General features: G+C 61.7%; 59 protein-coding genes and 1 pseudogene (1 of these 60 cut by a window edge). 16 read left to right on the top strand and 44 right to left on the bottom strand.

Annotation, left to right across the window (positions count from 1 at the left end; all coding sequences use genetic code 11):
* Nucleotides 1–145 (bottom strand): annotated as a pseudogene (locus tag INS93_RS19555) (organic hydroperoxide resistance protein); the annotation flags it as partial.
* On the opposite strand from INS93_RS19555, the gene INS93_RS19560 reads away from it, so the two are divergent.
* Nucleotides 144–347, top strand: coding sequence for a hypothetical protein (locus INS93_RS19560; protein ID WP_192985030.1), 204 nt, complete (start codon nt 144–146; stop codon nt 345–347). The pseudogene INS93_RS19555 and the gene INS93_RS19560 overlap by 2 nt on opposite strands.
* 150 nt (nt 348–497) lie before the next feature.
* On the opposite strand, the gene INS93_RS19565 is transcribed toward INS93_RS19560, so the two are convergent.
* From INS93_RS19565 to INS93_RS19580, 4 genes are read right to left on the bottom strand one after another with little or no spacing between them, the layout of a single operon-like run.
* The gene (locus tag INS93_RS19565) at nt 498–950 is read right to left on the bottom strand and encodes a MarR family winged helix-turn-helix transcriptional regulator (RefSeq protein ID WP_160018292.1); all 453 of its coding nucleotides are present in this window, start codon (nt 948–950) and stop codon (nt 498–500) included.
* A gap of 60 nt (nt 951–1,010) precedes the next feature.
* Nucleotides 1,011–1,328 carry an I78 family peptidase inhibitor gene (locus INS93_RS19570; RefSeq protein WP_192985032.1) on the bottom strand — a complete coding sequence of 106 codons (318 nt, stop codon included), beginning with the start codon at nt 1,326–1,328 and terminating at the stop codon, nt 1,011–1,013.
* 17 nt (nt 1,329–1,345) lie between these two features.
* The gene (locus INS93_RS19575) at nt 1,346–1,996 is read right to left on the bottom strand and encodes a YceH family protein (protein ID WP_192985034.1); all 651 of its coding nucleotides are present in this window, start codon (nt 1,994–1,996) and stop codon (nt 1,346–1,348) included.
* 48 nt (nt 1,997–2,044) lie between these two features.
* Entirely contained in the window at nt 2,045–2,611 is a 567-nt protein-coding gene (locus INS93_RS19580) for a TetR/AcrR family transcriptional regulator (RefSeq protein ID WP_192985036.1), read from the bottom strand.
* A gap of 89 nt (nt 2,612–2,700) precedes the next feature.
* Here INS93_RS19580 and INS93_RS19585 point away from each other — a divergent pair, with 89 nt between their 5' ends.
* The 3 genes from INS93_RS19585 (at nt 2,701) to INS93_RS19595 (ending at nt 4,353) form a co-directional block, all read left to right on the top strand.
* Entirely contained in the window at nt 2,701–3,432 is a 732-nt protein-coding gene (locus INS93_RS19585) for an SDR family oxidoreductase (RefSeq protein ID WP_160018288.1), read from the top strand.
* Nucleotides 3,433–3,475: 43 nt separating this feature from the next.
* Nucleotides 3,476–4,069 (top strand): 2-hydroxychromene-2-carboxylate isomerase, encoded by a 594-nt coding sequence (locus INS93_RS19590; RefSeq protein WP_192985038.1) that lies wholly within the window; start codon nt 3,476–3,478, stop codon nt 4,067–4,069.
* A gap of 68 nt (nt 4,070–4,137) precedes the next feature.
* Nucleotides 4,138–4,353 (top strand): DUF3820 family protein, encoded by a 216-nt coding sequence (locus INS93_RS19595; RefSeq protein ID WP_003243834.1) that lies wholly within the window; start codon nt 4,138–4,140, stop codon nt 4,351–4,353.
* 153 nt (nt 4,354–4,506) lie between these two features.
* Here the strand turns inward: INS93_RS19595 and INS93_RS19600 are convergent, their stop codons facing one another.
* The 7 genes from INS93_RS19600 to fnr all read right to left on the bottom strand — a co-directional run bounded on the left by INS93_RS19600 (nt 4,507) and on the right by fnr (nt 10,793).
* Nucleotides 4,507–4,755, bottom strand: a complete 249-nt coding sequence (locus INS93_RS19600) for a hypothetical protein (RefSeq protein ID WP_160018286.1) — start codon at nt 4,753–4,755, stop codon at nt 4,507–4,509.
* Nucleotides 4,756–5,003: 248 nt separating this feature from the next.
* Nucleotides 5,004–5,888, bottom strand: a complete 885-nt coding sequence (locus tag INS93_RS19605; RefSeq protein WP_192985040.1) for an SDR family NAD(P)-dependent oxidoreductase — start codon at nt 5,886–5,888, stop codon at nt 5,004–5,006.
* Nucleotides 5,885–7,438, bottom strand: a complete 1,554-nt coding sequence (locus INS93_RS19610) for a flavin-containing monooxygenase (RefSeq protein WP_192985042.1) — start codon at nt 7,436–7,438, stop codon at nt 5,885–5,887. Before INS93_RS19610 ends, INS93_RS19605 begins: the two co-directional genes overlap by 4 nt.
* A gap of 56 nt (nt 7,439–7,494) precedes the next feature.
* Nucleotides 7,495–8,331: a metal-dependent hydrolase gene (locus tag INS93_RS19615; RefSeq protein WP_192985044.1), complete on the bottom strand. Its 837-nt coding sequence runs from the start codon at nt 8,329–8,331 to the stop codon at nt 7,495–7,497.
* Between the two features lie 237 nt (nt 8,332–8,568).
* Nucleotides 8,569–9,384 (bottom strand): ion transporter, encoded by an 816-nt coding sequence (locus INS93_RS19620; RefSeq protein ID WP_192985046.1) that lies wholly within the window; start codon nt 9,382–9,384, stop codon nt 8,569–8,571.
* A gap of 84 nt (nt 9,385–9,468) precedes the next feature.
* Nucleotides 9,469–10,017 (bottom strand): adenine phosphoribosyltransferase, encoded by a 549-nt coding sequence (locus tag INS93_RS19625; protein WP_192985048.1) that lies wholly within the window; start codon nt 10,015–10,017, stop codon nt 9,469–9,471.
* Between the two features lie 41 nt (nt 10,018–10,058).
* On the bottom strand, nt 10,059–10,793 hold the full coding sequence (gene fnr, locus INS93_RS19630; protein ID WP_061239107.1) for a fumarate/nitrate reduction transcriptional regulator Fnr: 735 nt from the start codon (nt 10,791–10,793) through the stop codon (nt 10,059–10,061).
* Nucleotides 10,794–10,945: 152 nt separating this feature from the next.
* Here fnr and INS93_RS19635 point away from each other — a divergent pair, with 152 nt between their 5' ends.
* Nucleotides 10,946–11,389, top strand: a complete 444-nt coding sequence (locus tag INS93_RS19635; protein WP_192985050.1) for a hypothetical protein — start codon at nt 10,946–10,948, stop codon at nt 11,387–11,389.
* 46 nt (nt 11,390–11,435) lie between these two features.
* Here the strand turns inward: INS93_RS19635 and hemN are convergent, their stop codons facing one another.
* From hemN to ccoN (INS93_RS19705), 14 genes are all read right to left on the bottom strand, one after another.
* Complete coding sequence (gene hemN, locus INS93_RS19640; RefSeq protein ID WP_192985052.1) at nt 11,436–12,818, bottom strand: oxygen-independent coproporphyrinogen III oxidase; 1,383 nt, start codon at nt 12,816–12,818, stop codon at nt 11,436–11,438.
* Between the two features lie 215 nt (nt 12,819–13,033).
* Nucleotides 13,034–13,717, bottom strand: a complete 684-nt coding sequence (locus INS93_RS19645; RefSeq protein WP_192985054.1) for a sulfite exporter TauE/SafE family protein — start codon at nt 13,715–13,717, stop codon at nt 13,034–13,036.
* Entirely contained in the window at nt 13,710–13,916 is a 207-nt protein-coding gene (gene ccoS, locus INS93_RS19650; protein WP_160018275.1) for a cbb3-type cytochrome oxidase assembly protein CcoS, read from the bottom strand. The genes INS93_RS19645 and ccoS overlap by 8 nt, the downstream gene beginning before the upstream one ends.
* A 74-nt stretch (nt 13,917–13,990) precedes the next feature.
* Nucleotides 13,991–16,399, bottom strand: coding sequence for a heavy metal translocating P-type ATPase (locus INS93_RS19655; RefSeq protein ID WP_192985056.1), 2,409 nt, complete (start codon nt 16,397–16,399; stop codon nt 13,991–13,993).
* Between the two features lie 8 nt (nt 16,400–16,407).
* Entirely contained in the window at nt 16,408–16,926 is a 519-nt protein-coding gene (locus tag INS93_RS19660; RefSeq protein WP_096826647.1) for a FixH family protein, read from the bottom strand.
* Between the two features lie 13 nt (nt 16,927–16,939).
* The gene (ccoG, locus tag INS93_RS19665; RefSeq protein ID WP_192985058.1) at nt 16,940–18,352 is read right to left on the bottom strand and encodes a cytochrome c oxidase accessory protein CcoG; all 1,413 of its coding nucleotides are present in this window, start codon (nt 18,350–18,352) and stop codon (nt 16,940–16,942) included.
* Nucleotides 18,353–18,512: 160 nt separating this feature from the next.
* Complete coding sequence (gene ccoP / locus INS93_RS19670) at nt 18,513–19,508, bottom strand: cytochrome-c oxidase, cbb3-type subunit III (protein WP_160018267.1); 996 nt, start codon at nt 19,506–19,508, stop codon at nt 18,513–18,515.
* Entirely contained in the window at nt 19,505–19,693 is a 189-nt protein-coding gene (locus INS93_RS19675) for a cbb3-type cytochrome c oxidase subunit 3 (protein WP_160018265.1), read from the bottom strand. Before INS93_RS19675 ends, ccoP (INS93_RS19670) begins: the two co-directional genes overlap by 4 nt.
* A gap of 6 nt (nt 19,694–19,699) precedes the next feature.
* Nucleotides 19,700–20,308 (bottom strand): cytochrome-c oxidase, cbb3-type subunit II, encoded by a 609-nt coding sequence (ccoO, locus tag INS93_RS19680; RefSeq protein ID WP_160018263.1) that lies wholly within the window; start codon nt 20,306–20,308, stop codon nt 19,700–19,702.
* Entirely contained in the window at nt 20,308–21,750 is a 1,443-nt protein-coding gene (gene ccoN, locus INS93_RS19685; RefSeq protein WP_017677203.1) for a cytochrome-c oxidase, cbb3-type subunit I, read from the bottom strand. Before ccoN (INS93_RS19685) ends, ccoO (INS93_RS19680) begins: the two co-directional genes overlap by 1 nt.
* Nucleotides 21,751–22,096: 346 nt before the next feature.
* Nucleotides 22,097–23,023: a cytochrome-c oxidase, cbb3-type subunit III gene (ccoP, locus tag INS93_RS19690; protein ID WP_192985060.1), complete on the bottom strand. Its 927-nt coding sequence runs from the start codon at nt 23,021–23,023 to the stop codon at nt 22,097–22,099.
* Nucleotides 23,020–23,199: a cbb3-type cytochrome oxidase subunit 3 gene (locus INS93_RS19695; protein WP_160018257.1), complete on the bottom strand. Its 180-nt coding sequence runs from the start codon at nt 23,197–23,199 to the stop codon at nt 23,020–23,022. Before INS93_RS19695 ends, ccoP (INS93_RS19690) begins: the two co-directional genes overlap by 4 nt.
* Before the next feature lie 5 nt (nt 23,200–23,204).
* Nucleotides 23,205–23,813 (bottom strand): cytochrome-c oxidase, cbb3-type subunit II, encoded by a 609-nt coding sequence (gene ccoO / locus INS93_RS19700; RefSeq protein WP_192985062.1) that lies wholly within the window; start codon nt 23,811–23,813, stop codon nt 23,205–23,207.
* The gene (ccoN, locus tag INS93_RS19705; protein WP_192985064.1) at nt 23,813–25,252 is read right to left on the bottom strand and encodes a cytochrome-c oxidase, cbb3-type subunit I; all 1,440 of its coding nucleotides are present in this window, start codon (nt 25,250–25,252) and stop codon (nt 23,813–23,815) included. The genes ccoO (INS93_RS19700) and ccoN (INS93_RS19705) overlap by 1 nt, the downstream gene beginning before the upstream one ends.
* 101 nt (nt 25,253–25,353) lie before the next feature.
* Here ccoN (INS93_RS19705) and INS93_RS19710 point away from each other — a divergent pair, with 101 nt between their 5' ends.
* From INS93_RS19710 to INS93_RS19725, 4 genes are all read left to right on the top strand, one after another.
* Nucleotides 25,354–26,028 carry an alpha/beta family hydrolase gene (locus tag INS93_RS19710; RefSeq protein ID WP_192985066.1) on the top strand — a complete coding sequence of 225 codons (675 nt, stop codon included), beginning with the start codon at nt 25,354–25,356 and terminating at the stop codon, nt 26,026–26,028.
* Between the two features lie 414 nt (nt 26,029–26,442).
* A complete protein-coding gene (locus tag INS93_RS19715) occupies nt 26,443–27,852 on the top strand; it encodes a circularly permuted type 2 ATP-grasp protein (RefSeq protein ID WP_160018249.1) in 1,410 nt (469 codons plus the stop codon).
* A 2-nt stretch (nt 27,853–27,854) separates the two neighbouring features.
* Nucleotides 27,855–28,805 (top strand): alpha-E domain-containing protein, encoded by a 951-nt coding sequence (locus INS93_RS19720; RefSeq protein WP_036999933.1) that lies wholly within the window; start codon nt 27,855–27,857, stop codon nt 28,803–28,805.
* On the top strand, nt 28,802–29,599 hold the full coding sequence (locus tag INS93_RS19725) for a transglutaminase family protein (RefSeq protein ID WP_160018247.1): 798 nt from the start codon (nt 28,802–28,804) through the stop codon (nt 29,597–29,599). The genes INS93_RS19720 and INS93_RS19725 overlap by 4 nt, the downstream gene beginning before the upstream one ends.
* Before the next feature lie 29 nt (nt 29,600–29,628).
* Here INS93_RS19725 and INS93_RS19730 read toward each other — a convergent pair whose 3' ends face one another.
* Together INS93_RS19730 and INS93_RS19735 are read right to left on the bottom strand one after the other, a co-directional pair.
* On the bottom strand, nt 29,629–30,429 hold the full coding sequence (locus INS93_RS19730) for a cytochrome c (protein ID WP_192985069.1): 801 nt from the start codon (nt 30,427–30,429) through the stop codon (nt 29,629–29,631).
* The gene (locus tag INS93_RS19735; RefSeq protein WP_160018243.1) at nt 30,426–30,785 is read right to left on the bottom strand and encodes a rhodanese-like domain-containing protein; all 360 of its coding nucleotides are present in this window, start codon (nt 30,783–30,785) and stop codon (nt 30,426–30,428) included. The genes INS93_RS19730 and INS93_RS19735 overlap by 4 nt, the downstream gene beginning before the upstream one ends.
* Nucleotides 30,786–30,878: 93 nt before the next feature.
* Here INS93_RS19735 and INS93_RS19740 point away from each other — a divergent pair, with 93 nt between their 5' ends.
* The 3 genes from INS93_RS19740 (at nt 30,879) to INS93_RS19750 (ending at nt 35,945) form a co-directional block, all read left to right on the top strand.
* Nucleotides 30,879–31,766, top strand: a complete 888-nt coding sequence (locus INS93_RS19740; protein WP_192985071.1) for an AEC family transporter — start codon at nt 30,879–30,881, stop codon at nt 31,764–31,766.
* A 666-nt stretch (nt 31,767–32,432) separates the two neighbouring features.
* The gene (locus INS93_RS19745) at nt 32,433–33,638 is read left to right on the top strand and encodes an acetyl-CoA C-acetyltransferase (protein ID WP_192985073.1); all 1,206 of its coding nucleotides are present in this window, start codon (nt 32,433–32,435) and stop codon (nt 33,636–33,638) included.
* Between the two features lie 162 nt (nt 33,639–33,800).
* Nucleotides 33,801–35,945, top strand: coding sequence for a 3-hydroxyacyl-CoA dehydrogenase NAD-binding domain-containing protein (locus INS93_RS19750; RefSeq protein ID WP_192985075.1), 2,145 nt, complete (start codon nt 33,801–33,803; stop codon nt 35,943–35,945).
* Nucleotides 35,946–36,043: 98 nt separating this feature from the next.
* Here INS93_RS19750 and INS93_RS19755 read toward each other — a convergent pair whose 3' ends face one another.
* From INS93_RS19755 to INS93_RS19765, 4 genes are all read right to left on the bottom strand, one after another.
* A complete protein-coding gene (locus INS93_RS19755; protein ID WP_160018238.1) occupies nt 36,044–36,310 on the bottom strand; it encodes a PepSY domain-containing protein in 267 nt (88 codons plus the stop codon).
* A gap of 55 nt (nt 36,311–36,365) precedes the next feature.
* Complete coding sequence (ptrC, locus tag INS93_RS19760) at nt 36,366–36,566, bottom strand: type III secretion system co-regulatory protein PtrC (RefSeq protein WP_003461392.1); 201 nt, start codon at nt 36,564–36,566, stop codon at nt 36,366–36,368.
* A 20-nt stretch (nt 36,567–36,586) separates the two neighbouring features.
* Nucleotides 36,587–36,700, bottom strand: coding sequence for a PA2485 family small membrane protein (locus tag INS93_RS24910; RefSeq protein ID WP_306109746.1), 114 nt, complete (start codon nt 36,698–36,700; stop codon nt 36,587–36,589).
* Between the two features lie 236 nt (nt 36,701–36,936).
* The gene (locus INS93_RS19765; protein WP_192985077.1) at nt 36,937–37,596 is read right to left on the bottom strand and encodes a hypothetical protein; all 660 of its coding nucleotides are present in this window, start codon (nt 37,594–37,596) and stop codon (nt 36,937–36,939) included.
* A 589-nt stretch (nt 37,597–38,185) separates the two neighbouring features.
* Here INS93_RS19765 and INS93_RS19770 point away from each other — a divergent pair.
* Entirely contained in the window at nt 38,186–38,911 is a 726-nt protein-coding gene (locus INS93_RS19770; RefSeq protein ID WP_192985080.1) for an amidotransferase, read from the top strand.
* Between the two features lie 41 nt (nt 38,912–38,952).
* On the opposite strand, the gene INS93_RS19775 is transcribed toward INS93_RS19770, so the two are convergent.
* From INS93_RS19775 to acnB, 9 genes are all read right to left on the bottom strand, one after another.
* Entirely contained in the window at nt 38,953–39,195 is a 243-nt protein-coding gene (locus INS93_RS19775; RefSeq protein WP_160018234.1) for a hypothetical protein, read from the bottom strand.
* 10 nt (nt 39,196–39,205) lie between these two features.
* Entirely contained in the window at nt 39,206–39,400 is a 195-nt protein-coding gene (locus tag INS93_RS19780) for a hypothetical protein (protein ID WP_192985082.1), read from the bottom strand.
* 146 nt (nt 39,401–39,546) lie between these two features.
* Complete coding sequence (locus tag INS93_RS19785) at nt 39,547–40,269, bottom strand: 1-acylglycerol-3-phosphate O-acyltransferase (protein ID WP_074919067.1); 723 nt, start codon at nt 40,267–40,269, stop codon at nt 39,547–39,549.
* Nucleotides 40,270–40,432: 163 nt separating this feature from the next.
* The gene (gene alaC, locus INS93_RS19790; RefSeq protein ID WP_072424171.1) at nt 40,433–41,662 is read right to left on the bottom strand and encodes an alanine transaminase; all 1,230 of its coding nucleotides are present in this window, start codon (nt 41,660–41,662) and stop codon (nt 40,433–40,435) included.
* Between the two features lie 133 nt (nt 41,663–41,795).
* A complete protein-coding gene (locus tag INS93_RS19795) occupies nt 41,796–43,145 on the bottom strand; it encodes an aminotransferase class V-fold PLP-dependent enzyme (protein WP_192985084.1) in 1,350 nt (449 codons plus the stop codon).
* A 150-nt stretch (nt 43,146–43,295) separates the two neighbouring features.
* Nucleotides 43,296–43,874 (bottom strand): ANTAR domain-containing response regulator, encoded by a 579-nt coding sequence (locus INS93_RS19800; protein ID WP_160018228.1) that lies wholly within the window; start codon nt 43,872–43,874, stop codon nt 43,296–43,298.
* Nucleotides 43,875–43,892: 18 nt separating this feature from the next.
* A complete protein-coding gene (locus INS93_RS19805) occupies nt 43,893–45,104 on the bottom strand; it encodes a CmpA/NrtA family ABC transporter substrate-binding protein (RefSeq protein WP_192985086.1) in 1,212 nt (403 codons plus the stop codon).
* Nucleotides 45,105–45,330: 226 nt separating this feature from the next.
* Nucleotides 45,331–45,540: a YgdI/YgdR family lipoprotein gene (locus INS93_RS19810; protein WP_160018226.1), complete on the bottom strand. Its 210-nt coding sequence runs from the start codon at nt 45,538–45,540 to the stop codon at nt 45,331–45,333.
* 148 nt (nt 45,541–45,688) lie between these two features.
* The gene (gene acnB / locus INS93_RS19815; protein WP_192985210.1) at nt 45,689–48,298 is read right to left on the bottom strand and encodes a bifunctional aconitate hydratase 2/2-methylisocitrate dehydratase; all 2,610 of its coding nucleotides are present in this window, start codon (nt 48,296–48,298) and stop codon (nt 45,689–45,691) included.
* 557 nt (nt 48,299–48,855) lie between these two features.
* On the opposite strand from acnB, the gene INS93_RS19820 reads away from it, so the two are divergent.
* The gene (locus INS93_RS19820; RefSeq protein WP_160018225.1) at nt 48,856–49,332 is read left to right on the top strand and encodes a DUF1289 domain-containing protein; all 477 of its coding nucleotides are present in this window, start codon (nt 48,856–48,858) and stop codon (nt 49,330–49,332) included.
* Between the two features lie 87 nt (nt 49,333–49,419).
* On the opposite strand, the gene INS93_RS19825 is transcribed toward INS93_RS19820, so the two are convergent.
* A complete protein-coding gene (locus tag INS93_RS19825; protein WP_192985088.1) occupies nt 49,420–50,283 on the bottom strand; it encodes a universal stress protein in 864 nt (287 codons plus the stop codon).
* A gap of 157 nt (nt 50,284–50,440) precedes the next feature.
* On the opposite strand from INS93_RS19825, the gene INS93_RS19830 reads away from it, so the two are divergent.
* Nucleotides 50,441–51,118, top strand: coding sequence for a tRNA-(ms[2]io[6]A)-hydroxylase (locus tag INS93_RS19830; RefSeq protein WP_192985090.1), 678 nt, complete (start codon nt 50,441–50,443; stop codon nt 51,116–51,118).
* A 112-nt stretch (nt 51,119–51,230) separates the two neighbouring features.
* Here INS93_RS19830 and lpxH read toward each other — a convergent pair whose 3' ends face one another.
* Nucleotides 51,231–51,959 (bottom strand): UDP-2,3-diacylglucosamine diphosphatase, encoded by a 729-nt coding sequence (gene lpxH, locus INS93_RS19835; protein ID WP_192985092.1) that lies wholly within the window; start codon nt 51,957–51,959, stop codon nt 51,231–51,233.
* Nucleotides 51,960–52,108: 149 nt separating this feature from the next.
* Nucleotides 52,109–52,600: a peptidylprolyl isomerase gene (locus INS93_RS19840; protein WP_192985094.1), complete on the bottom strand. Its 492-nt coding sequence runs from the start codon at nt 52,598–52,600 to the stop codon at nt 52,109–52,111.
* Nucleotides 52,601–52,760: 160 nt separating this feature from the next.
* Between INS93_RS19840 and INS93_RS19845 the strand changes: the two genes are divergently transcribed.
* Nucleotides 52,761–53,644 carry the 5' portion of a glutamine--tRNA ligase/YqeY domain fusion protein gene (locus tag INS93_RS19845; protein WP_192985096.1) on the top strand. 781 nt of this gene lie beyond the right edge of the window, so 884 of the gene's 1,665 nt are visible here — the first part of the coding sequence; the start codon lies at nt 52,761–52,763; the stop codon falls past the right edge of the window.

Genomic DNA, 53,644 nt, shown 5'->3' on the forward strand with positions numbered 1-53,644 from the left:
GGTTGGTGCCATTGCCGCCGGCGCCGCCGAGTTCTTTCGGGGTGGTCAGGGCGATGTCGAGGATGCCGTCGGAGGAGACAGCGCGGCCTTCACGGCCACCAAAGGCTTCAGCGGTTGCACGGTACAGAACGTTTTCGATAGTCATGGCATTGATCCTTGTCGGTGGGGTGGTGATGGATTGGCTTGCTAATCTTTTGTGCGCTAACCGTTTCCATGAAGCGAACTATATTGCGCAAAACATTAGTGCGCAATATAAATTAATGGAAGATTTGGTTATAGACGTTAATTTTTTAGGAATAAGTTGGCGCGGTAGGGGTTGCGGCCATGCTTTGCAGCAGATGCTGTAGGTGATTTGCCAGATTCAGAGCGAATCGAGGCTCAGAATGAGCCAGTGAGCGAGGTGTGAATAGACGATGGAGGCCGTTGAGCACGGCGTGAACAGGGTTTCGCCTAGCAGGGGGATAGCGAGAGCAGGCGATGGCTGGCATCGCCTGGGTTCAGAGGGCGTCTTGCAGGTGGCTGCGCAGTTCGATCAGGTCGCCACGCAGCTTGCCCAGTTGTTCCATGTTCAACGCAGAAGCCTTGAGGATACAGGCAGGCAATGCTTTGGCTTGTTCGTGCAGGGCGCGACCTTTGTCGGTCAGGTACAGCTGCACCACGCGCTCATCCTGACTGCTGCGCTGGCGTTGCAGCAGGCCTTCGCTTTCCAGGCGCTTGAGTAGAGGCGTCAGCGAGCCGGGGTCGGTCAGCATGCGCGCGCTGATCTCACTGACGGTGATGCCCTCGTTTTCCCACAGCACCAGCATGGCCAGATACTGCGGATAGGTGAGACCGAGCGCCTGCAGCAGGGGCTTGTAGGTCTTGGTCATCATCAGCGAGGTGGAATAGAGGGCGAAGCACAGCTGGTTGTCCAGCATCAGCTCGGCGCAGGGTTCCACTTGGGAGGTCATGGCATTGGCCTGTGCAAAGGGGGTGGCAGTGATGCGGGGCAACCCGCACCACCGGTGACATCAGCCGCAGGATACGCGGGTGATCACTCGCTGATCGTCAACGTTGAGGTTAAGGCGTTGACCATTGTATTCCAAGGTCACCACGCTGTTTGGCGTGAGAATGCGAGCGGTGCTCGCTCCAGCTTGCTGGCGTGCCTGTTCGAGCAGTTCGGGTGTTGCGGTCTGGCCTTTGAAATGCTCGACAGCGGACGAAGTGCAGCTGTCCGGTGCAGGGCCGTTCGGCGCGGCTGCGGGTGCCGGCTTCTCAGCGGTGCTGCTGCAACCGGCTGCGAGCAGGGTGGCGCCTAGGATGAGGCAGATACGAGTTTTGAAATTCAATGCAGGAGCTCCTTGGGTTATTGCGCGCCTTCCAGGCGCGCCAGACGTTCTTCGAGGGCGGCGATGCGCGCATCGAGTTCGACCAGTCTATCTTCACTAGGTGCCGCAGCCTCCACGCGAGCAGCAGGGCGGCTGGCCAGCAGGCTTTCCAGATCTGCAGATTCGCCCAGCAGATGCATGTAGCGATCCTCGCGCTGACCACTCTGGCGCGGCAGCAGTAGCGCCAGACCTCGACCGATAAGACGCTCCAGCTGATGCTGGACCTCCGCGACATCGTCGAAATCGTGCATGCGATTGCTGCGCGTGAGCAGCTCATTGAGCGTCTGCGGGCCGCGCAACAGCAGCAGGCCGAGCAGTACAGTCTGTGGTTTGACCAACTCCAGCTGCTTGTCGCAACGCTGTTCCCAGCGGTCGGCACGGCTGCCCATCACCAGGTGCACCAGCTTGCGACCTTCCAGGCTGCGCAAGTAGCGCCCGACTTCACCGGTTTCCAGGTTCATCAAGGGTTCGCGACTGGTTTTCTGGTTGCAGGCTAGTTGCACGGCATTGAGCGTCAGCGGATAGGTTTCCGGCGTGGTCAGCTGCTTTTCGATCAGGCAGCCGAGGATGCGCACCTCGACGGCGTGCAGCGGGGTTTCACCAACCAGCGGGGAAGGGGTGTGCGACATGGATCAATCCTGGCAGAAAGAACCCGCATAGGTTAACGGCATCCGCGCTCAGCTGACAGGCTTCAATGTGTGTTCGAGCATGTCCAGGCTGGCGCCGAGCACCTGCTGGCGCGATTCCTGGCTGGCCATCATGCGCGCCAGCAGCAGGCTGCCCAGGCATTGCGCGAGAATCGTCCAGGCCAGTTGCGGGTCACCGATGATCTCGGCCCAGGTGCTCTGCAACTGCAGGATCTGCTGCTCGGTACGCAGCCGGACGCGTTCATCGGCACGGGCGATCTCCGCACCCAGGGTCGGTAGTACACAGCCTTTGTCCGGCTGCTCGACATGCGCCAGGCTGAGATAGGCTGTCAGGCAGCGTTGCAGCTTGTCACGCCCGGCGTCACCCGGTTCGCCGCCAAGCCGGCTCAGGCTGTTGCGCAGCTCGCGTTCGATCAGCTCGACGAACAAGTCATCCTTGCTCGGGAAATGGCTGTAGAAGGCTGCGCCGGTTAGACCAATGGTCTTCATCAGCGCGTCCACGCCGGTCACGGCAAAACCTTGCTGCTTGGCAATAGCGCCGCTGCTGGCGAGCAGGCGCTCGCGGGTTTCGGCCTTGTGTTCGGCGCAATAGCGCATGGATGACTCCGTTCTATGCTTGGTTGACCTGCCCGAGAGCATAGCATAACGTTCGTTCAGCTAACGATCGTTAGTTAATGGAGGAAGCCATGCACGAGAACAAGAAGGTCGCGTTGATCATTGGTGCGGGTGATGCCACCGGCGGCGCCATCGCCCGGCGTTTTGCCCGTGAGGGGTATGTCGCCTGCGTCACCCGGCGCAGCCTGGATAAGCTGCAACCGCTGCTGGAGGAAATTCGCGGCGAAGGCGGTGAGGCGCACGGTTTTGCTTCCGATGCACGGCGCGAGGAGCAGGTGGCTGAACTGGTCGAGAGCATCGAGCGTGACATCGGGCCGATCGAGGTGATGGTGTTCAATATCGGCGCCAACGTGCCTTGCAGCATCCTCGATGAAACTGCACGCAAGTACTTCAAGATCTGGGAAATGGCCTGCTTCTCAGGCTTTCTCACCAGTCAGGCGGTGGCCAGGCGAATGGTCGCCCGTGGCCGTGGCACCATCCTGTTTACCGGCGCGACCGCGGGTCTGCGTGGCGCCGCCGGATTTGCCGCTTTCGCCGGGGCCAAGCACGGTATCCGGGCGCTGGCGCAGAGCATGGCGCGTGAGCTGGGGCCGTTGAATGTCCATGTCGCCCATGTGGTAGTTGATGGTGCCATCGATACCGCCTTTATTCGCGACAGCTTTCCCGAGCTCTACGCCAAGAAGGATCAGGATGGCATTCTCGATCCCGAGCACATTGCCGACAGCTATTGGTTTTTGCATGCACAGCCGCGCGACGCCTGGACCTTCGAGCTGGATCTGCGGCCGTGGATGGAGCGCTGGTAATCTGTGCTGAGCCCACAATCACAATAACGAGCGAGTGAAACTGATGAGCAAGACGGTGGAGTTCTTCTTCGACCTGGGCAGCCCGGCATCCTACCTGGCCTATACCCAGCTGCCTGATCTGTGTCGCGTCGCAGGCGCTGAACTGGTGTATCGACCCATGCTGCTCGGCGGCGTGTTCCAGGCCACTGGCAACGCCTCACCGGCGATGATTCCGGCCAAGGGCCGTTACATGATTCGCGACCTGGCGCGCTTTGCCGAGCGTTACGGCGTGCCGATGCGCTTCAATCCGCATTTTCCGATCAATACCCTGACGCTGATGCGCCTGCTGGTGTCGGTGCAGATGCATCAGTCGGAACGTTTCGACGATGCCTTGCAGGCGCTGTTCCGGGCGATCTGGGTCGACGGGGTGAACATGGGGGATCCGGCCAAGATGGCAGGTGTGCTGGTTGCCGCTGGTTTCGACGCGGCCGTCCTGCAGGTGCAGATCGCTGAACCGGCAGTGAAGGACGCGCTCAAGGCGACTACCGAGGAGGCGGTCAAGCGCGGCGTATTTGGCGCGCCGACCTGCTTTGTCGGCGGCGAGATGTTCTTCGGTCAGGATCGCCTGGATTTCGTTCGCGAAGCACTTCGCGGCTAGGTGCTTTTCGCCCAGGGCCTGATGCCTGGCACAATGGCCGGATCATTTTCCGGCCATTCGAGTAACCGATGAACCCCGAAGCGCTGAAACTCCTGGTGACCCGCCGTATGCCTTACGGCAAGTACAAGGATCGACTGATCGCCGATCTGCCGGGCCACTACCTCAACTGGTTCGCCCGCACGGGTTTTCCCAAGGGCGAGCTGGGTCAGCTGCTCGCGCTGATGCAGGAGATCGACCACAACGGCCTCAAGCCGTTGCTCGATCCGTTGCGCGACCGGTCGTAGCCCGGATGCAATCCGGGGACAATTTTCGATCTCTCCCGGATTCCATCCGGGTCACGACTCGCAGGGCGCGTCACGCGCACCGCCCCTGCACGTTGCCAAAGTAGCCAGTGCAGGCCATCGGTGCGCACGGCGCACCCTACGTCTGAGTTGGCCTCAATGCCAACTGCGGCCATGATCCAGCTTCTGGTCCACCAGCCATTTGCCATGGGCGATGGACGCGTGCTGGGCCTTGTTCAGGTCATCCATGAAGGCGTAATCCACCGGCAAGGTCTGGCGTTTGCTGGTGTTGCCGTTGGGATCGGTAATCTGGCAACCGCCGGCCCAGGGTGTCGGCAGACCGGGGTGTTCCATGACACAGGCGTGGATGGTGTGGTCACGGTGGGTGCAGGTAAGCGCGCTCATGAGGCCACCTCGTGGATCAAGGCGCCGCTCTCGGTGTCGACGCTACACCGAGGTTCCAGCTGGGAGCCGGTGGCGGCGCCGCGTGGATGAGTGATGCGTCTGCCTCCCAACCTTAGCGCAAATGCTGGCGAACCGAATGTTGGCCGACAAACGTGCCACTTTTCTCGCGTTGTCGCCCGCGCCCACCCTGATTCTCGAGGCTCTGGGCATTGTGCGTACCAAGGGCATGCAACCAGCATCGGTGCGCCCTAGGATATCTCGCGCACCCCGTCCGTGCGCCGTGCTTTGGGCGCGAAGCGGGCAGCCAGGCGCATCGACAGTGTGACCAGGCGTTGGTACAGCGCCGGCATGCTGCGTTGCATCCAGTCCAGGGCATGGGCATCGGCGCCGATAAGGATGCGCCGCTTGTTGGCCAGCACTCCATTTACGATGACCTTCGCCGCCTGTTCCGGCGTGGTGCGCAGCAGCTGGTCGTTGAATTGCTGGCGCGCCTGCTCGGCTTCCTGGCCGGTGACCTTGGCCAGGCTGTCGTTCATCCGCGCGGTCTTGGCGATGTTGGTGCGGATGCCGCCGGGGTGCACGCAACTGGCGGAAACGCCGCAGGCGGCCATGTCCAGTTCCTGGCGAAGCGACTCGGTAAAGCCGCGCACGGCGAACTTGCTGGCGTTGTAAGCGCTCATGCCGGGCTGGGAGAACAGGCCGAAGACGCTGGACACGTTGACCACATGGCCCTGGCCCGCCGCCTTGAGGTACGGCAGGAAGGCTTTGGTACCGTTGACCACGCCCCAGAAGTTGATGCTCATGATCCATTCGTAATCGGCGTAGGCGTTGCCTTCCACGGTGCCGCCCTGGGCCACCCCGGCATTGTTGAAGATGGCGTTGACCCGGCCGAACTCGTTGACGATCTGCTCGGCCCAGGCTTCGACGGCGAAGCGATCAGCAACGTCGACCCGCTGCTGGCTGACGCTGACGCCGAGCTTGCGTGCCTGCTCGACGGTTTCCTGGAGACCCTCGACATTGACGTCGGACAGCGCCAGGTGGCAGCCCTGGCGCGCCAGCTGACAGGCGAGGGCGCGGCCGATACCTGAGCCGGCGCCGGTGATGGCGGCTACTTTGTTCTCGAAGGATTTCATGCGCTGACCTCCTGCGCGTCGAGGCTGATGGCATTGCTCTGCGCCGGGTGAGCGGCGTGCTGGCGACTGAAGTGATAGGCATGCGGATCGAAGTGGCGGGTCAGCATGCGATAGCGCCAGGTGAAACCGGGCCACACCGTGCAGTTGCGCCCGCTGACCGGATGCAGGTACCAGCTCATGCAGCCGCCGGCGTTCCATACGGTGTTGCCGAGAGTGCCCTGGATCTTCTTATTGAAGGCGTCCTGCGCCTCGCGCTTGGGCTCCAGGCTCTGCAGCCGACCCTCTTCGAGTTGCTTGAGGGCGCCGAGCACATAGGTGATCTGCGACTCGATCATGTAAACCATGGAGTTATGACCCAGGCCGGTGTTCGGGCCCATGAGGAAGAACAGATTGGGAAAGCCGGCAGTCATGGTGCCCTTGTAGGCTTCCGGGCCCTCGGGCCAGGTGTCGAGCAGGTCTACACCGCCACGGCCGAACACCGTGCCGCGTGGTAGCGGGTCGCTCGGGGTGAAGCCGGTGCCGAAGATGATGGCATCGACTTCGCGCTCCTGGCCGTCGACGCTGCGCACGCCGCTGGGCAGGATTTCGGCGATACCGTCGGTGATCACCTCGACGTTGGCCTGAGTCAGCGCCGGGTAGTAATCGTTGGAGATCAGCACGCGCTTGCAGCCCATGGTGTAGTCCGGGGTGACCTTGGCGCGCAGCAGCGGGTCCTTGATCTGCTTCTTGATATACAGCTTGGCGATACCCTGGGCCATGCGCAGCAGGCGCGGGGCGAAGGCGAAGGCTATCACCCGGCTTTCGAGAATGCCGTACAGCGCGCCGCGCCAGAGCTTCTGCGCCAGCGGGAAGCGCCTGAAGCGCATGCGCTCGCCATCGCGGATGGCACGATCGGGCTTGGGCATGATCCACGGCGCGGTGCGCTGGTAAAGATCGAGCCGCGCGACCTGCTGCTGGATCTGCGGCACGAACTGGATGGCCGATGCGCCAGTGCCGATTACCGCCACGCGCTTGCCGGTCAGGTCATAGTCGTGGTTCCACTGTTGCGAGTGGAAGACCTCGCCAGTGAAATGCTCCAGACCCTTTAGCTTGGGAATCGAGGGCGTCGACAGGGCGCCCATGCCGGAGACCACGAATTGCGCGCTGTACTGGTTGCCGGCGCGGTCCTGCAGATGCCATAGCTCGGCGTGCTCATCCCAGCGCATCTGCCCCACTTCTGTGTCCAGCAGGGTCTTGTCCTGCAGGCGGTACTTCTCCCAGCAACCTTCCAGGTACGCCTTGATTTCCGGCTGCCTGGCGAACATTCGCGTCCAGTTCGGGTTGGGCTCGAAGGAGAAGGAATATAGATGCGATTGCACGTCGCAGCCGCAGCCCGGGTAGTTGTTGACGCGCCAGGTGCCGCCGACACCTGCTTCCTTTTCGAACAGCAGGAAGTCCTGCTCGCCCTGTTGCTTGAGGCGAATGGCCATACCGAGGCCGGAGAAGCCGCTGCCGAGGATGGCGATCTTGCATCGGCGGACAGCGCTAGGGGGTGACACGGGCGCATTCATGACCGAACTCCTGCTTGTCGTTCTTGTTGGTGTCTACATCTGTACGTCAAGAGGCTTCAGTTGCTGAACCCGAGGCGCTCGCGCCAGCGATTTTCCAGCTTGTCGGTGTCGTGATCCCTGGGGTGGAAGCCTGGGCGGTAGTAGTCCAGATACGGACCGAGCAGCCTGGTGAAGAAGCCATTGCGCGGGCCGAACAGCTTCTTCAGGCCGAAGCCCCAACTGCGCCAGTTGAACAGTTGCCCGTCCTTGCGCAGCAGGTGAATCTGGAACCAGCCGATCACGCCGAGGAACATCAGGGTGGTCAGCATCATCACCAGCGTACGGGTGAAGTAGCCGCCGTAGACCTTCTGGTAGACGTCGTAGCACACGGCCTTGTGCTCGTTTTCCTCGATGGCGTGCCACATCCACAGTTGATAGAGCTTCGGGTCGTTCATCTGGGTGGTGAGGTCCTCACGGTTGAGTAACTGCTCGGCCATGGTCGCGGTGAAGTGCTCAAGGGCGCAGGTCGCTGCCAGGCGTTGCTTCTTGGTGCTGAAGCGGGTCGTCCATTCGAGCAATACCTTGATGCGCAGCTCGAGGCGCTCCAGGTCGATATCGTGCTCGTTGGCGTAGTCGTTATAGGCCGCATGCTCCTTGGAGTGCATGGCCTCCTGACCGATGAAGGCGCTGATGTCTTTTTTCAGCTGCGGCTCGCTGACCTGGTCGCGTACGGCGCGCACGCTGTCGACGAAGAACTTCTCACCGTAGGGGAACAGCGACGACAGGTTGTTCATGAAATGGCTCATGAACGGGTCGTCGTAGAACCAGTATTTCGGTGTATCGCTGAAACTGAAGTCCATGCGACGCACCGGAAAGCTGGATTTGGGCTGGGGGAGTGGAGTACTGGCGCTCATCGTTCGAGTCCTCTTCTGGGGCGTTGGTGCTCCCGATTGTTGTGCGGCTTGGGCTGGCAGCACTCGGTGCCGAAGGTGGTTAATCTCGACAGACCAACTGTGTCATTGAACGATGTAACTATCGGGCGTGCGGGCGCTGAGCGCCGCCAACTTAAGGCGGGTCTGATGGGTAGATATCAGGGGGGAAGGTGCGCAACCCGCAGCGCCAGAAGCGGCGGATTGCGCTGACGGCGGGGCTTACGGCGTGTTACGGCGCAGCTCGGCCACTTCGCTGCGCAGTGCGCGCAGCTCGTCGAGAATCGCCTGTGCGCGAGCCGCTGCGGCCTGCTCCTCGGCATCTGGCTCGTGGGTGCTCTGCATCGCGTTGACGATAACGGCGATGAACAGGTTGAGCATCATGAATGTCGCGACGAGGATATAGGGCACGAAGAACAACCATGCCAGCGGATGTTCCTCCATCACAGGACGCACGATGCCCATCGACCAGCTTTCCAGGGTCATCACCTGGAACAGGGTGTAGAGGCTGGCGCCGATGTTACCGAACCATTCGGGGAAGCTTTCACCGAACAGCTGGGTGGCCATTACCGCGGCGACGTAGAACACCAACCCCATCAGCATGACGATGCTGCCCATGCCAGGCAGCGAAGCGAGCAGTGCCTGCACTACCTTGCGCATGCTCGGATTGATCGACACCAGTCGCAGCACCCGCAGCACGCGCAAGGCACGCAGAACGGCGAAGGGGCCGCTGGCCGGTACCAGAGCGATGCCGACCACCAGGCAATCGAATACGGCCCAGGGATCGCGCAGCAGGCCGATGCCGCGCGCGACGAAGCGCAGCGCCAGCTCGATGACGAAGCAGGCGAGGATGAAGGTATCGAGGATCAGCAGTGGCGCGCCCCAGTCGGCCATGATCGACGGTGAGGTCTGCAGGCCGAGAATGACGGCATTGACGATGATCAGCAGGGTGATCAGGCGTTGTACGGGCGTGCCGTCGATGACAGCGCCCAGGCGCTGGCGCCAATCGCTGGATGGATTCAGTTCGAGTTCGTGCATGGGAGTCTGGTCAAGGTAATCGGTGATGCCGGGCATTGCCCGGCTTAATCAACAACCCACTTGCGGGTTGGCAGGTGCTTCGGCTCAATGATCGTCGAGCGCGAAGGCCGTCAGCGTGAAGGTGGGGATGCCGGCGTCCTGCAGTTTCTGCGAGCCGCCCAGCTCAGGCAGGTCGATGATCGCGGCGGCCTCGAAGACCGCTGCGCGCATGCGTCGCACCAGGTTGGCAGCAGCGATCAGGGTGCCGCCGGTGGCGATCAGGTCATCGAAGATCAGCACCGAATCGCCTTCACAGAGACTGTCGCTGTGCACTTCGAGGAAGGCTTCGCCATATTCGGTCTGGTAGCCCTCACTGAGCACGTCGGCCGGCAGTTTGCCCTGCTTGCGAAACAGCACCAGGGGTTTGTTGAGTTCGTAGGCGATGATCGAGCCGATCAGGAAGCCACGCGCATCCATGGCACCGATATGGCTGAACTCGGCTTCCACGTAACGCTGGATGAAACTGTCGGCGACCATGCGCAGGGCGCGCGGCGACTGGAACAGTGGGGTGATGTCGCGAAAGATGACGCCCGGCTTGGGGAAGTCCGGTACCGGGCGGATCAGGGTCTTGATGCTGAATTCGTCAAAGATCATCGTGGGTCCTAATGCGTTGAGCCCGCGAATACCTTGCGAACTCAAACGTCGAGATTACCGCCAGCCAGAGCACACAGCTCGATCGGGTCGAGAATGTGTACTTCCTTGCCTTCGGCTTCGAGCAGCTTGTTCTGTTGGAAGCGGGTAAATACGCGAGACACCGTCTCTACCGCAAGACCCAAATAGTTACCAATTTCGTTGCGCGACATGGCCAGGCGGAACTGGTTGGCCGAGAAGCCGCGTGCGCGGAAGCGGGCGGAGAGGTTGACCAGGAAGGTGGCGATACGTTCGTCGGCGGTTTTCTTCGACAGCAACAGCATCATCTGCTGATCGTCGCGGATTTCACGGCTCATGATACGCATCAGCTGGCGGCGCAGCTGTGGTAGCTGCAGGGCCAGGTCGTCGAGGCGTTCGAAGGGAATTTCGCAAACCGAAGTGGTTTCCAGCGCCTGTGCGGAAACTGGATAGCGCTCGCCGTCGACGCCAGACAGGCCGACCAGCTCGCTGGGCAGATGGAAGCCGGTGATCTGCTCCTCACCGCCATCGCTCAGGCTGAAGGTTTTCAGCGCACCGGAGCGTACGGCGAACACGGAGCCGAAGGTATCACCCTGGCGGAACAGGAATTCGCCCTTCTTCAGCGGGCGTCCGCGTTTGACGATGTCGTCGAGCGCGTCCATGTCTTCCATGTTCAGCGAAATGGGCAGGCACAAGGCAGCCAGGCTGCAATCCTTGCAATGGGCTTGATGCTGCTTGTGCAGCTTGATGCTCTCGGACATCGTTGGGCTTCCCGGATATACACGCAATGTTCGTAAGGGTACCGCAGGGCTTGGGTGGCGGCCAGTCATATAAGGCTGACCGAGCGCTCAAGTTTAGCCGCAGGGTGCCGATTCAGACTGTAGAACCATAGTCCAACGCAGGGAGCAGCGCGATGCGCATACCATCAAGTGGGCCGCTGAGTAATCTTGCCCAGGGCGTTCAGCGACAATTTATCGCAGTCGAGCGGACCCCCGAGGAGGTGCGCGAGGGGCTCCGTGTGAGTCTGTCCGAGTTAGGCAAGAGCATGTCGGCCAAGTCCGACAAGAACGAGGACATCGATAACAGCGATCTGCCCAAGGCGATCAAGGACCTGCTCAAGATGATCCGCGAGTTGCGTGCGCAGATCGTCGAGAAGCAGGCGCAGATCGAGGCGATCATGAGCGATCAGAGCCTCGATGCGGAAACCAGGCGCCAGCAGCTTGAAGGGCTGCAGACCGAGCTGGCGTCGCTCAACAGCGCATTGACTGCGGCCAATGCCAATCTGATCAAGCTGATGCGTGATAACGACTTGTCGAGTGAGCAGATGCAAACCGCTGCCACGTTGGCGATGGGTTGATCCGGCGCCAGTGACGGAGTCCGTCACTGGCGCCGGCTGCTCATGTTCAGATCACCCGGGAGAAACGCTGGCGTACCTGATCGTTGAGATAGCGGTCGAACAGCATGCACAGCGAGCGCACCAGCAGGCGCCCGGCCGGGCGCACCTGAATCCCTTCTGCGCCCAACTCGATCAAACCGTCGCGGTCGAGTTGCTGAAGTTCAGGCCAAAGTGCCGCGAAGTAGTCGCGGAACACCACGGCATGGGCCTGTTCGATGTCAGCGAAACGCAGCTCGAAGTGGCAGATCAACTGCTGGATGACGGCTCGGCGCAGACGGTCGTCGGCATTGCAGTGCAAGCCGCGGCGCGTCGCCAGCTGGCCGTTGCCCAGGGTCTGCTGATAGTTGGCGATATCGCTGTCGTTCTGGCTGTACAGATCGCCGATCTGGCTGATGGCAGAAACGCCCAGGCCGATCAGATCGCAGTGGCCGTGGGTGGTATAGCCCTGGAAGTTACGCTGCAACGTGCCTTCTTCCTGGGCGATGGCCAATTCGTCGTCGGGCAGGGCGAAGTGGTCCATGCCGATGTAACGATACCCGGCGCGGGTCAGTTGTTCGATGCTGCTCTGCAGCATGGCCAGCTTGCCTGCTGGGCTCGGCAGGTCGTCGGAGCTGATGCGGCGTTGCGGCATGAAGCGTTCCGGCAGGTGCGCGTAGTTGAACAGCGACAGGCGATCCGGTTGCAGAGCGATGACCTCGGCCACGGTGCGGGCGAAGCGCTCTGGCGTCTGCTTGGGAAGGCCGTAGATCAGGTCGATGTTCACCGAGCGGAACTGCAGGGTACGCGCTGCCTCGACGATGGCGCGGGTTTCTTCCAGGGTCTGCAGGCGGTTGACCGCGCGCTGCACCTCAGGGTCGAGATCCTGCACGCCGATGCTGACGCGATTGAAGCCCAGTTCACGCAGCAGGCCCATGGTCGACCAGTCGGCCTCGCGTGGGTCGATCTCGATGCTGTAATCGCCGGAGTCGTCATCCAGCAGGTTGAAGTGCTGGCGCAAGTGCTGCATCAGCCGCCGCAGCTCGTCGTGGCTGAGGAAGGTCGGCGTGCCACCACCGAAATGCAGCTGTTCGATTGGCTGGTTGCGATCGATGTGGCGGCTGATGATCTCGATTTCCCGCTCGAGTTTTTCCAGATAGGGCAGGGCACGGCCGCGGTCCTTGGTGATGACCTTGTTGCAGGCGCAGTAGTAGCAGATGTGCGCGCAGAACGGCACGTGCACGTAGAGCGACAGCGGGCGCTGTGCCTTGCGGCTGTCGCGCAGCGCATGCAGCAGATCGAATGGGCCGATATCGTCGTGAAACTGTACGGCGGTCGGGTAAGAGGTATAGCGCGGGCCGGCGAGATCGTAGCGGCGGATCAGGTCGGCATCCCACTGGATGGCGTCGAGCATGGGAAATAATCCTGGACAGGCTGTGCGGCCAGTCTAGGGATGCGCCTGGGCGGCGGCCTTGACCTGAATCAAAGGCGCGTTGAGCACCGCAGGTGTTGTTGCTGCGTAGCCCGGATGCAAACCGGGGATGTTGGATACCTTGCTCCCGGATTACATCCGGGCTACGTCTGCTCGTACTTTGGCGTGCCGCTTGAGGCTTGCTGCTTGTAGCTGCTCTAGTGCCCCATCAGCCAGTGTTGGTGGGGGCCGGGTAGGGTCCATACGCCGAACAGAATGACCAGCAGGCCGCCAGCCATGCGCACGCCTCGCTTGCGCAGCAGGGTGGTGATGCGCTCGGCGGCCAGCCCGGTGGCCAGCAGTACCGGCCAGGTGCCCAGGCCGAACGCCAGCATCAGCAGGGCGCTGTTGACTGCATTGCCCTGGCTGGAAGCCCACAGCAGGGTGCTGTAGACCAGCCCGCACGGTAGCCAGCCCCACAATCCACCCAGAACCAGGGCGCGCGGCAGGCTGCTGACCGGCATGAAGCGCCGTGTCAGCGGCTGGATATGCCGCCACAGGCCGCGGCCCAGTGCTTCGATGCGTGTCAGCCCGCTCCACCAGCCGGCCAGATAAAGCCCCATGGCAATCAGCAGCAAGGCAGCCATTGTGCGCATCGCCACTTCGGCTTTGCTGCCGGCAATGGCCCAGCCGGCCAGGCCCAGGAGCAAGCCCGCCAGGCTGTAGCTGAGAATGCGCCCGAGGTTGTAAGCCAGTAGCAGTTGCAGACGCCGGCCGCGTTGCTCGGGCGGAATCGCCAGAGTCAGCGCGCCCATCAGGCCGCCGCACATGCCGAGGCAATGGCCGCCGCCGAGCAGGCCGAGAATCAGTGCAGACACCAGCAGTGGTGCCAGCTCAAGCATCAGGTTTGTCCTGCTTGTTGTGTTCTTCGGCCTGCTCGACGCCAGCCTTGTGCAGCGGATCTTCATCGTCGAACAGAATGCTGTGCGCCGGGCCGTCGAGATCGTCGTACTGACCGCTGTCCACCGCCCAGAAGAACAGCCAGATGGCGAAGCCGACCAGGCCGATGGCAACGGGGATCAGGATATAGAGGGCGGACATGCGGTCTCCATGGTGGCATCTGAGTAGGAGTGAGCTCTGCCCGAGAACCGCTTCTTCGCGAGCAGAGCTCGCTCCTACGTGTTCGGGGTGCTGCTGAGGCGCAGGGCGTTGAGTACCACCAGCAGCGAGCTCAGGGACATGCCCACGGCTGCCCAGATCGGCGTGATCCAGCCCAGAGCGGCGAAGGGCAGTACCAGACCATTGTACAGCGTCGCCCAGGCAAGGTTCTCAATGATGATGCGGCGCGTGCGCTTGGCCAGTTTCAGGCCATCGACCAGGCTGCTCAGACGGTTCGACAGCAACACGGCGTCGGCGCTGGTTTTCGCCAGGTCGGACGCCGAACCCATGGCCACGCTGATATCGGCAGCGGCCAATACCGGTACGTCGTTGACGCCATCGCCGAGCATCAGCACGCGACGCCCTTGGCCGTGCAATTGCTTGAGCACGGCTAGCTTGGCATCCGGGGTCAGGCCGCCGCGGGCGTCGTCGATGCCCAGTTGGCGCGCGACTTCGCCCACCATGGGTGAGCTGTCGCCAGACAGCAGATGGATATGCCAGCCGCGGGCGCGGGCGGCGGCGATCAGTTGCGGGGCATCGTCACGCAGGCGGTCGTCGAGGACGAACCAGGCCAGCGGCCCCTGTTCATCGCCCAGCAGCAGCCACTGGCCATGCTCGCTGGCAATCGGCGGCACGGCCTTGCCGCTCAGGGCGCATACGAAACTGGCCTCGCCAATGCGCAGCAGACGGTCATCGACCAGGCCCTGCAGGCCCTGTCCCGGATGACTATCGACGGATTGCGCAGCGCGAGGTGCCTGGCTGAACGCGCGAGCGATGGGGTGTTCCGAGCGGTTCTCCAGCGCGGCAGCCAGGGCCAGGCAACTACCTTCGTCAAGATTGCGCAGCGGGTGGATGGCCTTGAGCGTCAGGCGGCCTTCGGTCAGCGTGCCGGTCTTGTCCAGCACCAGCGTGTCGATCTGGTTGAGCCCTTCGAGCACATGGCCACGCGTCAGCAGCATGCCCAGTTTGTGCAGGGTACCGGTAGCGGTGGTCAGGGCGGTCGGTGTGGCCAGGGCCAGGGCGCAGGGGCAGGTGGCCACGAGCAGGGCGAGCACGACCCAGAAAGCACGGCCGGAGTCGATCTCCCACCAGGCGAAGCCGACCACGGCGGCAGCTACCAGGATAAACAGCAGGAACCATTGTGAAACGCGGTCGGCGATTTCTGCCAGGCGCGGTTTTTCGCTCTGCGCTCGGTCCAGCAGGCGCACGATGGCGGACAGGCGAGTGGCATCACCGAGTGCTTGTACTTCGACGGTCAGCGGCCCTTCGACATTCAGTGTGCCGGCGGTGACGCTGTCGCCGATGCCGCGTGGCAGTGGCAGGTACTCGCCGGTAAGCAGCGATTCATCGACACTGGATTGGCCGGCAAGGATGCGGCCGTCGGCGGGAATTAGCGAGCCAGGTTGCACCAACACCTGCTCACCTTCGCGCAGCTCGCTGAGCAGGATGCGCTGGCTCTGGCCGTCTGCGTCCAGGCGCAGGCAGGAGGCCGGCAGCAGCTTGACCAGCTGCGCGGTAGCAGCTGCCGTGCGTTCTCGCGCACGGCGCTCCAGGTAGCGGCCGGCGAGCAGGAATAGCGCGAACATGCCGACTGCGTCGAAATACAGCTCGCCCTGGCCGGTGATGGTCGACCAGATGCCGGCGACGTATGCACCGCCGATGGCCAGCGAGACCGAAACGTCCATGGTCAGGTGGCGGGTACGCAGGTCGCGCAGGGCGCCGCGGAAGAACTGGCCGCAGCAATAGAAGACGATGGGCGTGGTGAGGAACAGGCTGGTCCAGCGCAGGATCTTGTCCAGCTCTGGTGATAGGTCGATGTTGAATTCCGGCCAGGTGGCCATGGTCGCCATCATCACCTGCATCCACAGCAGTCCGGCCACGCCCAGCTCGCGCATGCGCCGGCGGTTTTCCGCGGCCATGCGCTCGGCGGCCTCGTCGGCGCGCCAGGGGTGGGCGGCGTAACCGATGCGGCGCAGTTCGGCAAGCAGCTTGCTCAGGGCGATCTGGCTGTCCTGCCAGCGTACCTGCAGGCGGTGGTTGGACAGGTTCAGGTGCGCCTCGGCCACGCCTGGCACGCCGCGCAGGTGCTTCTCGATCAGCCAGCCGCAGGCGGCGCAGCTGATGCCTTCGATCAGCAACTGGGTTTCGCTCAGTTCGCCCTCGTGCTGGACGAAGGGCTGCTGCACATCGTTGCGGTCATACAGCGCCAGTTCGTCCGGCAGGGCGGCGGGCAGTGCCTGTGGGTTGGCCGCGTTCTCGCTGCGATGGCTGTAGTAATGCTCCAGGCCACCGGCGACGATGGCTTCGGCCACGGCCTGACAGCCGGGGCAGCACATTTCACGGGTCTGGCCGAGCACGTCGGCACGGAACTGGCTGCCGGCGGGAACCGGCAGGCCGCAGTGATAGCAGGGAATAGGGGCGGGCATTGGCTGGGTCAGTAGGAGGGATTGTCACCGATCATGATGGTCTGGCCACCGGTGATGTTCTCTTCCTCGAACAGACGCCAGTTCTGGCTGCCTTCCTGGCCGAGCAGCTCGACGAAGCGACGACCGCTGACTTCATCGACCATTTGCCCACGGTACTGGCCGTCAGCCGCCGGTTGCAGGATCACGCGACGGTCGCGTTCCGGCTGGGTCGGCGAGATCAGGTTGAGCACGATCTGCTGCGGTCTGCTGTTGCCCTCCAGCGACAGGGTGGCGACGCCGGTGGTGTTGTCCAGCACCAGCTCGCCATGCAATTGCAGGCGCTCGGCCAATTTTTCGCGCTCCAGCGACTGGTTGATGCCCTTGCCGACATCGTAGTAGTCGTCGGAGATCAGCCCTGGTGGGTTCTTGGTGGCGATGGTGAGCAGGGTCAGGCCCTGCACCACCGAGTAGCCCAGCAGGAACAGGATGAACCAGGGCCAGAACTGCTTGTACCAGGGTTTGACTGGCGATGGGGTTTGCTCGGTCATGCGTTTTCCGTTGTCAGCGGACGCTTGGGCCAATGAAGCGGCTGTCGGCGTCGTTCTTGATACTGGGGTCATCCGCGGATTGTACGTGGAAGACGATATTGTTGGCGCTCGACGGCAGCTTCTCCGGTGCGATGGACAGCTCGACCGGGAAGGAATACACCTCGCCAGCCAGGGCCCGCACTTCGCGCTTGCCTTCGTAGACCAGGCCGTCGAGGCCGTCGGCGCTGATCACGTAGGTCATGTCGCGCTGCGCCTTGTTCATGATCTTCAGGGTATAGACGTTCTCGATATGGCCGCGCTCGTTCTCACGGAACAGCACACGATCCTTGAGTACATCCAGCTCCACCAGCGGGCGATTGGCCACGGCCCAGGCGAACAGGCCGATCATGGCGACCAGCGCGACAGCGTAGCCGATCAGGCGCGGGCGCAGCAGGTGGGTCTTGCGCCCGGACAGGTTGTGTTCAGTGGTGTAGCTGATCAGCCCCTTGGGATAGTTCATCTTGTCCATGATGTCGTCGCAGGCGTCGATGCAGGCGGCGCAGCCGATGCACTCGATCTGCAGGCCATCGCGAATATCGATGCCGGTGGGGCAGACCTGCACGCACATCTTGCAGTCGATGCAGTCGCCGAGGCCCTGCGCCTTGTAATCGGCGTCCTTCTTGCGCGGGCCGCGTGATTCGCCACGGCGCGGGTCGTAGGAGACGATCAGGGTGTCCTGGTCGAACATCACACTCTGGAAGCGCGCATAGGGGCACATGTAGATGCACACCTGCTCGCGTAGGTAGCCGGCGTTGCCGTAGGTGGCGAGGGTGAAGAAGCCGATCCAGAAATAGGCCCAGCCGCTGGCTTCACCGGTGAAGATCTCGATGACCAGTTCGCGAATTGGCGTGAAGTAACCGACGAAGGTGATGGCGGTCAGCAGTGACACGCCCACCCAGATGCCGTGCTTGGCCAGCTTGCGGCCCAGTTTCTTGCCGCTCAGGGGTTGCTTGTCCAGCTTCATGCGCTGGTTGCGATCACCTTCGGTGACCTTCTCCGCCCACATGAATACCCAGGTGAACACGCTCTGCGGACAGGTGTAGCCGCACCAGACGCGACCGGCGAACACGGTGATGAAGAACAGGCCGAAGGCGCAGATGATCAGCAGCCAGGACAGCAGCATGAAATCCTGCGGCCAGTAGCTGGCGCCGAAAATGTGGAATTTGCGTTCGGGGAGGTTCCACCAGACCGCTTGGCGGCCGTTCCAGCTCAGCCAGACGGTGCCGAAAAACAGCAGGAAGAGCAGGGCGCCGCCAGCGAGTCGCAGATTACGAAACAGGCCAGTGAACGCGCGGGTATAGATCTTCTCGCGGCTGGCGTAGAGATCGACGCTGGCATTCTTGGCAGAAGGAGGGGTGACGTCCTGGACGGGAATCTGTTCGCTCATCAATGCATACCAAAGCGGTTGGTTGGCAGCCCAGGCCGATACGTGCCGGTCAGGGTCAATTCACGGTAGCTATATGGTACGCCTGAAAGGCAACGCCCGGGTGCGACCAGCGGTCGCGACCCGGGCGTTCATTGACCCTTGTCAAAGGAGTCGTTTTTATTTACTGCTCTTGTGCCTTGTGCGACAGGCTGTACACGTAGGCAGCCAGCAGATGCACCTTGTCATTGCCGAGGAATTCTTCCTGGGCCGGCATGTTGCCGTGACGGCCGTAGCGGATGCTCTGCTGCAGTTGTGCGTAGCTGCTGCCATAGATGAACGCTGCCGGGTTGGTCAGGTTCGGTGCGCCCATGGCTGCTGTACCCTTGCCGTCTGCGCCATGGCAGGCGAAGCAGGTACCGGCGAAGACCTTCTGGCCTGCTTCGATATCGGCTTCCACGCCTTCTGGCAGCTCGCGGCCAGCCAGTTCGGTGAGGACGTAGGCGGCGACATTGCGTACGCCATCTTCGCCGATCATCGGGCCTTGAGCAGGCATCGCACCCTGACGACCCTTGAGCAGGGTGGTCTTGATGGTTTCCGGCTCGCCGCCCCAGCGCCATTCGTTGTCTGTCAGGTTGGGGAAGCCGTAGCTGCCCTTGGCGTCGGAACCGTGGCACACGGAGCAGTTGGAGGCGAACAGGCGGCCACCCATTTTCAGGGCTTGCGCGTCCTTGGCTACTTCCTCGATCGGCATTGCAGCGTACTTGGCGAACAGCGGACCGTATTGCTCATCGGCGCGCGCCATTTCCTTTTCCCACTGGTGCACACCGGTCCAGCCGGCGTGACGCATGGAGCCGTCAGCGATCTGCACGCCAGAAGCGAAAGGCGTTTCTTTTTCGCTGTCTACGTAGTCGTAGCCGGGCAGCAGGCCCTTGAAGTTACCCAGGCCTGGGTACAGGGCCAGGTAGCCGAGGGCGAAGATGATGGTGGCGACGAACAGCATGAACCACCACTTCGGCAGCGGGTTGTCATACTCCTCGATGCCGTCGAAGCTGTGGCCGACGGTTTCTTCGGTGGTTTCCTGGCGCTGGCCCTTGCGGGTGCCGAAGATCAGCCAGGTCAGGGCGAAGATGGTGCCCAGAGACAGAATGGTTACGTACCAACTCCAGAACGTGGTCATTGGTTATTGCTCCTGGAAGAGTCTTGATCGCGCTTGGACTCGGGCTTGAGATCGTCGGCGAAGGGCAGGTTGGCTGCTTCGTCGAAGCTCGATTTGCGCTTGCTGCTGTAAGCCCAGAGCACCACGCCGATGAAGGCGATGAAGACCACCGCCGTGCCGATGCCGCGAATCATCCCGATGTCCATAGCGTCTTACCGTTTGTTCTTGATGGAAGTGCCGAGAACCTGCAGGTACGCGATCAGCGCGTCCATTTCGGTGTTGCCTTTCACGGCATCGCGAGCACCGGCGATATCTTCGTCGGTGTAGGGGATGCCGAAGCCACGCATGACTTCCATCTTCTTGGCGGTGTCGTGACCGTCGAGTTTGTTCTCCACCAGCCAGGGGTAGGCGGGCATCTTCGACTCAGGCACGACGTTGCGCGGGTTGTACAGGTGGGCGCGATGCCACTCGTCCGAGTAGCGGCCGCCGACGCGAGCCAGGTCCGGGCCGGTACGCTTGGAGCCCCACAGGAAGGGGTGATCCCAGACGCTTTCACCGGCGACGGAGTAGTGGCCGTAGCGTTCGGTCTCGGCGCGGAACGGACGGATCATCTGCGAGTGGCAGCCAACGCAGCCTTCACGGATGTAGATATCGCGACCTTCCAGTTGCATCGCGGTGTAGGGCTTGAGGCCTTCCACCGGCTCATTGGTGACGTCCTGGAAGAACAGCGGGACGATCTGGGTCAGGCCACCGATGCTGACGGCAATCACCATCAGCAGCGCCATCAGGCCGATATTCTTCTCGATGATTTCGTGTTTCATCAGTGAGCTACTCCGGCGGGAATCTGCGCAGCCGCTTCGTATTCAGCCGGCTTGGCGGCACGCACGGTGCGGAAGGTGTTGTAGGCCATCAGCAGCATGCCTGCGACGAAGAAGGCGCCGCCGATCATGCGTACGACATAGCCCGCATGGCTGGCTTCCAGCGCTTCGACGAAGGAGTAGGTGAGGGTGCCGTCTTCGTTGACTGCACGCCACATCAGGCCCTGAGTGATGCCATTGACCCACATCGAGGCGATGTACAGCACGGTGCCAATGGTGGCCAGCCAGAAGTGGGTGTTGATCAGGGCGATGCTGTGCATCTGCTCGCGGCCGAACACTTTCGGGATCAGGTGATACAGCGAGCCGATGGAGATCATCGCGACCCAGCCGAGGGCGCCAGCGTGCACGTGGCCGATGGTCCAGTCGGTGTAGTGGGACAGGGCGTTGACGGTCTTGATGGCCATCATCGGGCCTTCGAAGGTCGACATGCCATAGAACGCCAGGGACACCACCAGGAAGCGCAGGATCGGGTCGGTGCGCAGCTTATGCCAGGCGCCGGACAGACTCATCATGCCGTTGATCATGCCGCCCCAGCTCGGTGCCAGCAGGATCACCGACATGGCCATGCCCAGGGACTGTGCCCAGTCCGGCAGAGCGGTGTAGTGCAGGTGGTGCGGACCGGCCCAGATGTACAGGGTGATCAGCGCCCAGAAGTGCACGATGGACAGGCGATACGAGTAGATCGGACGCTCGGCCTGCTTGGGTACGAAGTAATACATCATGCCCAAGAAGCCGGTGGTCAGGAAGAAGCCCACGGCGTTGTGGCCGTACCACCACTGGATCATCGCGTCGGTCGCGCCGGCATAGGCCGAGTACGACTTGAACAGGCTCACCGGCATGGCGGCGCTGTTGACGATGTGCAGCATCGCGGTGACCAGGATGAACGCACCGAAGAACCAGTTGCCCACATAAATGTGCTTGGTCTTGCGCTTGACGATGGTGCCGAAGAACACCAGCAGGTAGGTGATCCAGACGATACCCAGGAGGACGTCGACCGGCCACTCGAGCTCGGCGTATTCCTTGGAGCTGGTGTAGCCCATCGGCAGGGTGATCACCGCCAGGACGATGACCGCCTGCCAGCCCCAGAAGGTGAAGGCAGCCAGACCGTCGGAGATCAGGCGCGTCTGGCAGGTGCGCTGGACCACGTAATACGAGGTCGCAAACAGTGCGCATCCGCCAAAGGCGAAGATCACCGCGTTGGTGTGCAGCGGGCGCAAACGACCGAAGCTGGTCCACGGCAGGTTTAGGTTGAGTTCCGGCCACACGAGTTGTGCGGCGATGAACACGCCTAGACCCATGCCAATGACCCCCCAGATCACCGTCATAATGGCGAACTGGCGGACCACCTTATAGTTATAAGCAGTCTGACTGATTGCTGTGCTCATGCTAGGGGTTCCACGGTTAATGGAGTTTTATGGGGCAAAAATCGGCGGCAAGTATGTAGAAAGCAAGTAGCCATTGCAACGTAACGTGCCGACACGAATAGGGTTTCAGGGCCTTTCGCGAGCCGTTCGCAACGGTCTCGGAAACAGCTCTGGCAGCTTTTGGCGCAACCAGTTTGCGCAGCGCTAAGAAAGGATCGCCTTAGAGTTGTGGCAAATGGCGACTGAAAGGCAGCTTAGCCCAGATCAAGGAGATTGCAGGGCTATTGGTCGGCAGGTGCGACACTGGGTCGCACACATATAAGGAGGGGCCGGCGACCGTGATTCGGTCGCCGGTGAAGTGCAGGGGTTACTTGCTCTCGCCCTGGCTCAGCTTGAGCACATAGGCGGCCAGCAGGTGAGCCTTGTCATTGCCGAGGAAGTCACCCTGGGCCGGCATGTTGCCGCTGCGACCATAACGGATGGTCTGCTGCAGTTGGGCGAAGCTGCTGCCGTAGATGAACGCGCTGGGCTGAGTCAGGTCCGGCGCCCCCATCACGGCCATGCCGGTGCCGGCCTGGGTGTGGCAGGCGGAGCAGAGGGTGGCGAAGATCTGCTTGCCGGCGGCGACGTCGGCCTGCGCATCTGCCGGCAACTCGCGACCGCCCAGCTCGGTGAGGACGTAGGCGGCGACATTGCGTACGCCATCTTCGCCGATCATCGGGCCTTGTGCCGGCATCACGCCCATACGGCCATGCAGGATCGTGGTCTTGATGGTCTCCGGCTCGCCGCCCCAGCGCCAGTTGCTGTCGGCCAGGTTGGGGAAGCCATAGCTGCCCTTTGCGTCGGAACCGTGGCACACCGAGCAGTTGGAGGCGAACAGACGACCGCCCATTTTCAGCGCGCGCTCGTCCTTGGCCACTTCCTCGATGGGCATGGCGGCGTATTTGGCGAAGATCGGGCCGTACAGCTCATCGGCACGATCCATTTCGCGCTGCCACTGGTTGACCTGGGTCCAGCCATCCTCGTAGCCCGGCAGCAGGCCCTTGAAGTTGCCCAGGCCCGGGTAGAGCAGCAGGTAGCCAACGGAAAACACCAGTGTGCCGAGGAACAGCATGAACCACCACTTGGGCAGTGGGTTGTCATACTCCTCGATGCCATCGAAGGAGTGCCCCATGGTCTGCTCGGTCGGGTTCTTGTGCACTTCGCTCTTGCGGGTGGCGAAGATCAGCCAGAACAGCGCGACCAGCGAGCCCACGGTCAGCAGGGTGATGTACCAGCTCCAGAAGGTGGTCATGCTTGGGTCCTCGAAACGGCGGGCTTGGGCTCATCAGCGAAGGGCAGGTTGGCCGCTTCGGTGAAGGCGTCGCGGCGTTTGCCGCTGTAGGCCCAGAGGGTGACGGCGGTGAAGGCGATCAGTACCAGCGCGGTGCCTATGCCGCGCAGGGTGCCGATATCGATTAGCTCGAACATGGCGCTCACCTCTTGTTCTTCACGGCGGTGCCAAGCACCTGCAGGTAGGCGACCAGAGCATCCATCTCGCTCTTGCCCTTGACCGCGTTGCTGGCAGCGGCGATGTCTTCTTCGCTGTAGGGCACGCCCAGAGTGCGCATAACGCTCATCTTCTTGGCGGTGTCCTTGCCATCGAGGCTCTGCTCCACCAGCCAGGGGTAGGCGGGCATGATCGACTCCGGCACGACGTTGCGCGGGTTGTACAGGTGCGCACGATGCCACTCGTCCGAGTAGCGGGCGCCAACACGGGCCAGGTCCGGACCGGTGCGCTTGGAACCCCAGAGGAAGGGGTGATCCCAGACGCTCTCGCCAGCGACGGAATAGTGGCCGTAACGCTCGGTTTCGGCGCGGAACGGACGGATCATCTGCGAGTGGCAGCCGACGCAGCCTTCGCGGATGTAGATGTCGCGGCCTTCCAGTTGCAGCGCGGTGTAGGGCTTGAGGCCATCGACCGGCTCGTTGGTGACGTCCTGGAAGAACAGCGGGACGATCTGGGTCAGGCCACCGATGCTGACCGCCAGGATCATCACCAGCGCCATCAGGCCGATGTTCTTCTCGAGAATCTCGTGTTTCATCAGTGGGCTCCTTCTACCGAGAACTGCGCAGCGGCTTCCATCTCGATTGACTTGGCGCTACGTACGGTCAGCCAGACGTTCCAGGCCATCAGCAGCATGCCGGCGAAGAAGATCGCGCCGCCGATCACCCGCACCACGAAGCCGACATGGCTGGCTTCCAGCGCTTCGACGAAGGAGTAGGTGAGGGTGCCGTCTTCGTTCACTGCGCGCCACATCAGGCCCTGAGTGATGCCGTTGACCCACATCGAGGCGATGTACAGAACGGTGCCGATGGTGGCCAGCCAGAAGTGGCTGTTGATCAGGGCCAGGCTGTGCATCTGCTCGCGACCGAACACCTTGGGAATCAGGTGGTAGAGCGAGCCGATCGATACCATGGCGACCCAGCCGAGGGCGCCAGCGTGCACGTGGCCGATGGTCCAGTCGGTGTAGTGGGACAGGGCGTTGACGGTCTTGATGGCCATCATCGGGCCTTCGAAGGTGCTCATGCCGTAGAAGGCCAGGGACACCACCAGAAAGCGCAGGATCGGGTCGGTACGCAGTTTGTGCCAGGCACCCGAGAGCGTCATCATGCCGTTGATCATGCCGCCCCAACTGGGCGCCAGGAGGATCAGCGACATCACCATGCCAAGACTCTGCGCCCAGTCAGGCAGCGCGGTGTAGTGCAGGTGGTGCGGGCCGGCCCAGATGTATACGGCAATCAGTGCCCAGAAGTGGACGATGGACAGGCGGTAGGAGTAGACCGGTCGTCCGGCTTGTTTGGGCACGAAGTAATACATCATCCCCAGGAAGCCGGCGGTGAGGAAGAAGCCCACGGCGTTGTGGCCGTACCACCACTGGACCATGGCGTCGGTGGCACCCGCATACAGCGAATAGGACTTGGTCAGGGTGACCGGAATCTCCAGGTTGTTGACGATGTGCAGGATGGCCACGGTAAGAATGAATCCACCGAAGAACCAGTTGCCTACGTAGATGTGACTGACCTTGCGCTGCATTACCGTGCCGAAGAACACGATGGCGTAAGCGACCCAGACGATGGTGATCAGAATGTCGATCGGCCACTCCAGTTCGGCATATTCCTTGGAACTGGTCCAGCCCAGGGGGAGGCTGATGGCAGCGAGCAGGATCACCAGTTGCCAGCCCCAGAAGGTGAAGGCAGCCAGTTTGGGTGCGAACAGCGTGGTCTGACAGGTGCGCTGTACCGAGTAAAAGCTGGTGGCGAACAGTGCGCATCCGCCGAAGGCGAAGATCACCGCATTGGTGTGTAGCGGGCGCAGACGGCCGAAGCTGGTCCACGGTAGGTTCATGTTCAGTTCGGGCCAGGCCAGCTGGGCAGCGATGAATACGCCGAGTCCCATGCCGACGATGCCCCAAACCACCGTCATAATGGCGAACTGGCGAACCACCCTGTAGTTGTAGGCGGAACGGGTTGTTGTGTTCATGTCTGGGCTTCCATCCACGGTTATGGCAGAGCGTCCGATACCCGTGGCACCCCTAGGCATGAGCAGGCCACGAACACCACGGATATCGACGCGAGGCAAGCATGAGCAAAGGGCCATCTGGGTTTATTGACGCCGGTCAATGTGAGCAGGGACTACCGTGGTTGTGGGACGAACCGCCGCAGGCAGCATTGGCTACCTTGATCCTTGCCCATGGCGCCGGTGCGCCGATGGACAGCGCATTCATGCAACACATGGCGCAAGGCCTGGTGTCACGTGGCGTGCGCGTGGTGCGCTTCGAGTTCGCCTACATGGCCCAGCGGCGGGTAGACGGGCGCAAACGACCGCCCAATCCGCAGGCGCAACTGCTGCAGCAATGGCGCGAAGTACATACCCAGGTGCGCCAACGGGTCGCAGGGCCTGTGGCGATTGGCGGCAAGTCCATGGGGGGGCGCATGGCCAGTCTGCTGGCGGACGAGTTGGACGCCTCGAAGCTGATCTGTCTGGGCTATCCCTTTTACGCGGCTGGCAAACCGGAAAAGCCACGAGTCGCCCATCTCGCTGAGCTGCGCACGCCAACGCTGATCATCCAGGGTGAGCGCGATGCGTTGGGCAATCGCGAGAGCGTTGCGGGTTACGAGCTTTCAGCGGCCATCGAGCTGCACTGGCTGCAAGCAGCCGATCATGATCTCAAGCCATTGAAGGCATCCGGCTTCAGCCATGAGCAGCATCTGCAGACGGCAGTCGGATCGATCGCGGCTTATCTTGGTGCAGGCTGAGCAAGCGCTTCATCCGCTTGCTGCTTCCCGTAGCCTGGATGGCATCCACGTCCATGCCGCGAACATCCCCGGATTCTATCCGGGCTACACAGGTTCATGTGGATGCTTGGTCCTCGCGTAGTCGGTGCAAAAGCGGTTGCGCTTGACCGGTCGGTCACGCAATGTGACAGCCAAGTGCCCGGGGCCGCTGCTGGGCAGGGCTGCAGGCTTTTTGCCTACACCGCGCACTGTCATGACCAGCGGTTTTTGTTGTGCCACGCAATGGGGCGGCATCTCATGACAGAAACATTTCGCCGCACTATTTCGGTGCATTTTGTTTTGGTTTTGTTGGTATCTGTTTGAAGTTAAAGGATTAATTGTGCTGGCTCGGGCCTTGCAGAGGATGCTGTAAGTCCGGGTGACAAGGAGTACGGCATGGCCCGCACCTTTTATGACGAGATGTACGACGCGAGCGGCGCTGTCCGCCCGCACTACCGCGAATTTGCCCGCTGGTTGGCAGAAACGCCGGACGATCTGTTGGCTCAGCGCCGCCGAGAAGCCGACCTTCTGTTCCACCGCGCCGGGATTACCTTCACCCTTTACGGGGATGATCAGGGCACCGAACGCCTGATCCCCTTCGACATCATTCCCCGCTCCATCCCCGCCAGCGAATGGCGCGTCGTCGAGCGCGGCTGTATCCAGCGCGTGCAGGCGCTCAACCTGTTCCTCGCCGACCTTTACCACGACCAGCGCATCATCAAGGCGGGCATCATTCCGGCCGAGCAGGTGCTGGCCAACGAGGGCTACCAGATGGCCATGCAGGGCCTCGACCTGCACCGCGACATCTACGCGCACATCGCCGGGGTCGATCTGGTGCGCGACGGCGACGGCAGCTACTACGTGCTGGAAGACAACCTGCGCACCCCCAGCGGTGTGAGCTACATGCTCGAAGACCGCAAGATGATGATGCGCTTGTTCCCCGAGTTGTTCGCCGCGCAGCGCGTGGCGCCGGTGGACCATTACCCCAATCTGCTGCTCGATGCGCTGAAGAGTTCCAGCCCGCTGGACAACCCCACGGTCGTGGTGCTGACGCCGGGCCGCTTCAACAGTGCCTACTTCGAGCACGCCTTCCTCGCCCGTGAGATGGGGGTGGAGCTGGTAGAAGGTGCCGACCTGTTCGTGCGCGACGACAAGGTCTACATGCGCACCACCGCCGGTGCCCGTCAGGTGGACGTGATCTACCGCCGCCTCGATGACGCCTTCCTCGATCCACTGGCTTTCAACCCCGATTCGATGCTTGGCGTCGCGGGGCTGCTGTCAGCCTATCGCTCACGCAACGTGGTGTTGGCCAACGCCATCGGCACCGGTGTGGCCGATGACAAGTCGATCTACCCCTATGTCGGCGACATGATCCGCTTCTATCTGGATGAGGAGCCGATCCTCAAGAACGTGCCGACCTGGCAGTGCCGCAAGCCGGAGGAACTGTCCCACGTGCTGGCCAACCTGTCCGAACTGGTGGTCAAGGAGACTCAAGGTTCTGGCGGCTACGGCATGCTGGTCGGTCCGGCGGCGAGCAAGGCCGAGATCGAGAGCTTTCGCGCGCGCCTGATCGCCAAGCCGGAGGCCTATATCGCCCAGCCGACGTTATGCCTGTCGACCTGCCCGACCTTCGTCGAGCGCGGCATTGCACCGCGTCACATCGACCTGCGTCCGTTCGTCCTGACCGGTCGCGAAACCCGCCTGGTACCTGGTGGCCTGACGCGCGTGGCACTGCGTGAAGGCTCGCTGGTGGTCAACTCGTCGCAAGGTGGCGGGACCAAGGATACCTGGGTAGTGGAGGACTGATCATGTTGAGTAGAACTGCCTCCGATCTGTACTGGATGTCGCGTTACCTGGAACGTGCCGAGAACCTGGCGCGCATGCTCGACGTCAGCTATTCGCTGTCGCTGATGCCACAGGACGGCCGTGGCGACGGCCTCGATGAGTTGGCCATGCCGCTGCTGATCACCGGCACCCTGGACGACTACCTGGAACGTCACGGCCCGCTGCACGGCGAGCGCATGCTGCACTTCTTCGCGCTCGATGCCAGCAACCCCGGGAGTATCTACTGTTGCCTGCAGGCTGCACGCAGCAACGCCCATGCAGTGCGCGGACGGATCACCGCCGACATGTGGGAGAACATCAACGCCAGCTGGCTGGAGATGCGCGGCATTGCCGAGCAGGGCCTCGGGCGCTACGGCATCAGCCGCTTCTGCGAGTGGGTCAAGGAGCGTTCGCACCTGTTTCGCGGCGCCACCTTCGGCACCATCATGCGTGGCGAGGCCTATCGCTTCATTCGCCTGGGCACCTTCATCGAGCGGGCCGACAACACCCTGCGCCTGCTCGATGCGCGCTACGAAATGCTCGGCGAGGAGATCGACGAGCTGGAAGAGCGCACGGCGCGCAGCTACTACCAGTGGAGTGCGTTGCTGCGCGCGTTGTCCTCGTTCGAGGCCTTCGCCGAGAGCTATCGCGGCTCGCCACGCACGCGCAAGGTTGCCGAACTGCTGCTGCTGCGCCCGGACGTGCCGCGCTCGCTGCGGGCCTGCATGGAAGAACTGAACCTGATGCTTGCCGGTCTACCTGGAGAGAATGGTCGACCGGCGCAGCGCCTGGCCGCCGAACTGGATGCGCGACTGCGCTACACCAGCATCGACGAAGTGCTCGACGAAGGCCTGCACGCCTGGCTTACCGACTTCATCCTGCTGGTGCGCCAGCTGGGCAACACCATCCATACGTCCTACCTGGAGGTCGCATGAGACTCTCGATCAGCCATGACACCACCTACCATTACGATGATCAGGTGCGCGCGAGCATCCAGTACCTGCGCCTGACCCCGCACGACAGCGAGCGCCAGCAGGTGCTCAGCTGGCAGCTCGATCTGCCGCGCCCGGTGCATGCCCAGCTCGACCCCTACGGCAATATCCTGCATGTGCTGACCCTGGACGAGCCGCACGAGTCCATCGTCATCGGCGCCCGTGGTCAGGTGGACATCGACGAAACCTGTGAGGCCGAGCATGAGCGCCAGTCGGCGCTGCCGTTCCTGCGTTTCACCCGACTGACCCAGGCCGACGACGCCATCCGCGAGTTCGCCGCGCAGCAGAGCAAGGCACGTGTGGATCGCAACGGTTTGATCGACCTGATGCATGCGCTCAATGCCCATATCGCCTACCAGCCGGGCATCACCGAGGTGGACACCAGTGCCGCCGAGGCTTTCGCTGGCCGGCGTGGCGTTTGCCAGGATCACACCCATGCCTTCCTCGCCTGCGCGCGTAGCCTCGGCGTGCCGGCGCGCTACGTGTCGGGCTACCTGTACACCGATGACGCCGAGCACCTGGCCAGCCATGCCTGGGCCGAGGCCTGGGTGGGCGACGCCTGGTACAGCTTCGACGTGACCAACTGCCTGGCGCGCCCGGAACGTCACCTCAAGCTGGCTGTGGGCCTGGATTATCTCGATGCCTGCCCGGTACGCGGCATGCGCCGTGGCGGCGGTTGCGAGCAGATGCACGCGCAGGTGCAGGTCGCGCCCTTGCTGCAGGTACGCCAGCAGTGAGATGCCGATAGGCGCACCCTACCCGCGGGTTACAGGGCGTTCTTGCGCTGGGCCATGTGCCGCAGGTAGGCGATCAATTGTTCCAGCTCAGCAGGTGGCAATACCTGCTCATTGAACGCCGGCATGCGCCCCTGCGGCCAGCGCCGCAGGCTCTGCGGGGCACGGATGTATTGGCGTAGAAAATCGCCTGTGAAGTATTCGGTCGGGCTGTGCGGGATGTTCAGGTCTGGGCCGAACTCGGAGTCGCCCGCGCCATTGAGGCGATGGCAAGCCATGCAGTTCTTCTGATAGGCGGCGAAGCCTGCCTGGATTTCAGAGTCTGCATCCGTGGCCGGTAGCAGGACAGGGAAGCGCTGCTCGACGGGCGCCAGCTGACGAATCCTGGCGACCTGAAATGGCCACTGCTCCGGGCCGATCTGGCTGGCGGCGGGATCGGTCCAGACCAGATAGAAGGGACCGGCGCTGGGTTTACCCTTGGCCAGCGGTGGCCAGGGATGTTGTGGATCTTCGATGGCCAGCCAGGCTTTCGCTCCTTCCTTGGCCAGCAGGATCGCGGCGGGTAGTTCTGCGGCAAAGCCGTCCTGGGCCACGGCCTGCAGGTGGTCGCCGGGCGCAGCACCCTCCAGCAATGCACTTATTGGAACGGCGCGGTACTGCATGGGACGCTTGTAGCTGACGTCATTGACGATATCGATATCCCGAGCTTGCGGGTGGTTCAGCAGTTCACTGCTGCTCCACGTGTGCTGGCCGTTGTTGAGCTGCACCTCGAACTCGGCAGCCTGCGCAACGCTGCTCAGGATGGTCAACGTCAGAAGCAGGGCGGCTTTCATTCGTCGTTGTTCAGCAACGGCAGCAGCTCGTCATAGGCGCCGGCATTGATCACCCGGGTGTAGCCCATTTCTTCCAGGCTCTGCTGGGCCAGGGCCGAGCGACGTCCGCTGCGGCAATACAACACCAGCGGCCGATCTTTATCCGGGGCGACGCTGGCGATGTGCGCGGCGATATCTTCGTGGCCGATGCGGATCGCACCAGGCAGCGCGCCCTCTGCGAATTCCTCGGCGCTGCGTACATCGATCAGCAGACTATCGCTTTGCTGCAGAGCGGAAATGGCCGCTGTCTGGTCGATTCCACTTGCTTGGGCAGTGAACAGAACGAGCAGGCCGGAGAGTAAGAGAATCAGGCGCATAGCGTGCTCCAGAGTAAATTGATGAGCCCGGCATCATTGCCCGAGCCTTTCGTGCAGTCTAGGATGCCTCGCTCGACGTGACGGGAGTAGTAGATGTTAGCCGAGCTGTTCGCTGTTTTGGCCCCGGTATTGATTGCAGCGGGCATTGGATATGGCTGGACGCGCAGCGGTCACGCCTATCCCACCGATTTCGTCGCGCGCCTGGTGCTCAATATCGGCACGCCCTGCCTGGTGCTGTCGACACTGAGCCGGGCGGAACTGGATCTTGGCGCGTTCTCGCAGATGGCGCTGGCCTGCGTACTGGTGACCTGTGCCATGGGCGCCATTGGCTGGTTGCTGAGTCGTTTGTTCGCCATCGACTGGAAAGTCCTGGTGCCGGCCTACCTGTTCCCGAACTCGGGCAACATGGGCCTGCCGATGGCGCTTTTCGCCTTCGGTGAGCCCGGCCTGGCGTTGGCGGTGGCGTTCTTCCTGGTGCTGTCGGTGGGGCATTTCAGTATCGGTATGCTGCTGTCCGGGGCTGAGGGTTCACTCAAGGGCTTGTTGCTCAACCCGATCATGATCAGTCTGGCGCTGGTGCTTCCGGTGCTGTTTCTCGATTTCGAACTGCCGCGCTGGCTGGCCAACACTGTCGACCTGTTGGGTGGGATGACCATTCCCATGATGCTGATCACGCTGGGCGTTTCGCTGGCCAGTATTCGCGTGCAGCACCTGGGCAATGGCCTGTTGCTGGGCTTGCTGCGCATTCTCTGTGGTGCGGCACTGGGCTGGATCATCGGCTGGGCTGTCGGCCTGCAGCCGTTGGCGCATGCCGTATTGGTGCTGCAATCGTCGATGCCGGTGGCGGTGTTCAATTACCTGTTCGCCGTGCGCGCCGGTCGTTCACCGGAGCAGGTCGCCAGTCTGGTGCTCTGTTCGACGCTGCTGGCCTTCGTGCTGATTCCGCTGCTATTGGCGTGGTGGATACCCGCACTGCGCTGAGCGCGCTACGGCGTCGGCACAGTGGCGGGAGCTGTGGAGGTTCAACTGACCAGACGGGTCAGATTGGGAAGGATCAGGATGACCGCCGTGGCGAAAAGGATGACGCCAGCCTGGCGGTATTTCGGCTGTTTGAACATGGCCGTATGCCTTTTGTTGTTGCCTGCCATCCCTGACGTCAACCCTTAGGGTCGTCGCCAGCGACGTCAAGAATTGCTCCCGGCAATTTTTTGTTATGGGGGTGGCGTCGGGCGCCTGCCGCACTGCCTGGCGGGTCGCTGCGTCACGTCTGGGCGTTGTTCTGATTCACCACCCCGGCATGACCCGGCGGCGGCTCCCTGCGCCGCTTTCTGCTGCGCGCATGAATAACTCTAGGGTTGGCGTCACAACCTACTTAGATGACTTGGTTTCTAGCCAAGGCTTTCTAGAAAGCTCGAGCTATGTGCGTCATCGTTGAACATGCCGCAGACCTTGAGGCAGACGGCTTGCTCGCCCTTGCAGTTGTCAGTTCGAGCAAACGACCGTTCGTCTGAGCTCAGCGGTCAATGGTGCTGAGCGCTTAGGTCATTGAGCGCTGATGTCCCGGCGTTATGGTAAGCAGGCTCAATAAGAACAGGCGTGGCCAGGGCATGATGTTCCGCCAGCGCCGTAATAGTCTCCGAGGACGCCATGACCGAAGCATATATTTTCGACGCGGTGCGCACGCCCCGTGGCAAGGGCAAGAAGGACGGTGCGCTGTACAGCGTCAAACCAGTCCAGCTGGTTGCCGGCCTGCTCAACGCCCTGCAAACGCGCAATGACCTGGATACCAGCCAGGTGGACGACCTCGTTCTGGGCTGCGTGACACCGGTGGGCGATCAGGGCGCCGATATCGCCAAGACCGCCGCCCTGGTCGCGGACTGGGACGTCTGCGTCGCCGGCGTGCAGCTCAACCGTTTCTGTGCGTCGGGGCTGGAAGCGGTGAACATGGGCGCGATGAAGGTGCGCTCCGGCTTCGAGGATCTGGTGGTGGTCGGTGGCGTGGAGTCCATGTCGCGTGTGCCCATGGGGTCGGATGGCGGCGCCTGGGTGATGGACCCGGAAACCAACATTCACAGCAACTTCGTGCCGCAGGGCATCGGCGCCGACCTGATCGCCACCCTGGAGGGCTTCAGCCGCGCCGATGTCGATGCCTTCGCCCTGCGCTCGCAGCAGAAGGCCGCGCGTGCCAGTGCCGATGGTGCGTTCGCCAGGTCGCTGGTGCCTGTGACCGACCAGAACGGCATCGTGCTGCTCGACCATGACGAGTTCATTCGCGGCGACTCGACTCTGGAAGGTTTGGGTAAGCTCAAACCGAGTTTCGAGATGATGGGGCAGATGGGCTTCGACGCCACCGCGCTTCGCGTATACAGCCATGTCGAGCGCATCGAGCACGTGCATACGCCGGGCAACAGCTCCGGCATCGTCGATGGCGCGGCGTTGATGCTGATCGGCTCCGAGGCCAAGGGCAAGGAGCTGGGGCTGAAACCCCGTGCGCGCATCGTCGCCACCGCAGTGACCAGCACCGATCCGACCATCATGCTCACCGGCCCGGCGCCGGCCACGCGCAAGGCACTGGCCAAGGCGGGACTCTCCATCGACGACATCGATCTGTTCGAGGTCAACGAAGCCTTTGCCTCGGTGGTGATGAAATTCATGAAGGACATGGGCGTAAGCGAGGACAAGGTCAACGTCAACGGCGGCTCCATTGCCATGGGCCACCCGCTGGGCGCCACCGGCTGCGCCATCCTCGGCACGCTGCTCGACGAGCTGGAACAGCGTCAGCTGCGTTACGGCCTGGCCACGCTATGCGTCGGCGGTGGCATGGGTATAGCCACCATCATCGAACGTATCTAAGGAGCTTTCACGGGCTACTGCGCTCGGCCATGCGGCGTTGGAAATCCTCCGGAAATGCTCATTTGCTACAGCAAACTCCGCTTTCCGAATGGATTTCCGCCTTGCCTGACCGTCGCTCGTGACGCCCCTGAAGCGCTCCCCGAACATTGGGAAGTGAATGAAATGACTGACGCCATCCGTTACGAAAAGGGCGAGGACAATATCGTCGTCCTGACCATGGACATGCCTGGCCAGAGCGCCAACACCATGAACGCGGTGTACCGCCAGGCCATGGGCCAGATCGTCGATCGCCTGGAGCTGGAAAAGGATTCGATCGCCGGGGTGATCGTCACCTCGGCGAAGAAAACCTTCTTTGCCGGCGGCGATCTCAATGAGCTTATCAAGGTCACTCAGGCCGAGGCCCAGGGCTTCTACGAGATGATCCTGAAGATCAAGGGCCAGCTGCGCCGCCTGGAAACCCTCGGCAAGCCCGTGGTCGCCGCCATCAACGGCGCAGCGCTGGGCGGCGGCTGGGAAATCGCCTTGGCCTGCCACCACCGCATCGCGCTGAACGAGAGCCACGTGCAGCTCGGCCTGCCGGAGGTCACCCTCGGCCTGCTGCCGGGCGGCGGTGGGGTAGTGCGCATGGTGCGCCTGCTTGGCCTGGAAAAAGCGCTGCCGTACCTGGCCGAAGGTAAGAAGGTGCGCCCGGACGCGGCGCACAAGGCCGGGCTGATCCACGATCTGGCCAGCGACCGTGACGAGATGCTGGCCAAAGCGCGTGCCTGGATCGCCGCCAACCCGGCTGCCAAGCAGCCGTGGGACGTGCAGGGCTACAAGATCCCAGGCGGCACGCCCAGCTCGCCGAACGTGGCGCAGATGCTGGCCATCGCCCCGAGCGTGCTGCGCGACAAGACCGAGGGCTGCTTCCCGGCACCAGAGAAGATCATGTGCGCCGCCGTAGAAGGTGCGCAGGTCGACTTCGATACCGCTCAGGTCATCGAGGCGCGCTACTTCACGGAGCTGACCTGCGGTCAGGTGGCGAAGAACATGATTGGCACCTTCTGGTTCCAACTGAACGAGATCAACGCCGGCGGCTCGCGCCCGCAGGGCTATCCGAAAACCCAGACGAAGAAGGTCGGCGTGCTCGGCGCCGGCATGATGGGCGCCGGTATCGCCTACGTATCGGCAGCGGCCGGCATCGAAGTGGTGCTCAAGGATGTTTCCGTCGAAGCTGCGGAGAAGGGCAAGGCCTACTCGGCCAAGCTGCTGGACAAGAAAGTCGGCAAGGGCCATATGAGCGCCGATCAACGCGAAGCCTTCCTGGCGCTGATCAAGGCCACCGATAGCGAGGCAGACTTCGCCGGTTGTGACCTGATCATCGAAGCTGTGTTCGAGGACCGTGCGCTCAAGGGCAAGGTCACCGCTGCCGCCGAGGCCGCGGCGCTGAGCGATGCGCTTATCGCCTCCAACACCTCGACGCTGCCGATCTCCGGCCTGGCGACTGCCGTGGCCAAACCGGAGAAATTCATCGGCCTGCACTTCTTCAGCCCGGTGGACAAGATGCCGCTGGTGGAGATCATTCGTGGCGAGAAGACCAGCGACGAGACGCTGGCGCGTGGCTTCGACTACGTCATGCAGATCAAGAAAACGCCCATCGTGGTCAACGACAGCCGTGGCTTCTTCACCTCGCGGGTGTTCGGCACCTTCACCAATGAAGGCCTGGCCATGCTGGGCGAAGGCGTCAGCGCGGCGATGATCGAGAACGAAGCGCGCAAGGCCGGCATGCCGGTCGGCCCGCTGGCGATCAGCGATGAAGTGTCGCTGAGCCTGATGAATCATATCCGCCAGCAGACCATCAAGGATCTGGCCGCCGAAGGCAAATCCATCCCCGAGCACCCGGCTTTTGCCGTGATCGATCTCATGCTGGGTGAGTACAAACGACCGGGCAAGGCGGCCGGAGGCGGTTTCTACGACTACCCGGCGGGCGGCAAGAAGCACCTTTGGCCTGAACTCAAGGCGCGTTTCGAGAGGGCCGATGCGCAAATCTCGCAGGAGGACGTACGCGACCGCATTCTGTTCATCCAGGCCATCGAGACGGTGCGCTGTGTGGAGGAGGGCGTGCTGAAGTCGGTGGCCGACGCCAACATCGGCTCGATCTTCGGCATCGGCTTCGCCGCCTGGACCGGCGGTGCACTGCAGTTCATCAATCAGTATGGGGTAAAGGACTTCGTTGCCCGTGCGCAGTACCTGGCCGAGCAGTACGGCGAGCGCTTTCTGCCGCCAGCTCTGTTGCTGGAGAAGGCCGCCAAGGGCGAGGCGTTCTAAGCAGCAGGCTCAGCCGGGCTCCGTAGGGTGCGCCGTGCGCACCAAGCATCAGCAAGCACGCAACGAGAAACGGCCCGCAAGGGCCGTTTCCATTTGGGTCAGTCTTCCAACTGGTCGCGAAGCACCTGGCCGCTCTTGCCGTCGATGCGAAACTCGTAGAGACGGCCATCCTGTTTCAGGCCTTCGCCTTCCCAGTAGCCATCATTGTCGGCTTCGATCTTGTGCAGTTCGGTATAGCCAGCTGCACGTGCCTTGCTCAGGGCATCCTCGATGCTGATCCAGTCACTGCCGGGGCGGTCCGCCAGAGCATTACCGGCCAACAGGAGACTGCCCGCGAGCAGGGTGATCAGGTTGCGTGTACGCATGGACTAGTTCCTCTTTCCGTTGAAGATACCCGGAGGAGTCTAGATCATCGTGACTTCACGCTGCCTGGCACCAGCCCTGGCGAATGCACACGGCCTCGTGGATCGCCAGCATCTCGCTGTGACGGGTCGGCATACGCAGGGTCAGCATGCTGCCATCATCGAGCTGCAGGGCGGCTTCGGTTTCGAACTGCAGGCTGCCATCTTGCAGGTGGGCGTAGGTGACGCCGTAGGCGTCCAGGCTGAGTTGGCTGTGCATGGCTGCTCTCCTGGGTTGTCTCAGCTCGGACGAACGTCGCGGGCTGCAGTTGCAGCGTGCTCGGGACGAACCGGTGCAGTGGCCTGGAAGGCGGAGGCGGCGGCGAAGCTGGCGAGTGCAGCGTAAATGCTCATGATCGATTTCCTTCTGTGCTGATGGGCAGGGCCCGATGACGAAATCATCCGGCACATGCACGAGGCGCAGAAGTGAAAGGTATTTATGATGACTATCGAGCATGCTGATAAGACGTTGCGTGGCGTCTCTGGCCGGGGGGCAATCTTTGGCTGAGTTGTGCGAGGGGCTGTTATATGAGGGAGAAGTTACGGCGCGGGACGAGGTGAACATGAACATCCTTGTTCATGGTTTTGTTTCAGCGAGTGGCCAAGGCGTAGTTGTTCTGCATCCAGCTGTGATGATGTTTTTCGCTGCGGTTCATCGACCAGTTGGTGAGTGCCAGCATGGCCACGGTGCCGCCGATAATCATGAGGGGGTAGGCTGCTGTTAGTTCGGCCAGTGAATACTTCCAGGCCAGCGGGCGGCCAACACCGAGAAGGGCAGCATAGAACCAGGACACACCGGATAGTGCGCCGGTAAAAATAGCCAGGTGGCGCATATTCGCTGACAGCTTGAGCAGAGACCCGGCTTTTTGCAGCGCTGGCAGTACGGCGTTGTGCAAGACCATGCCGTTGAGGGTCAAGAGTACGACAATACTGATCTTGGCTTGCAGTTTGGGGTTCATGAAGTACTGCATACCGGCGCTGGAAGCGTCGAGCGCAATGATGGCGATACCGCTGATCCACAGGGCGATAAGCGAGATGCCAACCACGCTTTTCAGGTGTGCCAGATGTTCGCGACACTGTTTGGCACCTTCACCTTTGAGTAACTGTTTAATCATGGCGAAATCGCTGGTCAGTATCAGGCCAATGGCGACGCAGCAAGCGATAAGATGTATATAAATGATCCCTAGACGTAATAGTTCCATTGCTTCTTTATTCTGGAGAACGGAGATGAGAAGGGTGTAAAGGTCCATGTAGATACCTCGGACTCTGCAAGAAATAAATAAAAAATAGCTACGTGTCAGAGCTTGTTTGTTGGCACTGACTTTGATTTTTTGTGTGGTTACTGATCGCTAATCACTTTCTGGTAATCATGAACTGCAGAAAACCTCTTTTATCTGGGCAATAGCAAACCACCGACGCAATCTCTTGCAGTCAAGGAATCTTCCAGATTCGGGGGGGCGATGGAGCGATGGACAGGGTTTGTGCTCGAGCCGGGGGAAGGCCCACGACTATGAGAGCAATGGTAAGCGCTGTAGTTCATTTTTTGATCAACCGTTCGTCGTTCATGGGCTCTCGTGCTGTGACCTGTTGAGCATTCTTTAATCAATCAGGTCGTTTCGGTGGTCCCGAGGTCTTGGCTCGCTCATGCGCTAACGACGCTTGGTGGGGGTATGTTCGGCAGGCTGTAAAATTTTCTTGACGAGGGCCGGGCTCCACTCGGAACGTGGTGTGTGGGACTTCTATCGACGCCCAGGGCTATGGCGCTATTTCATTGGGCTGCATGATGTGTTAAGAAAAACGCACAAATAACCCGCCCGCGTGTTCACCACAGGAAACCTCATGTCACTGCGTATCTGCATCCTGGAAACTGACATCCTCCGCCCCGAACTGGTCGACCAGTACCAGGGGTATGGCCGCATGTTCGAGCAGTTGTTCGCTCAACAGCCGGTTACGGCAGAGTTCAGTGTCTATAACGTGGTGGAGGGCCATTACCCGCCCGATAGCGAGACATTCGATGCCTATCTGGTGACTGGCAGCAAGGCCGATTCTTTTGGCAGCGATCCCTGGATTCAGACTCTCAAGGCCTATCTGCTCGAGCGCTACAAGCGCGGCGACAAGCTGCTGGGCATCTGTTTTGGCCATCAACTGCTGGCGCTCTTGCTCGGCGGCAAGGCCGAGCGTGCTGAGCAGGGCTGGGGTGTCGGCGTGCACAGCTATCGCCTGGAGAACAAACCCGAGTGGATGAGTCCGGCTCTGGACGAGCTGCAGCTGTTGATCAGTCATCAGGATCAGGTCACCCGCCTGCCGGAGAAAGCCACGCTACTTGCCTCCAGCGACTTCTGTCCGATTGGCGCCTACCACATCGAGGATCAGGTGCTGTGCTTCCAGGGGCATCCGGAGTTCGTTCACGACTACTCGCGGGCATTGCTCGACCTACGGCAGCAGCATCTTGGTGAGCAGGTCTATCAGCAGGGCGTGGACAGCCTCAAACACTCGCAGCAGGGCAGTGCAGTGGCTGAGTGGATGATGCGCTTTGTCGCTCAAGGCAAGAAAAGCAAAGCCTGAGCCTGATTCGATTCATGAAGAAGCCCGGTTTCCGGGCTTCTTCATGCCTGCTGGGTGAGCACGAAGTAAGGCGAGAGCTGTTCGCTTCTGCCCGGCGGTGGGCTGCTGCGTTGCCGCTTGAGACTTTCGGCCAGGTCCAGGTGGTGAGCCAGTTTGTGGCTGCATTCGATATTGCGTGCCACGGCGCCGGCCGAGCCTTTTCCAATACCGCTGAGTGCGAGCAGTGTGGTCAGCAGGGATAGGCTGGCGAGCATTAGCAGGCGAGTGCGTTGAGTTCTGATCATGGCCGTTCACTCAGCCCTGCGAGAGCGCGCCGAGCAGGGCGGGCAAATGAGTGATCAGGCTTTGCAGTGGGCCCGGTTGTTCAACGGTTGGAGCGCTTGGCTGCAAGGTGGCGTAACTCACCACCAGCACCGTCGAGGTGCTGATCAGGTAGAGGCCGATGGCAGCGAGGGCGCCGTTGCGGGCCGCTTGAGAGAGGCGGGACATATTCTGTGCTCCAGGTCAGGAGTTGGCGTGGGCACAGAATCGCCGAAGTCATTTCGATTGAATAATGGATGCTCTGCAGAGTAACTATCGATGAATTTGATAGCTGGCGCGGGTTGCCTGCTCGCAATGGCATCCCGCGTCACGGCTCACGCAGACGCCAGCTCCTTGTCCATGCTGCTGATGCATTCGCTCATGGCCTGCTGACAGCGCTCCATCAGTGCGGGCATGTCGTCCAGGCTCAGACCGGCAGTGGGGATTGCCGGTAGCGAGCGAATCAGGATGCGGCCGCTGTTCCAGCGATTCAGGCGCATGGCCTTGCTGTAGTTGCTCACGCATACCGGGATGATCGGTACGCCGGCCGTGATCGCCATCTGAAACGCGCCCTTCTTGAACGGCAGCAGGCCTCGGCCAAGATTGCGCGTACCTTCCGGGAAGACCCAGATCGAGGTGTCGCGATTGCGCAGGGTTTCGGTGGTGGTCAGCATTGCGCGCTTGGCCGCGACGGCATTGCTGCGATCGATCAGCACGTTACCGGCCAGCCAGTAGAGCTGACCGAAGAATGGCACCCATTTGAGGCTCTTCTTGCCGATGCTCACGGTGCGCTCCGGTACCACGCGGCCAAGCACGTAGAGATCGAAGTTGGACTGGTGGTTGGCGATGATCACGCAGGAACGCTGGTGTTCCAGCAGCGGGCGTACGTCGGTCTTCAGCTTCAGGCGCAGCAGGCACAGGGCAGGCAGCGAATAGAGGCGTGCGCAGAGGCGGCTGTTGTCCGGGTTGAACGGGCGGCACAAGCCAAGCAGCAAGCCGAGCAGGCCTGCCAGGATGAAATGCACGCCCATCAGCAGCATGCGCAAAACGAAGAGCATTGGGGAAAACCGTCAGAGGGAGGGGCGCGCAGTGTACGGGCGTTCACTCTGTCGGGCAATTGCTCGAAACTACCGCTTGGCGTGCGTAACGTCCTGAATTGTCGCAGAACTTGTCGGTTTCCATGCCCATGCAGAAAGGGCGCCTCACGGCGCCCTTCAATGCTTACTCGGTCTCGGTCTTGGCCGGCTTGCCCGGCAGCAGGCCGTCTGCTCGGAACATCGCCTTGATACCGCGTAGCGCCTGACGGCTGCGGTCCTGGTTCTCGATCAGGGCGAAGCGCACATGGTCGTCGCCATAGTCGCCAAACCCCAGGCCGGGTGAGACGCAGACCTTGGCTTCTGCCAGCAGCTTCTTGGCGAACTCCAGCGAGCCCAGGTGAGCGTAGGCGTCGGGAATCTTGGCCCAGATGTACATCGAGGCCTTGGGTTTTTCCACCATCCAGCCGATCTCGTGCAGGCCTTTGACCAGCAGGTTACGACGCTGACGGTACTGTTCGGCGATATCGCGCACGCACTGCTGGTCGCCTTCAAGCGCAGCGATGGCCGCCACCTGCAGCGGGGTGAAAGTGCCGTAGTCGTGGTAGCTCTTGATCCGCGCCAGAGCGCTGACCAGCTCGGGGTTGCCGACCATGAAACCGATCCGCCAGCCGGCCATGTTGTAGCTCTTGGACAGGGTGAAGAACTCCACCGCGATGTCCTTTGCGCCGGGTACCTGCATGATCGACGGCGCCTTCCAGCCGTCATAGACGATGTCGGCATAGGCCAGGTCGTGAATCACCAGTACGTCGTACTGCTTGGCCAGGGTTACCACGCGCTCGAAGAAGTCCAGCTCCACGCACTGTGCGGTGGGGTTGGAAGGGAAGCCTAGGATCATCATCTTCGGCTTGGGAATCGATTCGCGAATCGCTCGTTCCAACTCGGCGAAGAAATCCACGCCTGGCACCAGCGGCACGGAACGCACCTGGGCGCCAGCGATCACCGCGCCGTAGATATGGATCGGGTAACTGGGGTTGGGTACCAGTACGGTGTCGCCATGGTCCAGGGTGGCGAGCATCAGGTGCGCCAGGCCTTCCTTGGAGCCGATGGTGACGATGGCTTCGCTTTCCGGGTCGATCTCCACCTCGTAGCGGTCCTTGTACCAGCGCGAGATGGCGCGGCGCAGGCGGGGAATGCCGCGGGAAGTGGAGTATCCGTGGGTGTCTTCACGCTGGGCGACCTGCACGAGCTTTTCGACGATGTGCGGTGGAGTCGCGCCGTCGGGGTTGCCCATGGAGAAGTCGATGATGTCTTCACCGCGACGGCGTGCGGCCATCTTCAGTTCGGCGGTAATGTTGAAGACGTAGGGGGGGAGACGATCGATGCGCGCAAAGCGGCGCTTGGCGTTGTCAGCCATGATTTCCTCGGATACGTAAGCGCCCGGAACCGTCCGAGCGACGTTGGCCACTGCGGTGGCCGGCGCTAAAGATAAGGGCTGCTGAACTGCGCTGTCCAGCGCAGTTGCAGGCTAAAACAGCGAATCAGTCGATTCAGCTCAACTCATCTTTCAAGCGCAGCAGCAAGGCGCCCAGTGCCTCCACATCGGCGTCTTCGGTACGCCAGGAGCAAAGGCTCAGGCGAAAGGCGGGGCGCCCCTGCCAGACAGTTGCTCCGAACCAGACTTCGCCAGACGCCTGGGCCGCTTGGCGAATGGCGATGGTCTGTTCGTCCGTATCGCCACGCACCAATACCTGGTTCAGCACAACCCGGTTCAGTACCTGATAGCCGGCGTTGCGCAGTGTGTTGGCCAGCTCTTCAGCCTGGCGGATGTGGCGGTCGATCATCGCTTTCAAGCCAGTGCGGCCGAGGTGGGCCAGGGCCGCCCAGATGGCGATGCCTCGGGCGCGACGAGAGAACTCCAGTGTCAGGTTCTTCTGCGCATCCTTGCTCGCCGAAGCGTAGGCTGCATCACTGTTCATCGCGGCGGCCAGTGCATCGGCGTCACGGCAGATCGCCATGGCGCTGTCGTAAGGGGTGTTCAGCCACTTGTGTCCATCGGTCGTCCAGCTATCTGCCAGCTCGACGCCCTCGAGCAAATGCGCTGAGGATGAGGCGCGTGCCCATAGGCCGAATGCGCCATCGACATGCACCCAGGCGTTGGCCTCGTGGGCGATGGCAATCAGTTCGGCAAAACAGTCGAACTCGCCGGTGTTGACCTCTCCGGCCTGCAATATCAGTAGCGTGCGTTCATCCAGCTCAGGGAGCCGGGTCGGATCGATGCGCCCGTACTCGTCCACGGGCGCATAGTGCAGGTGGTTCATGCCGAAGCCGAGCACGCGCAGCGCTTTCTTCACAGTGATGTGTGCCGTTTCTGCGAGCACGACACGGATCTGCGGTGCGCCGAGCAATCCGTCACCGTCGAAATCCCAGCCCTGGCGTGCCAGCAGCATGCGCCGTGCGGCAGAAATACAGCCCAGGGTGCAGGCGGTTGCGCTGGTGCCAAAGCCTACGGCGCTCTGATCTGGTAGCCCCAGTGCTTGGCAGACCCAGCGTCCGGCAATTTTCTCCAGCCGATCAGCGACTGGAGAATTGTCGAAAGACGAGGCGCATTGATCCCAGGCCAGTACCAGGCGTTCGGCAGCTGCTGCCACTGGCAGCGTCGCGCCGATGACGAAGCCGAAGTAACGCGCGGCATTACTCGCCACGGTGGCTGGTGAGCCAATTTCGTCGAGCTGGCGTAGCACCTGATCGGCATCGCTGCCGTCCTCCGGCAGTGCCTGGTCGAAAGCGGCCAGGGCTGCGATGGTCTTGTCGTCGGGAAAGACCCGTTGCACGGCAAGGCCGTCCAGATAGGCGAGAGCTCGTCGATCAGCTTCTGCCAGCAGATTGCGTTCGTTCATGGGCTGTGCTCGGTAAAGGGCTGAGACCGTTTACCCTAGCCGAGGCCATCGGGGCGCGGCATACACAGGCGCCAACGAAGGCGGCTGCTACAGTTGCCTGAGTGATACAGTCTGAACCGATACAGTGCACTGTTTTAACGGTACAGTTGCTCAGTCGCCCAGCATGTCGTGCATGGCGATGATCTGCTCGGCCACCTGGATCAGCTTCTGCTGGCGACTCATGGCCTGGCGGCGCATCAGGGTGTAGGCCTCTTCCTCGTTGCAGCTCTTCATCTTCATCAACAGGCCTTTGGCCAGTTCGACACGCTTGCGCTCGGCCAGCTGGGCATCGCGTGCCTGGAGCTGGGCACGCAGTGCCTGATCGCTTTCGAAGCGGGCCATGGCGACGTCGAGGATGGGTTGCAGGCGTTGGGCATGGATGCCTTCGACGATGTAGGCGCTGACGCCGCTCTGGATGGCCTGACGCATCACGCCGGGGTCGTGCTCGTCGGTGAACATGACGATCGGGCGCGGCTGGTCACGGCTGACCAGTACCACCTGTTCCATCACGTCGCGGCCTGGGGACTCGGTGTCGATCAGGATGACGTCGGGGCGCACGGCCTCGACCCGCTCCGGCAGGTCGATGGTCAGCCCGGATTCGTCGATGACCTCGAAGCCCGCCTCGATCAGCGCGCACTTCAGGCGGCCGACCTTCTTCGGGGTGTCGTTGATCAGAAGGATACGCAGCATCGATGGCTCTCCCGGCGGTTACAGCGCGACAGCCGGGCTGTCGGCCAGGGCGTGGAGGCGGAAGCTGCGCGCGTACGCGGCAGGGGCGCTGCCGTCCCAGCAGGTTCCGTCCTGCAGGATGGAGCTGCGCATTTCGCCTGGCACGGCAATCCCTAGTGCTGTAGCGGCCTCGCGGTACAGGGTCAGTTGCTGAACCTCGCGGGCTACACCCAGATAGTCGGGGTCGTTGCGTAGCAAGCCCCAGCGGCGGAACTGAGTCATGAACCACATGGCGTCGGACAGGTAAGGTTGGTTGACCAGGCCATCGGCATGAAAGCGCAGCGGATGCTCGTCCTGCCAGGCATGACCGAGACCGTCTTGATACTGGCCGAGAAAACGGGGAGTGATTGCCGAAACTGGCGCGTTGACGTATTCGCTGCCGCTGAGCAGCAGGGCGGTGCTGCGTCTGTTTTCTTCGCTATCGTCGATGAAACGTGCGGCGTCGAGCACTGCCATGATCAGCGCGCGGGCGGTGTTGGGGTTTTGTTCGGCGAAGGCGCGGGTGCAGCCAAGCACCTTCTCGGGGTGATCCGGCCAGATTGCCTGGATGGTAGTGACGGTACAGCCGAGCTGTTCATCGACGGCCTTGGCGGTCCAGGGTTCGCCGACGCAGAAGCCGTCGATGCGCTTGGCCTCCAGGTGTTCGATCATCTGCGGTGGCGGTACCACGACGCTGTCGACATCGCGCAGTGGGTGGATGCCCTGGCTGGCCAGCCAGTAGTAAAGCCACATCGCATGGGTGCCCGTGGGGAAGGTCTGAGCGAAGGTCAGTCTTGCCCTGTTCTGGTGCACGTGCTGATGCAGTGCTTCGCCACTGATCACGCCAGCGGTTTGCAGCGTGTGCGACAGGTTGATGCTCTGGCCGTTCTGGTTGAGTCCCATGAGCACTGCCATGTCGGTTGCCGCTGCGCCACCCAGGCCGAGCTGCACGCCATAGATCAATCCATACAGGCTGTGGGCCGCATCCAGTTCGCCGCTGAGCAGTCTGTCGCGCAGGCCGGCCCAGGAGGTCTGCCGTTGCAGTTTGAGGCTCAGTCCGTATTTTTCGGCAAAGCCCTGGGTAGCCGCGACTATCACCGAGGCGGAATCGCTCAGGGCCATGAAGCCGATGTTCAGCACGCTCTTTTCCGGTGCATCGCTGCCGCCGACCCAGGCCAGGGCGTCGCCGCGAGGGATATGCTGTTCGCTCATGTCACTTCCTTCATCCACGCTTGGGTTCCGAGCCGCCGGTTGAGGTTTGCAGGGCTGTGCGGGTGGCCCACAAAAAAGGCGCCGTACCGACCACCGCCCTGAAGGGCTGAGTTCGGATACGACGCCGTTGTCGTTCGGGCCTTGTCCGTCGCCGGAGGGGCTCGCTGCATGGAGAGAAAGCAAGTCATATGCCAGTGTGCAGAATGTACACCGTTGGATGATGCGTTCAGCGCTCTAGCATCTGCTTCACGTTGCTTTGCGGTATCTGCTGCTTGCGGCCCTCACTATCGGTGAATTCAAGCATGCCGGTGTCCCTGTCCAGTTCCGGCTTGCCGTCGCTGGTGAGCATCTGGCCATCGGTGGTGGTGATGATGTACTCACTGCTGCAACCAACCAGGCCGAACAGGCAAAGGGCGGCGATGATCCATGGCTTCATGACGTACTCCTGAATGATTATCTGGGGGCTCCCATTTCAGAAGGTAGACGGTGGCGCACTGGCTGCAAGCCGGGTGCGGCAAAATGATCTTTGTGCGCGTGCATGAAAAAGCCCCGCACTAGGCGGGGCTCTGTCTACGACGCTTTGATCAGGCCTGAACGACCGGGATCTGGACGTTCGCCGCCGCTTCGCGGAAGTCGGCGATCTGGTCGAAGCTCAGGTAGCGGTAAACATCGGCAGCCATGCTGTCGATGTTCTTCGCGTACTCCATGTACTCCTCGACGGTCGGCAGCTTGCCGAGAATCGAAGCGACCGCTGCCAGTTCGGCAGAGGCCAGGTACACGTTGGCGCCATCGCCCAGACGGTTCGGGAAGTTACGGGTCGAGGTCGAAACGACGGTCGAGTTCGGCTCAACCCGTGCCTGGTTACCCATGCACAGCGAGCAGCCCGGCATTTCCATGCGCGCGCCAGCCTTGCCGTAGATACCGTAGTAGCCTTCTTCGGTCAGCTGGTGAGCGTCCATCTTGGTCGGCGGCGACAGCCACAGACGAGTCGGCAGCTGACCCTTGACCTGATCCAGCAGCTTACCGGCAGCGCGGAAGTGACCGATGTTGGTCATGCACGAACCGATAAACACTTCGTCGATCTTCTCGCCCTGAACGGTCGAGAGCAGGCGGGCATCATCCGGGTCGTTCGGTGCGCAGAGCACCGGTTCGTTGATGTCGGCCAGGTCGATTTCGATGATTTCGGCGTACTCGGCGTCCTTGTCGGCTTCCATCAGCTTCGGATCGGCCAACCAGGCTTCCATCGCTTGAGCGCGACGCTCCATGGTGCGGGCATCGCCGTAGCCTTCGCTGATCATCCAGCGCAGCAGGGTGATGTTCGAGCGCAGGTACTCGGCAATTGCCTTTTCCGGCAGTTTGATGGTGCAACCGGCTGCGGAACGCTCGGCAGAGGCGTCGGACAGCTCGAACGCCTGTTCAACGGTCAGATCGTCCAGGCCTTCGATCTCGAGGATGCGGCCGGAGAAGATGTTCTTCTTGCCTTTCTTCTCGACGGTCAGCAGGCCTTTCTGGATGGCCACGTAAGGGATGGCATGCACCAGGTCACGCAGGGTGATACCCGGTTGCAGTTTGCCCTTGAAGCGCACCAGTACCGACTCCGGCATGTCCAGCGGCATGACCCCGGTGGCAGCGGCGAAGGCAACCAGCCCGGAACCGGCCGGGAAGGAGATGCCGATCGGGAAGCGGGTGTGCGAGTCACCACCGGTGCCGACGGTATCCGGCAGCAGCATGCGGTTCAGCCAGCTGTGGATGATGCCGTCGCCAGGACGCAGGGACACGCCGCCACGGGTGCGGATGAAATCCGGCAGGGTGTGGTGGGTGGTGACGTCGATTGGCTTCGGATAGGCCGCAGTGTGGCAGAAGGACTGCATGACCAGGTCAGCGGAGAAGCCCAGGCACGCCAGGTCTTTCAGCTCGTCGCGGGTCATCGGGCCAGTGGTGTCCTGGGAGCCGACGGTGGTCATCTTCGGTTCGCAGTAGGTGCCAGGGCGGACGCCTTTGCCTTCCGGCAGGCCGCAGGCTTTGCCGACCATCTTCTGCGCCAGGGTGTAGCCCTTGCCGGTATCGACCGGGGCTTCCGGCAGTTTGAACAGGTCGGTTGGGCCCAGACCGAGCTCAGCACGGGCCTTGTCGGTCAGGCCACGGCCAATGATCAGCGGGATACGGCCGCCAGCGCGAACTTCGTCGAGCAGAACCGGGGTTTTCAGTTCAAAGGTGGTGATGACTTCATCGGTACCGTGCTTGCAGACCTTGCCGGCATGCGGGTACAGGTCGATCACGTCACCCATGTTGATGTTCGACACATCGAATTCGATCGGCAGGGCGCCGGCGTCTTCCATGGTGTTGTAGAAAATCGGGGCGATCTTGCTGCCGAAGCAGAAGCCACCAGCGCGCTTGTTCGGCACGTACGGAATGTCATCGCCGAAGAACCACAGCACCGAGTTGGTGGCGGATTTGCGGGAAGAACCAGTACCGACCACGTCACCGACGTAGGCGATCGGGAAACCTTCGCCGCGCATCTGCTCGATTTGCTTCATCGGGCCGATGGAACCTTGTACGTCAGGCACGATGCCTTCGCGGGCCATTTTCAGCATGGCCAGGGCGTGCAGCGGAATATCAGGGCGCGACCAGGCGTCCGGGGCAGGGGACAGGTCGTCGGTGTTGGTTTCGCCGGTAACCTTGAATACGCGCAGGCTGATCTTGTCGGCCAGGGTCGGGCGCTTCTTGAACCACTCGCCATCGGCCCAGGACTGCAGCACGCCTTGAGCGTGGGCGTTGCCCGCTTTGGCTTTTTCGGCAACGTCGTGGAAGGCGTCGAACATCAGCAGGGTGTGCTTGAGCTGTTCGGCAGCGGTAGCCGCCAGCTCGGCGTCATCCAGCAACTCGACCATGGTGGCGATGTTGTAGCCGCCCTGCATGGTGCCCAGCAGCTCGACAGCGCGTTGCTTGCTGATCAGCGGGGAAGTGGCTTCGCCCTTGGCAACGGCAGAGAGGAAACCGGCCTTGACGTAGGCAGCTTCGTCCACGCCTGGCGGTACGCGGTTGGTGATCAGGTCTACGAGGAATTCTTCTTCGCCAGCCGGCGGGTTTTTCAGCAGCTCAATCAGGCCTGCGGTTTGTTCGGCGTTCAGCGGCTGGGGCACGATACCCTGAGCGGCACGCTCTGCTACGTGTTTGCGATAGGCTTCAAGCACAGTTATTACCCTCATCAGTGGTCCCAAAGGGTTGTCCGGGACGCGATCCAGATACTCATGACCAGGCGCTTTTCGACTTTATGAGCCGATCAGCCGAGGTTTCACGAGTCTCTTGTAGAAGCTGCTTTCAAAGTTTTACGCCGGCAGGACGGTTTCTGATGAGGGCTGACGCAGACGCTCGGGGGGACTCCAAGTGGCTGCGTCGCCATCGTACCTGCAGGATCGACTGTGCTCGTGACGCTTTGAAAACAGCTTCCAACGGACATTGGCGCCGTAAAAGGCGGGCCGATTCTAATGGAAAGCGCAGATAAAGTTAAGCCGATGTCCTTGTATCGGCTGGCTGCTGAAAAAGGATTGGGAGACAACCCAAGATCGATGGCAGCTCCGCAAAAATGGCGGAAAAAGCGCGGTTTAGCTGTTCTGAATGAGCATTTTGAGGCCATTTTTAACGCAGTAGTGCCAGCGCAGGTAGTTTTCAGTGGCCTGTCGGCAGGGGTGATCTGGATTAGACAAAGGGCTAAGATGCCAGGCCATTCTGCTGTCTATTCTGTTTTGCCATGTCCAATCAGCGCATCAAGACGCCTTGTGTGGGGTTGTGTTCGACCGTTTACGGCGATGTCGTATGCCGCGGTTGCAAGCGCTTCCACCATGAGGTGATCAACTGGAACAGCTACAACGACGACGAGAAGCGTGCGGTATGGACGCGGCTGGAAGTGTTGCTGGTGCAGGTGATGACCGCCAAGGTGGAAGTATTCGATGAGCAGCGCCTGCGTGGTCAGCTGGAGCAGCGGCAGATTCGCTTCGTGCCGCAGCAGTCGCCCTATTGCTGGGCATACCAGCTGATCGCGCGGGGCGCTCGGGTGATCAATCAGCTGGAAGCCTACGGCATGGTGATGCTGCCCGAGTTTCGCAACTGGGCGCTACCTGAGCTGCGCGATGCTATCGATCGTGAGTTCTTCCTGCTTTCCGAGGCGCATTACGAGCGCTACATTGCGCCGAAGTTTTTGCGCGAAGGGCTGGAACTGCGGGTTTAGCGTTTGTAGGAGCCAGCTTGCTGGCGATCTTTAGCGCCACAGATCGCCAGCAAGCTGGCTCCTACAGATGAACATGCGTCCTTGTCGTCAGCGTTGGGCAACGAGCTCTTCGAGGTGGGCGATGATTTCGTCCGGCTTGAGTACCAGCACGTCACTTTCCAGTGCGTCGAGTATGACTTCGGCCGTATTGCCGATCAGCGCGCCGGAAAGCCCGGTGCGTGCCACGGTGCCGATCACCGTGACGGCGGCATCGAGCCGGTGGGCAACTTGTGGAATTACCACGTCGGCCGGGCCCTCGAGCACGTGCAGGCGTTCGTCACTGATGTCGTACTCGGCCTGGAAGCTGCGGCACTGCTCGCGGTAGCGAGCCTCGATGGTTTCCTTGAGCTGGAAGGTCGGGTCGGCAGCAGACAGCATCGGTGTCGGATGCGCGGTAGTCACGTGCAGGGTGCCTTTGGCCAGGCCGGCGATATCGTAGCCATGGCTGATGATCCCGGCGTGCAGTGTGCGGTGATCGCCATCGGCGTTGCCCACGTCCACGGCAGCAAGGATATTGCCGCCAGTCCAGGGGCGCTCGGTCTTGACCATCAGTACCGGGCCCGGGCAGTAGCGCAGCAGTTTCCAGTCCTCCGGGGTGAGCAGGGCTTTTTTCAGCGGGTTGTCCGGCAGGTGCTGCTTGATCACCAGTCCGCAGCCTTCTGCCTGCTGCACGGTAATGATGGTCTGGTGCGGGTTGTCATGCCAGGACTGCTGAGTGGAGACGCTGAAACCTTCTTCGCCGAGGCTGCTGCTGAGATCTTCGAGCCAGGCGCTGTGCTCGCCTTTCTTGTCGCAGACCAGCAGGTGCAGATGCGATTGGGTGACTCCAGCTATCAGTTTTGCCCGCTTCAGTGCGAGGCCTTCGGGGTGTTGGGGTTCCATCACCACCAGAATGCTACGGATCGCTTGCATGGTCGTCTCCCTGAAAATGAATAGCGTTTATTCAACTATAGGTGCGTCGTTGAACGCGGCTTCTTGACCTGCATCAACGGCGTGCTGGTCGTCCGGCCTGCCACTCGTATAATGGCCCGCCATTTTCAACCTCGCCAGCACCTAGAGCGCTTCAAATATGATGTCAAATTCCAAGCATGTTCCGAGTAATGGTGAGGAACCTGTGTCGATCCTGCAGGAAATTATCGAGTTTCTCGGTGGCGTCGCCACGCCGGATGCCTGGCTGGATGAGGCCTTGCGCCAGCAGGAAATTCTCCTGCTCGACCACCGCAATCTTGAATACAAAGCGGCGCAGACGGCCCTGAGCCTGATGGGGCGCTACCTGACGAAGACCGAATTGACCGCGAGAATGTCGCGTTTGGCTCGTGAGGAACTGGTGCACTTCGAGCAGGTGAGCAAGATCATCCGCGGACGTGGCATCGAGGTTCGCCATGTTTCCGCTTCGCGCTACGCCGCCGGCCTGCGCGCGTTGCTGCGTGGAGGTGAAGTGGAGCGGCTGGTGGATGTGCTAGTGGTGGGCGCCTTTATCGAGGCGCGCTCATGTGAGCGCTTCGCCGCGCTGGTGCCGCGACTGGATGCTGAACTGGCCAAGTTCTACGCCGGGTTGCTGGAGAGCGAAGGGCGCCATTATCGGGGTTATCTCAAGCTCGCCTACCTGTATGGTGATGCGGCCGATGTCGATGCACGTATCGAGGTGGTGCGGGCGGTGGAGCGGGAACTGATCACCACGCCGGATGAGCAGTTCCGTTTCCATAGCGGTGTGCCTGCAGAGAGCGGCTGCGAAGCGGCCATCTGATGACCCTCTCCCGCAAGCGGGAGAGGGGGAGCAAAGCCCTGCAGTGTCGTAGCCCGGATGAAATCCGGGGCGATCTTGAGGGTTGCTTCCCCGGATTTCATCCAGGCTACGGTTAGGTTGGCGTGAGTTCGAACGGCGCCTGCTTGAAGCCCTCGTCATCGACCTGCAATGCCCAGCCCTGGCGGTCCCAGTCCCCCAGCACGATACGTCGTGCAGCTTGATCGTTGACTTTCAGCTCATGCACCGCCGGCCGGTGGGTGTGGCCATGGATCAGCGTGCGTACGCCATGTGCGGCCATCACCTTGATCACTTCTTGCGGGGTGACGTCGACAATCTCGCTGGCTTTCATCTGCGTCTGTGCGCGGCTTTCGTTGCGCAGCTTGCGCGCCAGCTTCTGCCGCGAGCTCAGTGGCAGGTTGCGCAGGATCAGCAGCGATAGCGGATTGCGCAGCCAGCGCCGCAGCTTCATATAGCCGATATCGAGGGTGCACAGGCTGTCACCGTGCATCAGCAGCACCGGCTCGCCGTTCATCTGCAGCTTGTGCGGGTCACTCAGCAGGGTGCAGCCCGCCTCACGGCAGAAGCGCTTGCCGATGAGAAAGTCGCGATTGCCATGCATCAGATAGATACGCGTGCCGGCGTCGCTCAGCTCGCGCAGGGCAACGGCGATGTCATGCTGGAAGGGCGTCATGCCGTCGTCGCCGATCCAGACTTCGAAGAAGTCGCCGAGGATGTACAGCGCCTCGGCCTGGCGCGCGCGCGTGGCGAGAAAATGCAGAAACGCCCGGGTGATGTCCGGGCGTTTCTCTTCGAGGTGCAGATCGGAGATCAGCAGGATCATTTCGTTCAACAGACCGATGAAAAAGGTAGCGAGCGACGGCTAGGCTAGGCGCGGGTGGCCGAGGGCGCGGAGTTTACGGGCTGTAAATGAGCAGCCCGAGGCCGGCCGCAACGACGCATAGCCTAGCGCAGTAGTTTTTCGTCGGTCTGTCAGACGACTTCGGCCTTCTCGATGATCACATCGTCAACCGGTACGTCCTGGTGGCCGGATTTCATGGTGGTGGCGACGCCCTTGATCTTCTCGACCACGTCCATGCCTTCGACCACTTCACCGAACACTGCGTAGCCCCAGCCCTGTACGGTCGGTGCGCTGTGGTTGAGGAAGCCGTTGTCGGCGACGTTGATGAAGAATTGCGCGGATGCCGAGTGCGGCTCCATGGTGCGGGCCATGGCGACGGTGCCGACCTTGTTGGCGACGCCGTTGTTGGCTTCGTTCTTGATCGGTGCGCGGGTCGGCTTCTGCTTCATGCCAGGCTCGAAACCGCCGCCCTGGATCATGAAATTGCCGATCACGCGGTGGAAAATGGTGCCGTCGTAATGGCCTTCCTTCACGTATTGCTCGAAGTTGGCCACGGTCTCCGGGGCCTTGTCGGCGAACAGGTTCAGGGTGATGACGCCGTGGTTGGTGTGCAGTTTGATCATGATCGTATCCGTGATGAGGCAGGTTCGAGCCTGTGGCTCGGGGAGAAACAGCGCCTGTCAGGGTGGCATGCACCCTGTCAGGGGCTTGACAGGTTGGTTATGATACGGACTTTGCCCGAAGCGGCCTACCCTGTGCCGCGCCAGTATTGTTAAGGACACCATGAGCAAGCCTACCGTCGAAAAAGCTGCCAACTTCCTGCGCCCCATCGTCCAGGCTGATCTGGACAGCGGCAAGCACGCCAAGATCGTGACCCGCTTTCCGCCGGAGCCCAACGGTTATCTGCACATCGGCCATGCCAAGAGCATCTGCCTGAACTTCGGCCTGGCCGAAGAGTTCGGCGGCCAGTGCAACCTGCGTTTCGACGACACCAACCCGGCTAAGGAAGACCAGGAATACATCGACGCGATCAAGGCCGACGTCGAATGGCTGGGTTTCAAGTGGGCCGGCGAGGAGCGCTACGCCTCCAACTATTTCGACCAACTGCACGCCTGGGCCATCGAGCTGATCAAGGCAGGCAAGGCCTTCGTCTGCGACCTCAATGCCGAAGAGATGCGCGAATACCGTGGCAGCCTGAACGAGCCGGGCAAGAACAGCCCGTTCCGCGAGCGCTCCGTGGAAGAGAACCTCGACCTGTTCGCCCGCATGAAAGCCGGTGAGTTCCCGGACGGTGCCCGTTCGCTGCGCGCCAAGATCGACATGGCTTCGCCGAACATCAACCTGCGCGACCCGATCCTCTACCGTATCCGCCACGCCCATCACCACCAGACCGGCGACAAGTGGTGCATCTACCCGAGCTACGACTTCACCCACGGCCAGTCGGACGCCATCGAAGGCATCACCCACTCCATCTGCACCCTTGAGTTCGAAGATCACCGCCCGCTGTACGAGTGGTTCCTGGCCAACCTGCCGGTACCGGCGCAGCCGCGCCAGTACGAATTTGCCCGGCTGAATCTCAACTACACCATCACCAGCAAGCGCAAGCTCAAGCAACTGGTGGACGAGAAGCACGTCAACGGTTGGGATGACCCGCGCATGTCGACGTT

It is taken from the genome of Pseudomonas sp. EggHat1 (assembly GCF_014892995.1).
Classification (GTDB): domain Bacteria; phylum Pseudomonadota; class Gammaproteobacteria; order Pseudomonadales; family Pseudomonadaceae; genus Aquipseudomonas; species Aquipseudomonas chaetocerotis.

Excerpts from the sequence above, each read along its gene's own strand:
- INS93_RS19560 (WP_192985030.1), top strand. The coding sequence starts at position 144 with ATGGCATTGATCCTTGTCGGTGGGGTGGTGATGGATTGGCTTGCTAAT.
- INS93_RS19565 (WP_160018292.1), bottom strand. The coding sequence starts at position 950 with ATGACCTCCCAAGTGGAACCCTGCGCCGAGCTGATGCTGGACAACCAG.
- INS93_RS19575 (WP_192985034.1), bottom strand. The coding sequence starts at position 1,996 with ATGTCGCACACCCCTTCCCCGCTGGTTGGTGAAACCCCGCTGCACGCC.
- INS93_RS19580 (WP_192985036.1), bottom strand. The coding sequence starts at position 2,611 with ATGCGCTATTGCGCCGAACACAAGGCCGAAACCCGCGAGCGCCTGCTC.
- INS93_RS19585 (WP_160018288.1), top strand. The coding sequence starts at position 2,701 with ATGCACGAGAACAAGAAGGTCGCGTTGATCATTGGTGCGGGTGATGCC.
- INS93_RS19590 (WP_192985038.1), top strand. The coding sequence starts at position 3,476 with ATGAGCAAGACGGTGGAGTTCTTCTTCGACCTGGGCAGCCCGGCATCC.
- INS93_RS19595 (WP_003243834.1), top strand. The coding sequence starts at position 4,138 with ATGAACCCCGAAGCGCTGAAACTCCTGGTGACCCGCCGTATGCCTTAC.
- INS93_RS19600 (WP_160018286.1), bottom strand. The coding sequence starts at position 4,755 with ATGAGCGCGCTTACCTGCACCCACCGTGACCACACCATCCACGCCTGT.
- INS93_RS19605 (WP_192985040.1), bottom strand. The coding sequence starts at position 5,888 with ATGAAATCCTTCGAGAACAAAGTAGCCGCCATCACCGGCGCCGGCTCA.
- INS93_RS19610 (WP_192985042.1), bottom strand. The coding sequence starts at position 7,438 with ATGAATGCGCCCGTGTCACCCCCTAGCGCTGTCCGCCGATGCAAGATC.
- INS93_RS19615 (WP_192985044.1), bottom strand. The coding sequence starts at position 8,331 with ATGAGCGCCAGTACTCCACTCCCCCAGCCCAAATCCAGCTTTCCGGTG.
- INS93_RS19620 (WP_192985046.1), bottom strand. The coding sequence starts at position 9,384 with ATGCACGAACTCGAACTGAATCCATCCAGCGATTGGCGCCAGCGCCTG.
- INS93_RS19625 (WP_192985048.1), bottom strand. The coding sequence starts at position 10,017 with ATGATCTTTGACGAATTCAGCATCAAGACCCTGATCCGCCCGGTACCG.
- fnr (WP_061239107.1), bottom strand. The coding sequence starts at position 10,793 with ATGTCCGAGAGCATCAAGCTGCACAAGCAGCATCAAGCCCATTGCAAG.
- INS93_RS19635 (WP_192985050.1), top strand. The coding sequence starts at position 10,946 with ATGCGCATACCATCAAGTGGGCCGCTGAGTAATCTTGCCCAGGGCGTT.
- hemN (WP_192985052.1), bottom strand. The coding sequence starts at position 12,818 with ATGCTCGACGCCATCCAGTGGGATGCCGACCTGATCCGCCGCTACGAT.
- INS93_RS19645 (WP_192985054.1), bottom strand. The coding sequence starts at position 13,717 with ATGCTTGAGCTGGCACCACTGCTGGTGTCTGCACTGATTCTCGGCCTG.
- ccoS (WP_160018275.1), bottom strand. The coding sequence starts at position 13,916 with ATGTCCGCCCTCTATATCCTGATCCCCGTTGCCATCGGCCTGGTCGGC.
- INS93_RS19655 (WP_192985056.1), bottom strand. The coding sequence starts at position 16,399 with ATGCCCGCCCCTATTCCCTGCTATCACTGCGGCCTGCCGGTTCCCGCC.
- INS93_RS19660 (WP_096826647.1), bottom strand. The coding sequence starts at position 16,926 with ATGACCGAGCAAACCCCATCGCCAGTCAAACCCTGGTACAAGCAGTTC.
- ccoG (WP_192985058.1), bottom strand. The coding sequence starts at position 18,352 with ATGAGCGAACAGATTCCCGTCCAGGACGTCACCCCTCCTTCTGCCAAG.
- ccoP (WP_160018267.1), bottom strand. The coding sequence starts at position 19,508 with ATGACCACGTTCTGGAGTTGGTACGTAACCATTCTGTCTCTGGGCACC.
- INS93_RS19675 (WP_160018265.1), bottom strand. The coding sequence starts at position 19,693 with ATGGACATCGGGATGATTCGCGGCATCGGCACGGCGGTGGTCTTCATC.
- ccoO (WP_160018263.1), bottom strand. The coding sequence starts at position 20,308 with ATGAAACACGAAATCATCGAGAAGAATATCGGCCTGATGGCGCTGCTG.
- ccoN (WP_017677203.1), bottom strand. The coding sequence starts at position 21,750 with ATGAGCACAGCAATCAGTCAGACTGCTTATAACTATAAGGTGGTCCGC.
- ccoP (WP_192985060.1), bottom strand. The coding sequence starts at position 23,023 with ATGACCACCTTCTGGAGCTGGTACATCACCCTGCTGACCGTGGGCTCG.
- INS93_RS19695 (WP_160018257.1), bottom strand. The coding sequence starts at position 23,199 with ATGTTCGAGCTAATCGATATCGGCACCCTGCGCGGCATAGGCACCGCG.
- ccoO (WP_192985062.1), bottom strand. The coding sequence starts at position 23,813 with ATGAAACACGAGATTCTCGAGAAGAACATCGGCCTGATGGCGCTGGTG.
- ccoN (WP_192985064.1), bottom strand. The coding sequence starts at position 25,252 with ATGAACACAACAACCCGTTCCGCCTACAACTACAGGGTGGTTCGCCAG.
- INS93_RS19710 (WP_192985066.1), top strand. The coding sequence starts at position 25,354 with ATGAGCAAAGGGCCATCTGGGTTTATTGACGCCGGTCAATGTGAGCAG.
- INS93_RS19715 (WP_160018249.1), top strand. The coding sequence starts at position 26,443 with ATGGCCCGCACCTTTTATGACGAGATGTACGACGCGAGCGGCGCTGTC.
- INS93_RS19720 (WP_036999933.1), top strand. The coding sequence starts at position 27,855 with ATGTTGAGTAGAACTGCCTCCGATCTGTACTGGATGTCGCGTTACCTG.
- INS93_RS19725 (WP_160018247.1), top strand. The coding sequence starts at position 28,802 with ATGAGACTCTCGATCAGCCATGACACCACCTACCATTACGATGATCAG.
- INS93_RS19730 (WP_192985069.1), bottom strand. The coding sequence starts at position 30,429 with ATGAAAGCCGCCCTGCTTCTGACGTTGACCATCCTGAGCAGCGTTGCG.
- INS93_RS19735 (WP_160018243.1), bottom strand. The coding sequence starts at position 30,785 with ATGCGCCTGATTCTCTTACTCTCCGGCCTGCTCGTTCTGTTCACTGCC.
- INS93_RS19740 (WP_192985071.1), top strand. The coding sequence starts at position 30,879 with ATGTTAGCCGAGCTGTTCGCTGTTTTGGCCCCGGTATTGATTGCAGCG.
- INS93_RS19745 (WP_192985073.1), top strand. The coding sequence starts at position 32,433 with ATGACCGAAGCATATATTTTCGACGCGGTGCGCACGCCCCGTGGCAAG.
- INS93_RS19750 (WP_192985075.1), top strand. The coding sequence starts at position 33,801 with ATGACTGACGCCATCCGTTACGAAAAGGGCGAGGACAATATCGTCGTC.
- INS93_RS19755 (WP_160018238.1), bottom strand. The coding sequence starts at position 36,310 with ATGCGTACACGCAACCTGATCACCCTGCTCGCGGGCAGTCTCCTGTTG.
- ptrC (WP_003461392.1), bottom strand. The coding sequence starts at position 36,566 with ATGCACAGCCAACTCAGCCTGGACGCCTACGGCGTCACCTACGCCCAC.
- INS93_RS24910 (WP_306109746.1), bottom strand. The coding sequence starts at position 36,700 with ATGAGCATTTACGCTGCACTCGCCAGCTTCGCCGCCGCCTCCGCCTTC.
- INS93_RS19765 (WP_192985077.1), bottom strand. The coding sequence starts at position 37,596 with ATGGACCTTTACACCCTTCTCATCTCCGTTCTCCAGAATAAAGAAGCA.
- INS93_RS19770 (WP_192985080.1), top strand. The coding sequence starts at position 38,186 with ATGTCACTGCGTATCTGCATCCTGGAAACTGACATCCTCCGCCCCGAA.
- INS93_RS19775 (WP_160018234.1), bottom strand. The coding sequence starts at position 39,195 with ATGATCAGAACTCAACGCACTCGCCTGCTAATGCTCGCCAGCCTATCC.
- INS93_RS19780 (WP_192985082.1), bottom strand. The coding sequence starts at position 39,400 with ATGTCCCGCCTCTCTCAAGCGGCCCGCAACGGCGCCCTCGCTGCCATC.
- INS93_RS19785 (WP_074919067.1), bottom strand. The coding sequence starts at position 40,269 with ATGCTCTTCGTTTTGCGCATGCTGCTGATGGGCGTGCATTTCATCCTG.
- alaC (WP_072424171.1), bottom strand. The coding sequence starts at position 41,662 with ATGGCTGACAACGCCAAGCGCCGCTTTGCGCGCATCGATCGTCTCCCC.
- INS93_RS19795 (WP_192985084.1), bottom strand. The coding sequence starts at position 43,145 with ATGAACGAACGCAATCTGCTGGCAGAAGCTGATCGACGAGCTCTCGCC.
- INS93_RS19800 (WP_160018228.1), bottom strand. The coding sequence starts at position 43,874 with ATGCTGCGTATCCTTCTGATCAACGACACCCCGAAGAAGGTCGGCCGC.
- INS93_RS19805 (WP_192985086.1), bottom strand. The coding sequence starts at position 45,104 with ATGAGCGAACAGCATATCCCTCGCGGCGACGCCCTGGCCTGGGTCGGC.
- INS93_RS19810 (WP_160018226.1), bottom strand. The coding sequence starts at position 45,540 with ATGAAGCCATGGATCATCGCCGCCCTTTGCCTGTTCGGCCTGGTTGGT.
- INS93_RS19820 (WP_160018225.1), top strand. The coding sequence starts at position 48,856 with ATGTCCAATCAGCGCATCAAGACGCCTTGTGTGGGGTTGTGTTCGACC.
- INS93_RS19825 (WP_192985088.1), bottom strand. The coding sequence starts at position 50,283 with ATGCAAGCGATCCGTAGCATTCTGGTGGTGATGGAACCCCAACACCCC.
- INS93_RS19830 (WP_192985090.1), top strand. The coding sequence starts at position 50,441 with ATGATGTCAAATTCCAAGCATGTTCCGAGTAATGGTGAGGAACCTGTG.
- lpxH (WP_192985092.1), bottom strand. The coding sequence starts at position 51,959 with ATGATCCTGCTGATCTCCGATCTGCACCTCGAAGAGAAACGCCCGGAC.
- INS93_RS19840 (WP_192985094.1), bottom strand. The coding sequence starts at position 52,600 with ATGATCAAACTGCACACCAACCACGGCGTCATCACCCTGAACCTGTTC.